Source organism: Chlamydiales bacterium (assembly GCA_041395025.1).
Taxonomy (GTDB): domain Bacteria; phylum Chlamydiota; class Chlamydiia; order Chlamydiales; family JAAKFR01; genus JAJACP01.
In genome coordinates this window covers 346,028-403,698 of the sequence record JAWLBH010000001.1, presented here as the reverse complement: position 1 = coordinate 403,698, position 57,671 = coordinate 346,028, and the positions used below count along the sequence as shown (strand labels likewise).

The following is a 57,671-nucleotide window of genomic DNA, read 5'->3' as shown; positions in this document are numbered from 1 at the left end:
CTAATTTACGTTGATTGACTTGACGATCTCCCCTGATTCCAATGGCAATATACTCCTTTCTATCAGAATAGATGAGCTTATAAACAAGAGTTTTTAAGATTTTCTGTGAATCAACTTTTAAATAGGTCGTAAGTTCTTGAATCGTTTTTATATCAGGAGTTTTTAGGATTTTTTTTTCTTTTAAAATTGTATCGTATGAATAGGTAGGAGGAATAGAATCAGCTGCTTCAACATTCACTGCATAAGCTCCACAAGTCATAATCACATCTTCACCGATATCAGCAATAACTTGAAATTCTTCAGATTTTCCTTTTCCAATTTTTCCACCATGGGCTTGATTGATGATAAATTTAAGTTCTAAATGGTTTAAAATATTTGAATAAGCAAGGCGCATTGCCTGGTACTGTTTCTCCATTTCTTCAGGATTGGAAGAAAATGAGTACCCATCTTTCATCAAAAACTCTTTTCCCCTTATTAATCCAAATCGAGTACGGATTTCGTCACGAAATTTATTTCCAATCTGATAGAGATTGCATGGCAGATCCCTATAACTAGTAATCCAACTGGAGGCAAGAGCAACGGAAATCTCTTCATGAGTTGGTGCTAGACAATAAGGATGCCCTTCGCGATCTTGAATCGTATATAGGAGATTTTCAGATATATAATCATCCCAACGTCCACTTTTTTTCCAATAATGAGCAGGATGTAACATCGGGAACGCAAGCTCCTGAGCTCCAGTCTTATCAAGCTCATATCGGATAATTTTAAGAAGCTTTTTAATCACTCGCAACATCAGAGGAGTATGTATATAAATACCTTTCCCAATTCTTTTAATATATCCTCCTCTTTCAAGGAGTTGATGCGAAATAGCTTCAGCATCACTTGGAGATTCTTTGAATGTTTTAGAAAAAAGATCAGTTCTTCTCATAAATTACTTCTGGGGTCTTTAAATTTCTCACTAAGGAAATAGATCAGATGAAGATCTGATCTTGACGGGATTACAAATCTCTTTAGGATGGATAATTTCTTTATATAACAGTCCTCCTTTTAAAGGATGAGGAGCATTGACGAAAATTGCTAATCGATGAAGGTTGTCTTTACCAAGACAGGTAGAGGTATAGTTAAGAAACTCCTCATAAGTGAGTTCTGCAATAGCTTCTTTGCGTCTTTCTAGCCATTCAAATTCACCATCATAATCAAAAGCAAGTGTATGGAGTATTTCACCCATTTTAGAAAGACTTTCTGCTGGATATTCTAGTTTTTGAATCAAAGCAGTTTGAATGGATTTAAATCGCTCTTTTGGAATCACACTTTCTTTGAGATGTTGCATAGTTGATTCAAGAAAAAGTTCAAAACGTGCTAGAAGATCTCGATTATCGTGAGAGCTTGATTGGATGGCAAAAAAGGTGTAAAGATGACGTTCAATTTCTTGTGACCAATTTGCTACTAAGTAGGCAGTTTGTTGGCGTGTACGTAGTTCGGTGAAAAATGGTTCTTCGAGCCCTTTTGAGAGAATTTCTTGAGCAGCACCTCTTTTAAATGTAAATGTTCCACAATCAACAGTTAAAATTAATGCATTTGCAGGATGTTGACCGTTTAAAATAAGAAAAGAAGGAGATTCATGACTAGGTAGTCCTAATAATTCCTTTTTTGGATGATCGTCTAGAGGAAATGGCTTGCCTGGCAAGTATGTTTCGAACATTTTCCAAACGATTGTATTGGCTCTATTACCATAAAGCATCCCTTCTATATAAACCTTTTCAAATAGTTGATTGCAAAATAAGTTAAACTGATCAAAATCTATTTTTTTCAAAGCAGTAATTCTTTCATTCAAGCCAGCATAGTTTTTATATAAAATACTTGAAAGTAGTTCACTTCCTTGTTTTAAGGGATTAATATTGGCTTGATTAAAATACTCTCGCATGAGTTGGTCTTGATAGATAAGAAATTGTTCATTAGATAGTTGAATCGTTTTCATGGTAGAGAGAATTTTATCGAGCAGAATATCTAGCTTATCAATATATCCAGTTAGTCTAAGTTCAATTTGATTTTGTGCGGTTTTAAGTGAATAGTGGAGGCCAGCAAGCATTGCTTCATAAGCGGTGGAATTGAGGTATTCATTCACTGCGTGACAATAAAGATCAGCTAAAGCGAGATAAGTCGGATTAACTGCAGAGACAATAGGAGTTTTTATGTTAAAAGACCAAGAAATTTCAGGAACAAGATAGCGTGTGTCTTTACATTCATAAATTTTGCCTTTTGGAGAATCAATAATCAAATAGGGGATAGGTAAAGATGTTTCATCTTCTACTATTCCATCAATTTTCATTGATTCAGGTAAAAATGGGTTGGGTCGGGGAATAGAAATACAAGAATGTGTGTTGGATAATGCCCATTTTTCAATTTTTTCCTTTTCAATAGGATGCACTGTATAATCCACTCCCATCCATTTTTCTTTTAGTGTCATTTTTTGTTTTGTCAAATCAGGCGAGGCAATTAGGGTGAATTGACAACGATGAGGAGTAAGATAGTCTATGAAATTTCGAATCCTATCTGGATTATATCGATGTGGGAAAAGTGTTTGGTCTGGGAAAGTCTCTATCGGTTCATCAATGAGTTGCGTAGCTAAATCACTCACAAGTTCGAAAACTTTTTCTCGTGATTGAAATCTATATTTTAGTTTTTCTAATAGAATGATTTCGTCGAATAAATAGTGAGGAATTCCTGCTTTACGTAAATTTGCAATCGCTTGGAAACAGCGCTCGATCACTGTTTCATAATTTTGCACTCCATGTTTTGTTAAATGGATTGAAAGGGTAAATAAACTTTGGTCTTTTCCCGCTTTCATATTTCCTGAGCTAAGAGATTCTGCTAAGTTTTCTTGTTTGAGTTGATTGAGTAAGCTTGTGTTTCCTTCATGGCCAAGAACATGACTAATTAGTTTATCAGTGTGGTATTCAAGATCTTTCCCAAAAAATTGAGGGACTTCCCAACTCATTTCTAACACCTGCAAATCTTGTATCGGATTAATAAAGACTATTTTGCCTAACTGATCTGATTGGAGAAGAGGTTCGGAAAAAGAGAGGGGAGAAAGGTTATTATTTTTAATTTTTGAAAAAATATCTACAACTTGATTTTCTAGAGAATCTAGTTCTTCTGAAGCATATACTACTAGATGCATCAGATGAGCGCTATAGTGAGATTGATACCATGTATTTAATTCATTTTTTGAAATATCTAATAATGTATCGTGATTGCCAATGCAAAATTGATGAAAAGGATGGTGATTATTTGCTAATTCTTTTTTTACATATAAGAGTCGCCAAGGATCAAGTGACAGGTCTTTACAAAATTCTTGATGGATAGCTTTTGATTCACGCTTGATACCAGAATGGTTAAAAAGAGGAGCAATAAAAAATTGTCCAAAACGATCAAGGGCTTCTGAAAATCCTTTATTGTTCAGCGAAAACATATACACTGTACGATCAGCCATAGTAAAAGCATTTCTTGATCCTCCATTTTCATTGAGATAACGGCTATATCCCTCTTCTTCTGGGTATTTTTCTGTTCCAAGAAAAAGCATATGTTCCACAAAATGTGCCATTCCAGGGCGATTTTCGGGATCATCCCAGCTTCCAACAGCAATAGCTAATGCAGCCCCTGATTCTTTGGTATAAGGATCGGAAATCAAAAGAGCCTCGAGTTGATTCTCTAATCGAATTTTTCGAGTTTTTCTTTGAGATAGCACTGGGGTTTCTATTTTTAGAGCTGATTTATCTTCAAGAATTTCATAACAAAAACCCGGAGTAAATAGAAGCAGGATTATTAGTATCTTATTCATTTTAAGAATCCTCGCTTAATTGTTGCATAATTTTCTCTAATTACATTCCAAATATATATTGCACGAGCTCTTCTTTTTGCATGTCTATTTTGCCTATCTGCATCTCCAAGACAACCAAGTTGCATTTCATCTCCAAAGTAAAAAAAAATTCCTTTTCGTTTTGCCCACCGTGGCTCACCAATCTCTTTTTCAATTTTTGGAGGAGGAGGAAGAATCTCAAAGGTAGCTAAAGCAAGAGGATAAAAATGCGCAGGTCTCTTAGCTTGTTTTGCAATTAATCGGAAAATTTCAATACTATGGGGATCAAAGGAAGCAATCTCAATTTCTCCATCAAGGTTTCGACGATCGCGCCCCCCACTGGGGGCTACATAGATACATTTTCCACCCTGGCAGAAAAGCTCTTTTAATCGTTTCATTGTTCTTTGATTGTAATGTTGTTTCTCAGCTTTCTTTTCAGGTGGGTTATCAATATGTCTTTTGGAGTAGATACATAATAAATTACATCCCATGCTAAAAGGAATCGCCATAGGATCAGAAACTACTCTATTACCAGCTACAAAAATAACTTCACCAGCAAATTCGGGATAAGTCTCTTCAAGAGCAAGACTCATCAATTGAGGATCAACCTCAGTTTGATGATTGGCAAACAGAATAATATTATCTCCTTGTTCAAGCTGTTGAGTCATTTTTTTTACATTTTCAATTTTAAATATTCGACTCTTTTTTTTATTCACAAGAGGGCGTAAAAAATCCATTCCAAACTTGTAGTAATTGTAAGGTTTAGTGATCTTTTTATGGAAAGATTCGAATTGATAAGGATGTGCAATTTGTTCAGTTACAAATTGAAGAAAAGATTCAAAAATCGACTCGTAATCCATCATATCTAGATGATCAGTTTGCAAAGCATGAACATAGCTCTTATAAAGACTTGCAATCGTCCTATAGTTTTTTTCATCAACAGCTTTTGTCTCATATGCTGTTTTGAGTTTCTCAAGAAATGTCATACTTCTATTATTTGGTTTGTTAAGGTCGAAATTATTTGAAAATCATTGATATGAAGGGAATCAGATTCTTTAAAATCAAGTGTCGCTTTTAATTGCTTTGCAAAAGCAAGTAAATAAGAAAGATTTCCTTCTTGTTTCATATATTTATGTAATTCTGGATGCAATATAAGAAGAAGCCTATATTGGTTGTATTGCAAAATGACTTTTTTCAAAGTTCGCTCAATTTCAATCATTGTGCTTTCATGATTTTTAATCAAAGCGCTTCCATGACAATAGGGACAAGCTGTAAACATCGTTTGAATGAGTGATTCGCGACTTCTTTGACGTGTCATTTCAATGAGACCAAATTCACTCATACTCAAAATGGTACATTTAGCTGGATCTTGTTTCATTGATTCTCTCAGTTGCTCTAACACACGTCTTTGGTTTTTTCTCATCTTCATATCGATAAAATCGATAATTATCAGCCCACCAATGTTTCGCAAACGCAGTTGACGAGGAATCTCCTCAGCTGCTTCTAGATTAATACGCACAAGGGTTTCTTCAACATTCCCCTCACCTGAGGTAGTACTCCTTCCTGAATTCACATCAATTGTAAACATGGCTTCGGTTCTATCAAAATAGAGGTAGCCACCACTTGCAAGCCAAATTTTTCTACGAAGAGCCTTTTCTATTTCACGTTCGATGTTGAATCTTTCAAACATAGGAACTTTATCTCTGTAGTATTCAATCCTTAATGGATATTCAAAATTGAAGTTCTTATAGATTTTTTTACATTTCTGATAGGTAGCATAGTCATCTACCAGTAAACGATTATATTTTTTATCAACACAAGTAATGACTGCTCTTTTTAAAATATCAGATTCTTCATAAAGAAGATTTGGATGAGAAGATTGATGAAATTTTTCTATTATTTGTTGCCATAAATTGAGTAGTTCATGGGCTTCATTAACAAGTAGATCAGTGGTTGCATAGCTACTCGCTGTTCGGCAAATCAAGCCCATATCGTGAGGCATTTCAAATGCTCGAATGAGTTTTTTGAGTTCATCACGAATGTCGGTATCTTCGATCTTCCGTGAGACTCCACGATGAGGAGAATTAGGGAGTAAAACAAGATAACGACCAGCAATTGAAATATTGGATGTAAGACGAGCCCCTTTTGAGCCAATTGGTTCTTTGACCACTTGTACAAGGACAGGTTGGTCAATTTTTAGTACTTCAGTAATATCTAATTGTTTCTGTTTACCTACATCTAGAGATTGAATATCGTAGTCAAGATCAAAATCCATATCAAACATGCGTTCGAATTTTTTCGTATTTTCAAGGATATCAGACATATGAATGAATCCATTTTCTCCTTCATTGATATTGATAAAAGCTGATTGAATATTATGAAGGACATTCGTCACCTGACCGCGGTAAATATTACCCGTCAGTTGCCGTGTCTTCTTTCTTTCTAAAATTAGATCTTGAAGTTGACCATTTCTTAGGTGTGCGTAGCGAATTTCTTTAGATTCCACATTGAGAAGAACATCATCATCCATTGGTTTACCTTAAAAATCGGCAGGAATAAAAGAAACCTGGATTGAAACAATGCATCACTTTGTATAGGAAGGGAAAAACCAATTTTTTTTTCTAATCTTTGAAGCCTTTTCAGGGATAGTCTCAGAAGCTCTTTTATTCCAAACATTTCGATAAATATTTCATTGAACTTCTTTTTAGTCTAATTTAATCTCTTGAAATTTTCCATAAAAAACTAGCTCTAAAAACCATTTTCTATTAAATTTATCTGCTGGATAGAGGGGAGGTGAGATGTTATCTCTCATCCTATGAAGTTTTGGAAGTTATTTTCAAAATAAAGTTACATTAATTTTTTTCTAGGAGTTAGGAAAAATGGCAGTGCCAAGATCACGGTTGAGTAATCAGCGTAAAAACACCAGGCGTGCTCATCATGAAAAAAAAGCCAAAAATATAGCCACTTGTTCAAATTGCGGGAGTCCTCGCCTCTCTCATCGTGTTTGTTCTTCTTGTGGATTTTATAATAATCGTTTGGTAATCAATAGGGAAGAGGAATAAGACTTTTTGGATCTACGCTTAGGAGTGGATTTAATGGGAGGTGATCAGGCTCCCGACGTAATTTTTAAAGCCATACTTGATGTTGCAAGAAAAACAAAATATTACTTAGTGGTTTTAGCTACTCGTCCTTTTTGTTCCTTATTTGCTCAAAATGCACATCCTCGAATCGAATTTCTAACAACCGAGGAAAGTATTGAAATGGGTGAGTCCCCTCTTCTTGCGATTCGTCGTAAAAAAAATTCCTCTATGTCTGTTGGTATGCGTCTACTTAAGAAAGGAGAAGTAGACGCTTTTATATCTGTTGGCAATACAGGAGCTCTAGTAGGAACAGCCATCCATTATTTAGGTACTTTTCCTGGAGTGGAGAGACCAGCATTGTTAGTTACAATGCCTACTGCAAAAGAAAAGATTGTTGTTCTTGATGTTGGAGCAAATATGATGGCGAAACCATGTCAAATTGTATCATATGCTAAGATGGGTGCCATATATCAGCAGTGTTATCAAGGATTAAAAAATCCTATGATTGGGCTTCTTAATATCGGTGTTGAAGAGGAAAAAGGAAGAAAAGAGACAAAAGAGACATATCGTCTTTTACAAACAGCTTTTCAAAATTGTTTTCTTGGAAATATTGAAGGTCATGAAGTCTTTAGAGGAGAGATAGACGTTCTTGTCACGGACGGTTTTACAGGAAACATTTTTTTGAAAACATCGGAAGGTGTTTCAAGTTTCTTAGCGAATTATCTTGGGAAGCAATTTAATGTTCCAGAAATTGTCGCTCATCTCAATCAGAAATTTAATTATTCGAAACATCCAGGAGCTTTTCTTTGTGGTCTTAATGGTTTAGTGATTAAATGTCATGGTAATTCTGACCATCAAGCTTTAATGAATGGAATTTTAGGAGCAGCTGATTTAATAGAAAGAGGGGTCTTTGATCAGATGAAAAAGGCTCTTATTTGATAAAAACTGCTCCTTTATAACGCCATTCACCATCTTCTTTCTTAAATTCACTCTTCTCAATGAAAGATTCATCATGATTTAATTGTGCTTGAAATGTGACAAAACAATCTTCTAAATCTAGAATGGTTAGATTAATAAATGCGTATTTTTTTGAAAAAGCGAAAATTCTACTTCTCCATTCTTTAAGAGAACTCATTTGATCTGGATGAGAAGAGTGGGTGGTTTCAATAATATAATCGACATTTTTTAGAGCATAGGCGCTGTATCTTGCGCGCATTAAGGCAATTGGTTTTAATGGAGATTGGCCATTGTGATAAGGCTTGCAGCAAGCTCTGTATTCTTTCCCACTATGACAAGGACATTTCATGTAATCAAACTCTTAATAATTTGGGCAGCTTTTTCGCTAGCATTATAGTCTGAAAGATGAGAGGTCAATTCTCTGCAAGCTTCATAACATTGCTTAGGGTTAAGAGATTTTAATGCTCTGGTAATCTTATCTATAGAAAGTTTTCTATCGATAAATTCTGGATAAACGTGACGTTTGCAGATAATATTGACGAGGTTATAAAATTGAAGATCAATGCGAAAGATGTAGCGACCCATTAAATAGTTCATAGGAGTAAGTTTATAGATGACGACTGTTGGCAGAGCATGTAATCCTATCTCCAATACAATTGTCCCACAAGTCGCTAAAGCTAGTGTAGCAGCTTGCATTAAATCATAACGCTTGTCTTGTGGAACAAGATGCGCTTTAGATCCAGTATGTTTTTTAATTTCTTTGATAAGATAGGGGTGAGCTACAGAAATACAAGGAATGAAATCAGGAAATTGTTTTGCAACCTCCCATTGAATAGGAAGATTTAAGGCAATTTCCTGTCGGCGACTTCCAGGAAAAATTGCTAAAATTGGTTGATCTTTAGGGAATAAAATTGGTGGTTGATAAATATGAGATTTGATAGCAGATACGAGAGGGTGACCGACATAGGTAACTGGAAGCGAAGTATGGTTAAAGTATTCTTTTTCAAAAGGAAGAATTGAAAGAAGACTATCTAAAGTCTTTACAAGAGTTTTTATTCTTCCTTTTCTCCAAGCCCAAATCGAAGGGGAAACATAGTGGATCAATTTTCCTGCATAGCCTTTCTTGCGCAATTTTTTTGCAAGATGCATATTGAAATCAGGATAGTCAATAAGAACAACAGCAATGGGTTGCATCTTTAGGATTTGATTGCTAATTTTTATTAGATTTAAATAGATGAGAGGGAGTCTTTTAATGACATCTGAAAAACCCATGACTTGAAAGAGTTCCATGGGATAGGTGATATTCATTCCTGCATCAGACATCAGTGGTCCTCCAACACCAGTGATAATGAGGTTGGATTGATTTTTTTTTAGTGTTTTAACTAATTGGGCACCTAAAACATCACCACTGGGTTCTCCAGCAAATATAAATAGATCTTTTCCTATTTTATAGTTAGGCTTTATCAGCATAAGATTACGGATATAAGGCAAAAGGCCAAAGCCATAGCCTATGATATTGACAGGGTCTGCTAAGCGGATAAAATATACTAAGGAGAGAGAAGCACCTGATAAACTCATCCACCAAAATGGCTTTCCTAAACAACTTGTTTGATGTTTTTCAGCTAGCCACCATTGCAACCAAAAACGACTCGTAAAAAGAAACATTCCAAGATACCCAACCAAATGCCAAGCAAAATTAGGTGGATTAAGGTGATTTTTATACCAAGAAATTTTAGGAGGAGACATCCAGACATCTTGTTGGGCAAAAACCAAGGAAATAATCACAATTGCAAGGCTCATAATTGCAAAAGTTTTTTTTTGTGAGAGAGAATTAGAATGCATAAGGTTGAGATTACGCCAGGCAATGACTCCATTCAATGCTTGAATTAGGCAAACAGGATATTGCAGTTGAATGAATCCATGGATTGACATGATTCCGTTTGCGATAAGGGAAATCCTCCAGAAAGAGGGAGAGAGGATACTTTCTCCTTTTCTTTCACTCTGTATCCACTGAAAAAATACTCGGAACCCAAATAAACAATTTGCAATCAAGCCAAGAGGATAAAAAAGAGAGCGAAGTGTATCAGTCATTGTTTATAAGAAATTTCTTCACTTAATTTATAATTGAGCGCGCGGTGGCGCATCCATCGAACAGCTAGCATATCAAGTAAAGGATCGATTGCACGATTAAAAAAATGATACTTAGTTATTCCTTTAGTGCGTGGGCGGTGATTAACAGGAATTTCTTTAACTCGAAATCCTTCAATTTTGAAAAGAGCTGGTAAAAAGCGATGCATCCCTTTATACATTTTGATTTGCTGTAGAGCTGTTTTTCTATAGACTTTTAATGAACATCCTGTGTCATGTATTCCATCTTTGCAAACACGACTACGCACCCAATTAGAGAGGTAAGAAATCCCCCTTTTTTTCCAAGAATCGCGTCTATTTACCCTCCAACCTACGACAAGTTCACAATCAGTCATAGCTGCAATGAGTTTTGGAATATCTGAAGGGTCGTTTTGTCCATCTCCGTCGAGTGTAATCACTAGATCTCCATTTGCTGCTTTAAACCCTGCAAGAAAAGCAGCTGACTGTCCAAAATTTTGAGCAAATGCTAGAACACGTAAATAGGGTTTTGTTTTACATAAATCTTTTAATATTAGCAAACTAAGATCCTTAGAACCGTCATCAATAAAAATCAGTTCCCAAGGGTCTCCTATTTTTTTCATAATACATTCAATTTCGTAGATGAGATCTCGGATATTTTCTTCTTCGTCTTGAACAGGAATCACAATTGAATAGTGCATAATTTCTACCTAAAAGAATTTTTTCAGAAGTTTGAATATTCAGATAAAGAAATCATGGATTTTTTTTTTCATGTTCTCTTTTTAAAACAGATTTCCATTTTCTATAGATTTTGAAAAGACTAGGATTAATCAGGGCACGAATTTTTAAAAATACTAAAGCATAGAAAAACTCTTTTTGTTTTGCCACGCGGTGGTGAGACTGTTTTTTTTTGAGACTGAATCTATACTGTGTGAAAAGGATAAAATGACAACGTATGCGAATTTTTCGAGGAAAATGTGGGTAGGGTTTAAATAATAATTTTTGAATTAATTCATAAGATAGATTCATTACATCACCCATACTGATTTTTTTTTCTTTTGTTGCAATTTCTTGTTCTAAAATAGGATAAATAAGAGCAGCTGTTAAAACTCCTCTGTCAAGAATAGGGGATGTTGAATCGAGATTTATCGAATCGGCTGTTTTTAAGTAGGTATAGATAAGAGATCCAATCGGCTGCTGAAAATAAGCATCAAGAGGAGGAAATAGAATTTCAAGGAGTTGTGAATCAACCAGCATCCGAAAAAAAGGCTCGGAAGCGCCTGATTCTAACATTCGGAAAATTTCTTCCAACACTCGATTAGGGGAACTTTTGATAATTTCTTTACGACATTCATCTAATGCTTGAAGAATCTCTAAATCAACATTAAAGCCAAAACGAGCACGAAACTTTTGCATACGAATCATACGGACAGGATCTTGTTTAAAACGTAGCTTTGGATCACCTATCATTCTTAAATTATGATTTTTAAGGTCTTCAAAGCCACCAACATAATCAATAATTTTGTGATCCAGAGGGTCATAAAATAATCCATTCATCGTAAAATCACGGCGTAAAACATCCTCTTTTGGTGTTCCCCAGATATTATCTTCAATGATTAGTTCCTGATCAGTTGGATCTCCTGCTCGGAATGTTGATACTTCAATAATATCTTGCCCCAAACGAATATGAGCAAGGCGAAATCGACGCCCAATTAATAAGCAGTGTTTTTTAAATAAGATTTTGATTTCATTAGGTTTAGCTGAAGTAGAGATATCAAAATCTTTGGGTTTTTTTCTCATAAGTAGATCACGTACTCCTCCTCCAACAAGATAGGCAGTATAGCCTGCTTGATGAAGTTTTTTTAGAACAAAAAGAGCTTTAGGGTCGATCAGTTCATTGCGAATATGATGGTCTCTTATGTTGTAGATTTTTTCTTTCACAGATGAAAATGTTTCTTTCTAGCGATGTTCATGCAATTAAAATGAGACGATTTTATTAATCATAAGCAGGTTTTCTTTGGTTTTTTAAGGAAAAGGCACTATTCCAAATGGGCTGACTATATCCAAAATCTTTCCTCTTGTCTACTGACTTATATTTGAATTTATAGAAGAAAAAAGGTTTTCGATATTTTTCTTAGATAAAAGGGAGATTTTTTAATTTCTTAGTCAATAGTTTAGATTAGTAAAGAAATCAAGATAGTAGATTTGCTAAACTACTTGAAATAGAAATTGATCTATTTATTGTATCGATCATGAATTTGATAAACGTCGATCAATTCTAGAAAGAAATCTTTTTGTTCTGTATGGTTTTATATAAAAGCTATAGGAAAGAGTGATTAAAAGATCTGACTTTAAGTTATTTGGAACTGATGGTGTTAGGGGACGAGCCAACTATTTTCCGATGACTGTTGAGATTGCTCTCATGCTTGGTAAAGCTGTCGCTGTTGTCCTTCGTCGTCATAATGGAAAGCATCGAGTAGTTGTAGGGAAAGATACGCGACTTTCTTGTTATATGTTTGAAAATGCACTTGTAGCAGGCCTAAATTCTATGGGGGTAGATACATTAATAGTAGGTCCACTTCCAACTCCAGCGGTTGCTTTTATTACTCGTGCTTATCGCGCTGATGCTGGGATTGTAATTTCTGCATCACACAATCCTTATCATGATAATGGAATTAAGATTTTTATTTCCGATGGTATTAAATTGCCTGATGAGATTGAACATGAAATGGAAAAGATTATTGCTTTAGGAAATTTCGAAGAGATTCCACCAGATAACGAATTAGGTCGAAATAAGCGCATCGAAGATGCTGGAGGACGGTATATTGAATTTGTAAAAGCTACTTTTCCAAAAGGTAGAACATTAAAAGGCATAAAAATATTTTTAGACTGTGCTAATGGTGCTGCTCATAGAGTTGCTCCTCTTGTTTTTTGGGAGCTAGATGCTGAAGTAGTTGCAATAGGGAATGATCCAAATGGGATTAATATTAATGAAAATTGTGGTGCCTTACACCCATCAGTTATGCAAAAAGGGGTGATTGAGCATAAAGCTAATGTAGGGATCGCTCTTGATGGAGATGGAGATCGAGTGATTATGGTAGATGAACAAGGTCATATCGTCGATGGCGACATAATTTTAGCGATTTGTGCTTATGATTTACAAAATCGAAAAATGTTAAAAAATAATCGCGTTGTTACAACTGTAATGACGAATTACGGAGTCGTTCAGTATTTGAAATCCATTGGAATAGAAGTGATTTTATCAAAAGTTGGTGATCGATATGTAATTCATGATATGCTGAAGTATGATGCTTTTTTAGGGGGAGAACAGAGTGGTCATATGATCTTTCTTGACCATAATACAACGGGGGATGGTATTGTTGCTGCTCTACAGGTTCTAAGGATCATGATTGAAAATGATTCAACTCTTTCGGATTTAGCGGCTTGTGTAAAAAAAATTCCACAAACTCTTATTAATGTTCCTGTTTCAAAAAAACCCTCTTTACACAAGTTAACAAATGTGTGGAAAAAAATTGCAATGATTGAGGAAGAGTTGGGTAAAGAAGGACGAGTGTTGATCCGTTATTCTGGAACTGAAAATCTTTGTCGTGTCATGGTTGAAGGGCCTAAAAAGCATCAAGTAGACCTATTTGCTGAAGAGATTGCAAGAGAAGTTCAACGAGAAATTGGAGTAAAGAAAAAATAGTGTGTGGATTTTTTGGATATATTGGCCCTCAAGAGGCTGTGTCAATTGTGATCGAGGGGATTCGTAGACTTGAATATCGTGGGTATGATTCAGCAGGGATTGCAACGATTAGTGATGGAATGTTACTGTTTGAAAAATCAGTTGGGAAAGTGGCTAAACTTGAAAATTTACTTGCAGATAAGAAATGGGAGGCTCATATAGCTATTGCTCATACCCGCTGGGCAACTCATGGAAAACCTACTCAAGAGAATTCTCATCCTCATTTTGATGCTGAATTAAAATGTGCAGTTGTTCACAACGGGATTATTGAAAATTATGATTCTATTCGTCGTTTGATGGAAAAAAGAGGGGTTATTTTTTATTCTGAAACTGATACAGAAGTCATTTCTCAATTAATTGGTTATCTTTATAAGGGGAATTTTTTACGAGCTGTTCAAAGAGCTGTTAGTCTTCTCTCAGGAGCATTTGCAATTGCTGTTATTCATGAAGACCATCCTGGAGAAATTATATGTGCTGCCCAAGAAAGTCCTCTTGCAGTTGGTATTGGCAAAGGAGAAATGTTTATTGCTTCAGATGCGTTAGCTTTTTTGAAATATACTCGTCGTGCTATCTATCTGCGAGCCTCAGAAGTGGCTCTTGTAACAAAAAATGGAATTCAAGCTTTCGATGCTCGGTTTGAACCAATTGAAAAAGAGTATGAAGATCTTAGTCATGATATTGAAGCAGTATCTAAAGGACATTACCAGCACTTTATGCTTAAAGAGATCGACGAACAGCCTCAGACTTTGCAAAATGCTCTTCTTGCGCGTTTTAGTTGTGAATATGGAACTGCTACTCTTGATGATCTTAATTTTACTGATGAAGAATTACAAAAAATTGATCGAATTATTATTCTTGCCTGCGGAACTTCGCTACATGCTGGGATGATTGCTGCTTATATGTTTGAAGAAAAAGCACGTATTCCAGTCATGGTCGAAATTGCTTCAGAATTTTGCTATAAAAATCCCATTGTGAATGATCACACTCTAGTCATTGTGATTAGTCAGTCAGGGGAAACAGCTGATACACTTGTTGCAATGCGGGAATTGAAAGAAAAAAGAGTAAAAATTTTAGGGATTTGTAATGTTCAAGGTTCGACACTTGCACGTGAAGTTGATAGTTGTTTATTTTTACGTGCTGGTCCTGAAATTGGAGTCGCGGCAACTAAAACTTTCACCAGTCAATTGATCACTCTGTCTCTTCTTGCATTACGTCTTGGAAGAATAAAAGAGATGAGTCAACAAGAAGGAATGCGCTTTATTGAGGCTTTAACTAAAATTCCTAAACAAGCTCAAAAGATTTTAGAAGAAAGCTCTCAAATCATCGAGCTAGCACGGAAGTATGCTGGATATGAAAATTTTTTTTACCTTGGCCGACGCTATATGTATCCCACAGCTATGGAAGGGGCACTAAAACTTAAAGAAATTGCTTATGTGAATGCAAATGGCTATCCAGCAGGAGAAATGAAACATGGACCGATTGCTTTGATCGATGAAATGTGTCCAACGATAGCATTTTGTGCTGACACTTACACTTACCTAAAGATGGTCAGTAATTTGATGGAGGTGAAAGCTCGTCAAGGGAAAATTCTTGCGATTGCCTTTGAAAATTCCTTTGAGGTTGAATCTATTGCTGATGATATAATTTGGATTCCTTCTACTCTTGATGAGTTAGCGCCAATTCTTTCAACAATTGTTAGCCAGCAACTTGCTTATTATATTGCAGAAGAAAGGGGAGCAGAAATTGATTGTCCTCGTAATCTTGCAAAGGCAGTCACAGTTGTATAGTCAATCATTTTTACTTCTTATTTCTTTTTAAACTATGAATTTTTCTAAAGAAGGACATCTTTTTGGAGGAGCTTTATTAGTTGCAGGAACAGCTATTGGAGGGGGGATGTTAGCTTTACCTGTTCTTACCTCTGCAGGAGGGTTTTTTGCGGCAATCTTGATCTATTTTCTCTGCTGGATATTTATGACAATGACAGCCCTGATTTTTATGGAGATTTCTCTTTGGAGTCGAGAAGAGGTCAATATCATCTCTATGGCAGAAAATATGCTTGGAATGCCAGGAAGAATCATCACTTGGTTTCTCTATCTTTTTCTTTTTTATTCCCTGACAGTGGTCTATATTTCGGGAGGGGGGAGTTTGGTCAAGGATGTATTGTCTTCCATGGGGCATAGTCATATTCCTATTAGGATAAGCCCCTTGATTTTTGTTTTAATTTTTGCCCCTTTTGTTGTCTTTGGTGCAAAGGCTGTTGATAGGATTAATAAAATTCTCATGGTTGGGTTGATTTTCTCTTTCTTTCTTTTTCTTTTTTTTGGATTTAGTCATATAAAATGCCATCTTCTAAAGCGTTTTGATTTTCCTTTAGCTCTACCAGCTATCCCCGTTGTTTTGACTTCTTTTGGTTTTCAAGGGATTGTTCCTACTTTAACTCACTATCTTGGTAGAGACTCTCTTCGTGTCAAAAAAGCTATTATACTTGGAAGCTTAATCCCTCTAATCACTTATATCCTCTGGGAAGGATTAATTCTTGGAATCATCGATCAAACAGGATTAGAACAAGCTCGAGAGATGGGTCAGTCTGCAGTTTCACCTTTAAAGATGATCATCCAATCTTCTTGGCTCTATCTTGTTGTAGAATTTTTTGCATTTTTTGCCATTGTCACTTCATTTTTAGGTGTTACACTTAGTTTACTAGATTTTTTAGCTGATGGACTTAAAGTGAAAAAAACTCTATTAGGACGGTCTCTTCTTGCTTGTTTGATTTTTTTACCTCCTCTTGTTTTTGCTATGATTGATCCTTCTATTTTTTTAGTTGCTCTTAAATATGGCGGAGGGTTTGGATGTGTTTTACTTCTTGGACTTCTCCCTATTCTTATGGTTTGGCGAGGTCGTTATAGACTACTGTATAAAAGCACTTATACTCTTTTTGGTGGTCGCTTTATTCTTTTGCTTTTATTCTTTTTTGTTATTTTTGAATTGATTCTTATGTTGGTCAAAATTAATTAAAAAGGTACAATGATGCAAAGTAAAAAAGGAGTTTCTTATGCACAAGGGATATATTCAAGATGCAAGTGCTGTTGGAACCTTTTCAACGCGTGTTTACGGTTGGATGGCGATTGGCCTTGGATTAACTGCTTTTGTCGCTTATTTTCTGTATGAAAGTGCTCTTTATATCAAGCTTATGCCTTTCTGGTGGGTCTGGGCATTTGCAACTTTTGGCATTGCTATGGGGATTAATTTAGGTCTAAAACGCCTTTCTATTGGCAGTGTGATAGGGCTTTTCTTAGCTTATGCGACTTTTGAAGGGATTTTATTCGGGACAATTCTTCCTGCCTTTGCTGCGGCTTTTGGTGGACAAGTGATCTGGTCAGCTTTTTTAACTGCTTCAGCAGTTTTTGGTATGGCAATGTGTTATGGGATTTTTACAAAAAATGATTTAACTAGTTTGGGCCGTATCCTGACTTTTGGTTTAATTGGACTTATTGTAGTGACTTTTCTTTATATGATTCTTTCATTTTTTATTCCCATGCAGTGGGCTCATCTTTTTATCAGTTATTTAGGTTTGATTATCTTTGTTGGTTTGACTGCTTATGATGCCCAAACGATTCGACAATTTAGTATGGAAGTAGATATTAAATCAGTTGCTTCTTATAAATTGTCAATGATTATGGCTCTTAAGATGTATATCAATGTCATTATGATTTTTTGGTATTTGCTACAAATTTTTTCATCTGGTAATAAACGTTAATTTATCACTGATATTTTTTTTATTTACATCATTTCAAAGAGAAAAGACCTAGCGGTCTATCTCTTTTTTATATTTCTTTAAATTTAGATGATCTTTGACCTCTTCTTTCAGAGAAGAGGTTTAAGTATTTAGAATTTCTCTTGATAAGAGCTTCCATTGTTTCCAATCTTCTTTTAAGCTCGCATGCAGACAATAAAGCTCATAGTGAATTTTGGATGTGATTGCAGGTTGTTTAAATTTATCCAATTCCTTGTAAAGGTGGGTAAAGTTCATGATTTTCTCAAGTATTTTACTCGCAATGATTTCAACTTGGCTGGTGAGTTCTTCTTGTCTAACGTAATCTATGTTATGAATTTTTTTTAAAAGTAGGGCTTTACGCTCAATAACCATGCGTTTTTTAATCGTTAGTTGATCAACTTGCTTTAAGTCTCTGACTAGCTTTAATTTTGAAAGAATCCATATTATCCATTTAGTCGGATCAAAATGGTACCATTTTACACCGTTTCTATAGTCTTTAGGAAAGACATGGTGATAGTTATGATATCCTTCTCCAAAAGTTAGAAAAGAGAGAATTAGGTTATTCACTGCCGTCTGTTCTTGGCAAAAAGGTTTGTTTCCCCATGTATGAGCAAGAGAGTTGATAAACCAAGTCAAATGATGAAGAATAAAAATTCTTAGAGCAACAGCAATAAAAAAAGAGCCTATGTAATCATTAAGTAACCAACCCATCACAATCCAAACAAGAAAGTTTGTTCCAAACATAAAGAAAAAAATCAATTTGTCCTGAAACATCACTCGTGGATTTTTTATTAAATCACTTACAAGCTTCTCTTCAATCGGTCGAGCTTTTTCAAGCATCCATAAAAAATGAGCATACAAAAATCCTTTTTTAATTGAATAAGGGTCTTTTTCTGTGTCTACGTAAGCATGGTGAAGACGATGTTCGTACGCCCATCTGAGAGCACTGCCTTCCATTGCCATCCCTCCAAAAAAAAGTAGCAGAGATTCAATCAATGGGTGAGCTTTATAAGTTCGATGGGAAAAATAACGGTGATAGCCTCCTGTGACACTAATTCCAGTGATGAAAAGGAGAATAATTGATAGAACAATTAAAACAGCACTGGGTTGCATATAATAAAAATAAAAAGGAAGGGAAAAAATCAGAAGAAGCTGATAGGAGATTAAAAATAGAGATATTCTCCAGTCGAAGGATTTGTTCATCTAGGACTCCTAATTTATGGACAAAAAAACTATTGTACCAAAAAGATAAGATTTTAAATAACTCTAAACAATATAACTAAAATCATCATAAATTTATAAAAAAAACCATTTTAAATTTATAAACAATTTTTTCTGAAAAAAATTCTGAATTTTAAATAAAAAATTTTATATATTTAAAATATCTATATTTATCTCCATTAAGTAAATATCTATTCAAAAAGCATTTCAACAAATTGTTCTGGGTCAAAAGAAGCAAAGGCATCGATTGTTTCCCCTAAGCCGATATATTTCACGGGAAGAGCTAATTTTTTTTGAATAGCGATGACAGCCCCTCCTTTTGCTGATCCATCAAGCTTAGTTAAAATGAGACCGGTAAGAGGAGTAAATTGGTGAAATATCCTTGCTTGGTTGAGTCCATTTTGACCAATTGTCGCATCTAAAACAAGAAGAGTTTCGTGAGGTGATCCTGGAAGGGACTTTTCACAGACACGAGAGATCTTTTGTAGTTCTTTCATTAAATTATTTTTTGTATGAAGACGACCAGCTGTATCGATCAGGAGAAGATCATATTGTCTACTTTTTGCTGCTTCAATTGCATCAAACACGATAGCAGCCGGATCTCCTCCAGGTCGACCTGATACAATCCCACATTTTATTTTGGCGACCCATTTTTCAATTTGTTGCATTCCAGCTGCTCGAAAAGTATCAGTAGCTGCAATTAATACTTTTTTTCCTTTTTTTTGATAATCATAGGCTAATTTTGCTGTTGTTGTTGTTTTTCCATTCCCATTCGTACCAACAATCAAGACAACATGAAGAGGTGTATTTTCAAAAGAAGGAGAGGAAATTTGCAGCAACTCTTTGAGGAGTTCTTGTTTAATTGCCGCGAGGAGTTCTTCTTTTGAAGATTTTTTTTTGATCATTTTTCGTATATATTCAGTTAACTCCTCACTTGTTGAGGAACCTAAGTCTGATTCATAGAAAACTTGCTCGAGTTCTTCAATCATCTCTTCATTAACTTGTCCTTTAAAAATTGCACGGATTTTTTTACCAAGAAATTTAAGCATGAAAATTTAATTCCTTCATTGAATGAAAATCAGGTATATCACATAAGAAACTCTAAAAGGAAGTAAATGTATATTCACGAATATCAAGCAAAAAAAATCTTCATGCAGTATGGCATTCCTGTTCCTCCCTTTGCGATTGCTGCTAACAATCAAGAAGTAGAAAATGCAATTATAGATATGAGGCTTCACCAAGCAGTGATTAAGGTACAAGTGCATGCTGGAGGTAGAAAAAAAGCAGGAGGAGTGAAATTTGCCAATAATCCTGAAGAAATCGTACGTCTTTCTTCTGATTTAATTGGAATGAGGATAATCAATGATCAAACAGGACCAAAGGGGGTAGTTGCACAATTTGTGATCATTTCTCCATCAGTATCGATAAAAAAAGAATATTATCTATCAGTTATGGTTGATCGTTCATCTGCTCTTCCAATTTTAATCGCTTCACCTAAAGGAGGAGTAGATATTGAAGAGATTGCAAAAACAACCCCTCAGGATATTCTTAAAATTCCTTTCAGATTTGATGGACATATCAGAAAATTTCATCTCTTTCATCTTGCAAAATTTATGGGTTGGAGAGGTACTTTGGCTCAAGAGGGAATGAAAATCGCTTTAAATCTTGCAAAGGCTTTTATTGAAACAGACGCTTCTCTTATTGAAATTAATCCCTTTATTGAAACAGAAGAAGGAAAATTACTTGCACTTGATGCTAAATTTACTATTGATGACAACGCTCTTTTTCGACAGCCAGCAATCTCACAATGGTATGATCCTTCTCAGGACACTCCTAATGAGGTCATGGCTAAGGATTGCGATCTTTCCTATATCGGTTTAGATGGAGAGATTGGGTGTTTAGTCAATGGAGCCGGACTTGCGATGGCTACAATGGATATTATCCATTATTATGGAGGAAAGCCTGCAAACTTTTTAGATGTAGGGGGAGGAGCTTCTAAAGAAGAAATTGCACATGGTTTTAAAATCATTTTGTTGGATCCAAAGGTTAAGTCTATTTTTGTGAATATTTTTGGAGGAATTATGGATTGTTCAGTCTTAGCAAAAGGAATTGTTGAGGCAATGAAAAAAATTGATCGAGTCCTTCCTTTGATTATTAGAATAGAGGGAACAAATGCAGTCAATGGGAAACAAGTTTTCAAAGAATCAGGACTCAATCTGATCATGGCTGATACAATGGAAGATGGTGCAATTAAAGTGATTAAAGCAGCAAAAAGTGCAGATTAATGGCAGTTTTAATTGATAAACAAACAAGAGTCATTACACAAGGGTTAACTGGGAAAGCAGGAACATTTCATACCCAAGCAAGTATTGCCTATGGATCGAATTATGTTGGAGGGGTGACTCCAGGTAAAGGAGGAGAAAATTACCTTAATCTGCCTGTTTTTGATACAGTTAAAGAAGCAAAAAAGGTCACAGATTGTGATGCAAGTGTGATTTTTGTCCCAGCGCCTTATGCGGCTGAAGCAATTTTAGAAGCTGAAGAAGCTAGTATCCCTCTGATTATTTGTATTACAGAAGGAATCCCTATACGTGATATGCTAGAAGTTGCACAGATTATGAAACAAAGCAAAACGAGTCGCTTAATTGGTCCAAATTGTCCAGGTATCATTACTCCTGATGCCTGTAAGATTGGCATTATGCCCGGCTATATCCATAAAAAAGGATGTGTGGGTATTGTTTCACGTTCTGGAACACTAACTTATGAAGCAGTTTGGCAGACCACACAAGAGGGATTAGGGCAAAGCACATGCGTAGGAATTGGAGGAGATCCCTTAAATGGGACGCATTTTATTGATATGCTTGAACTCTTTGAAGCAGATAGAGAAACCGAAGTGATTTTAATGATTGGAGAAATTGGGGGAGTAGCCGAAGAAGAAGCAGCTGATTGGATTAGGGTTAAAGGGAGAAAACCAGTCATTGCTTTTATTGCTGGTCAAACAGCGCCTTCTGGAAGAAGAATGGGTCATGCTGGAGCGATTATTTCTGGTGGAAAGGGAGGGGCAAAAGAGAAAATAGCAGCTCTTGAGTCTGCAGGTGTGATCATTGCTAGGACACCAGCAGTGATTGGTCGAACTCTAAAAGAAGTCTTAACTTCATGATCATTCCAGGAAAAATTCCTATTTCAATTCACCCTCTTTTTTGGTTGGTTGCTTTTTTTATTGGATGGATGTGGGCTTTTACTTTGACTGGAGCTCTAATTTGTGTAGGTGTGATCTTATTTTCTATTCTTATTCATGAGTTAGGACATGCTTTGACAGCCATTCTTTTTCAACAAAAAGTTCGCATTGAATTAGCTGCATTTGGAGGGTTTACCTATCGTGAAGGACCAAAACTCAATCTCTGGAAAGAATTTCTTGTTGTTTTAAATGGCCCTATTGCTGGATGCCTTCTTGTGGTGATTTTTCACACTTTTTATCAAAAAGTACTCATTCAATCCTCTCCCGTATTTTTTGTTGTTAAGTTTGCTTTTGTTATGAATTTTTTTTGGACAATCTTTAATCTTGTCCCGATTCTTCCTCTTGATGGAGGGCACCTTTTAAGTATTCTTTTAGAAGCTATTTTTGGATTTAAAGGTTTAAGAATTTCCATTGTGATTAGCTTAGGGATTTCTATAATTACGAGTGTGTTTTTCTTTGCTGTGGGCATGTTTTTAATTGGTGCTCTTTTTTTGATGTTCACATTTGAAAGCTTTCGTTCTCTGCGTTACTATAAGATTTTCAATGAAAAAGATCGTGATACACATTTGCAAGAATTAATTAAATCTGCTGATATTGATCTGGAATCTGGTTTTGAAGAGCAGGCCTTACAAAAACTGGAAAAGGTGCGTAAAGAAACAAAGAAAGGGATTCTTTATACATTAGCTACTCAAGAGATTGCAGAAATTTATCGTCATCAGGAGCGATATGAGGAAGCTTATCAACTTTTAATTCCTATGCAAAAAAATCTTTCTGGAGAGAGTTTGGCAACGTTCCATTTTCTTGCTTATATGAATGAAGATTACCAAACTGTGATTGACATTGGAAATAAGTGTTATCAAGATCATCCTTCAGCTGATACAGCTTTGATTAATGCATTGACATATGGAATCTTATCACGTGTTGAGCCAGCTGTAGGTTGGTTAGAGTGTGCTTTAAGGGAAGGATTAACTTCAGTAGCAGAAGCTATTTCTCGTGAAGAGTTTGATTCAATTCGTGATGATCCACAATTTCTTGCTTTTACACAGGCAAATAAATAAATCGTTTTTTCTTGCTTTTTTAGTATTTTTTTTTCTAATCTCCGACCCTTGAAAATAAAGGTTATCTATGAAAGGTCGGTTCTTAATATTAGGTATCGTCTTTGTTTTAGGAATAGGCACCTGTCGAGCGAGATTAATTTCTTTTAATCAATCTGGCTTGGAAGATTTGAAGCGCAGGCTATGCTTAGCAGAAAAGGATTTAACTCAGGCTCAGACCCATGTAGTGCAAATTAAAGAAGCAATTGCGCAGAAAGAAATCCAAGAAATTCAGAAGCAAATTCAGAAAATCAAAGAACAAAAGAAATTGTATTCTCTCCAATCAAGGGAACACCTACTTGATTTGTTTCACGATCAACGTGAAACTCTTTCAGTTATTATCCATAATCATCCAAGATGTGCTATTGAAGCACAGGCTGCGCTAGATGAAATTCTGACGTTAACCACACAAATCAGTGAAGAAGTTATTGAATAAAATAGCTAAAAGATTTTAGTTATTTTACTAAGGATCTAATCTTCCAAGTGGAGAGTGACAAAGCGTATGGTGTTTCCTTGACGAACCATAAGCAAAACTCGTTTTTCTTTCATAGCTTTATGGATAGCTTGATCAAATTCTTCTATTGAATTAATTCTAAGTCTATTAATAGCTATGATAAGATTTCCCGGACGAAGCAATGCCTCAGCTGCAGGACTGCCTGGTTCAATTTGTGTAATGATGACCCCATATTCCTCAGAAAAATTGTATTTCTGTGCAAGTTGTGAAGTAAGATTCTCTACTTTTAAACCCAATTTTTGAGTTGGACTTAGTGGCCCAGTTTTTTCTTCCGGTAAGGAAGAAATAACTACACTAATATCTTTTTCCTTACCTTCACGATTGATGCGTAAATTTAATGTGGATCCAGGGGGCATTAAAGAGACATAGTTACGGAAAGTGGTCAGATTTTCGACTAAATTATCATTATAACCAAGAATAATATCTTCTTGCTTAAGCCCAGCAGAATCAGCTGGAGAATTTGGAATGACTTCAGTCACTAAAGCACCTTTAGATGAGTTCAGATTATAAAAACTTTCAAGATCAGGATCGATTTGTTGCAAGGTAACACCTAAAAATCCTCGCTTTACTTCTCCATCTTTGATCAATTGTTCGATAATTCTTTTGGCCATATTGCTAGGGATTGCAAAACCGATTCCCATATAACCACCAGAACCACTAACAATCGCAGTGTTTACACCTATCACATCTCCTTCAATATCAATGAGGGGTCCACCTGAATTCCCAGGATTAATTGCAGCATCTGTTTGAATAAAATCTTCAAAATCCGCAATATGTAGTTGACTACGTCCTTTTGCACTAACTACGCCAACTGTCACTGTTTCTTGAAGTCCAAATGGATTGCCAATTGCAATTGCCCAGTCACCGACTTCAAGAGCTTCAGAATCAGCAAAAGAAAGGTAGGGAAGATTCTCTTGATCAATTTTAATAACAGCTAGATCAGTTTTAGGATCAGTTCCAATGATTTTTGCAGTGAATTTTTTTCCACTATTAAAAGTCACAGTCACTTTTTTCGCATTTTCAACAACATGATTATTCGTTACAATGTATCCATTGTTGGCCACAATAAATCCCGAACCACGTACGGTTTCCCGTTTTCTCGGTTTGGGTTGATCTAAATAAGGAAAACCAAAAAATCTGTTGAAAAAATCATCATGAAATTGGTTAAAAGGATTTTCAAATAAGCCTCGACCAGAAGGTGTTTTTTCATTTTTGTCACCTTCTTGAGATTCAATATAAACAACCGCAGGATTAGCTTTTTTTGCAACTTTTGCAAAACCCTTTGAGATCTGCTTAAGTAGATCCTCATTAGTATGAGCACTCTCTTTGGCATTTTCAGTAGAAAAACAAATCGATGAAAATAAGACAGAAGAACTGATGAAAAATAAAAGTGCTTTTTTACAAAACATAGCAGGCAAAAATCTCCAAATTAACAAAATTTAAAATTAGATCATTAATTTAAAAATACCAACTGTCATCTTAATTGAACAACTCAAATAATCGATATATTGTTAAATATCCATTTTCAAAACGATCAAATCCAAAATGTTCATCCGGAGCATGAATACGATCTGCTGGTAAGCCGAGTCCAGCTAAAACCATCTCAGCACCACTAACTTCTGCTAATTGAGCGGCAATAGGAATAGTTGCTCCTATCAAGCTTTTTTGACAAGGTTTTTGAAAAACTTGGGAATAACTTTCTGCAATTAAATGTGCAATACGAGAATTTGGATTGGTACGAAATCCTCGTCCATTTGCTGGAAAAATATTGACTGTAGTATTTAACCCCGGTGGAGTTTGATTAATTAAAAAATCTCGCACAAGCGCAATGATACGATCAGGAGATTGATGAGGCACAAGACGACAAGAAATCTTTGCTTGGGCAACAGATGGAATCACTGTTTTCCAACCTGGTCCACTATATCCTCCGTTAATTCCATTAATTTCAAGAGTAGGGCGTAACCAATTTGCTTCAATAGGAGAAAGCCCTTTTTCCATTCCAGTCGGTTCAAACCCAAAAAGAGAGAAAAAATGTCCGGGATCAAAATCAAATGAGAGCCCTTTTTTTTCATGGGGAGGCATCTCAACAACTTCATCATAAAAACCAGAAATAGCCACACTCCCATTTTCATCATGAAGTTTAGCGAGTATTTCGGCAAGAGCTCGGTTTGGATTATAAGCTATGCCACCACCAAAACCTGAATGAAGATCATGATTTGATTCTTTAACTATGACTTCTAAAGAGACAATGCCTCTTGCACCTAAAGTAATAGTGGGTTTTTCTATTTTTTCCATTCCACTATCCACAATTAAAAGATGATCAGCGGATAGACTTTTTCTTTTATCCTCAAGAATTTGAGAGAAACCTAGACTTCCACTTTCTTCTTCACCATCAATGACAAATTTAAGATTAAATGGAAATTGACCAAACTGCTTTAAAAAAGTTTTGATGGCCACAATTGTATAAAAGCATTGTCCTTTATCATCTACAGCTCCTCTTGCATAGACCTGACCATCTCGCATTGTTGGTTCAAATGGAGGAGTAGTCCATCCTTCAATAGGATCAACTGGTTGAACATCATAGTGACAATAGATAAGAAGAGTTTCTTTTTCAGGACCCGCTCTTAAATCATGAGCAAAAATAATAGGAGCTTTATCAGTATCCCAGACTTCTACAGACAGCCCAATGAGATTCAGATATTCAGCCAGCCATTGAGCACACTTTTGCACTTCCTGATGATAATTCGGATCAGTTGTAATACTTTTAAATCTTAAAAAAGCAAAAAAATCACTAAGAATATCTTTTTCATCTTTTTTAAAGAGTTCTTTTAACTTAATAATATCTAACATATTTAACATTAACTAATAAAATAACTTAACTTTTTTAGAAGATTACTTCTCGATTGATTAGATCGTGATGAAAACAATCTTCATTTTTAGCTTTCTATATTGCCGATTTTTCTTTTTGAAAGGAAGGAAATTTATCCTTAAATTAGATTCAGGAAGATTTTTAGACTCTGATTTCTTAGAAATAAAGATTGAAAGTATTCAACTCTAGAATCAGAAAAAGAAAATCTAATTATTTCATTCCAAGTCACGATGATTAAATTTTATAAAGATCCAATGGATGTTCTAAGAGAGAATTTTCTTTTTCAAGGAGATTTTTAGATGCAAAAGAAACAATAATCCCTTCTTTAAGGTTAACAGCTATATGATCTCTTATAGCAAGGGTAATCTCTTTCTTAGATAATTTAAGAAGACGTTCTCGAAAGAGCTGTCGTACTTTTGGAGAACGATTTCCTCTTAAATGACTATACGCAGTCACAGCACGTTCTCCAGGAGGAATTGGAGCATCGAGTTCTTGAAAGAGAACTAGTTTTGCTTCTTCAATATCACTAGTTTCAAACTTGCCAGAGACCACCATATGAGTAGCTTCATGAAAAGCATCGATAGACTTTTTTAAATGTGGGTCTCGATAGGAATAAAAGTAAAATTGTTGCAACAGAGTCTTATTTACTGCACCTGCTCCATAAGCTCCTCCTTGTTCACGTATCCGCTTATGCAATATTTTGTTTTCCATAATCTCTGAGGCTAGACTAAGAGCAGGGGCATGAGGATGGGTATAATAGAGAGATTTAAGAAACAAGGTTGTGAATGCTACTGGAGATGAAATCATTCTTCCTTGTGACTTGGTGGGTTTGATGAGATAATTTTCTTTCCATTGAGAGGAGGGTCTTGAAGGAATTTTGCTCAATCCATAAAATTGTTCTTTTTTTAATTTTTTCACCATTTCTTCACTACAAGTTAATACTAGGTCACCACCAGAGAGGTTGAGACAAAGATTTTGCAGTCTCTCGAGTTTTTCAATAAGTAATCCAGGATCTCGATGAAATAATTCCATTATATTTTTCAGTGCATAATAATAATCAATTCCATACCAAGCATTTGCAATTGTTGATGGAACAGAACTTCCTCTTGATGCCAAATGGATTGCATAACGTAGAGGATGATGCTGAATACTATTTTCAACTTCTAGAAAATGTTGTGTTAATAAATCTTGAATCCGAGGAATATCTTTAAAATTTGCCTTTGTTAATATCTCTCCAAAAATGGAGAAAAATTTATCTATCTTTCGATAGAGAGCTTTTCCCGAAATAATCAAAGATGGCCGGAGTTTTTCTGACTCATCCCCTTGAATTCCTAGATCAAGTGAAACATGGATTCCTCCAGTATGCTCGAGTAGAAATTCTAAATGTTCACGATAGCTATTTTTTCCACACCCTACTTCAGGAAGGATCACTGAAAAAAGTCGGAGTAAGGGGAGGTCATTTTCAACAATTTCTGGAAGGTCTAGGAAAAGATCTGCATATAAAATATCGTTCGTAAAACAAGGATGATAATGTAGGTCAAATTGACCTATTTTTTCTGATTCAAGAAAGAATTCTTTTCCATAGCGAGCTACATCATCCAGAGTAATTTTTGGTAACAGATGCAGATTTTCTGATTCCTCTTGAGCTTTTTCTAAATTTTTAGTCTGCTCAAGGATTGCTGAGATCTGTTCTTTTTTTAATGAGTCGTAAATTTTATTTAAACGATTTTGTTCTTCTTGCATTTCCTGAGTTGCAAGATTAGGTTCAGGAATCATGGTAATTCGTACATGATGGGGATTGAATAAAAAATGTTTTTTGATTAATTCGGGTAAATATGAAGGATGTTTGACTTTTTCTCTCAAATGAGTGAAGAGCGTATGGATTTGTAACCCATCTGCAGGGTCTCCTCCGTGCTGTTTCAGTAAAGCAGAACGAAAATACAGATCAAGACCATAAGGAGAAGAGCCTCCTGTAATTTCCATCCGTGTCATTTCAATTTGATGGATCGCTCCATCGATTAATTGATTTGAAATTTCTGTTTTTATGAGACTCTGTAGAGTGCTAGAAATAATTTGTTCAATCAATTCACCATTTTCAACATGACATCCTTTACAGATAATTGTGAAGGGAATTTCACTCATTTCTGTACTCATCATTGAAGAGGCTTGTTTGCAAAGATTCGATTTAAGCAAGGCAGCTTTCAATGGAGCTGCATCACTGCCCATTAAAATGATATCTAGAGTACATAGAGCGAGCAATTCTAATTGATCCAAAATTCCACAGGTAAGCCATGAAAAGCCTAGAAGCATTTTGTCAGTGGTTTCCTCAGCTTCTGATATTGGATAAGTGAGTGTTTTTTTAATGCTTTTTTGAAAACGAGGCTGTTTAGGTAAAGGGGGAAGAGAAGGAGTTTTTTTAACCCCTTTGAATGCATATTTTTCCAAGAATTCAAGATGTTTTTCTAAGGAAATATTCCCATAAAAATAAAATAAGCAACGACTAGGATGATAAAATTTTGTGTGAAAAGCTTTTAATTCTTCATAGGTTAATGATGGAATGATTTTCGGATCGCCTCCTGAATTGAAGTGATAGGTTAGATCAGGAAATAACGCTTCCATCAAACTTTCTCCAAGACGTGCTTCTCCAGTAGCCATAGCTCCTTTCATTTCATTGTAAACAATACCTTTGAAAAGAAGAGGGGAATTCACATCATTTGGATGTGAAAATTCAATACGATGTCCCTCTTGAAGAAAGCTGAGTTTTGTCAGCTTTGGTTTAAAGACTGCATCTAGATAGACTCTTAGTAAATTAAAGAAGTCTTTTTCTATTTGAGAAGCAGCTGGATAGCATGTAAAATCTCCACCAGTTAAAGCATTCATAAATGTATTGAGACTACGTCGATGCATTGAGAAGAATGGATCACGCACAGGAAAATTTTCTGAGCCACAAAGAATAATATGCTCGAGGATATGAGCAACACCATTTGAGCTAGTTGGCCATGTGCGAAATGAAAGATTAAATAGGTTTTCTTGATCTCCATTCAAGAGTTTAATGATCTGTGCACCTGTTGGAAGGTGTTCGAGTTCGATTAGTGTCGTTTGAATTTCCTCAATCTCTGAGAGACGAGTCACAACAAAATTTCCATATATTTTTTTCGAAACGCTTTTAGACATAAACTAGATTCATAGTAAAAAGAATCAAAACTATACTAGAAGAGGTTTTTTTTCCATGTTTTCTACTTCATCTTTAACCAGATTAGAGGTTTGTATTTCTTTCTTATGTATTGAGTATTTATATGATTGATCTAAAAAAAAGAGTTGTTAAAAAATTCTAAATAGAGTGATTTTTATTCACTACAACATTTATAGGGTATGTTTAGAACAAAGCAGAATTCTCGATTTATTTCTTTTTTGATTTGGTATTTACCAGTTGTTTGTGTGCAGTTTTTTTCAGGAAAAATTACAGTTACATCTATTCATCCTTGGTATGATAATCTTTGTAAAGGATCTTGGACACCACCTAATTGGATATTTGGACCCATCTGGACTATACTCTACTTGATGATGGCATTAGCTATATCGATGGTCTATCGACTCAATGCAAAAGGTGTTCAATATCGTTTGGCTTATTTTTTGTTTTTTCTACAACTTTTTATCAATGGTCTTTGGTCATATGTATTCTTTGGTTTGCATATGATCGGATGGGCACTGATTGATTTAGGGTTTCTTATTCTCCTAATCACTATAATGATAGTTTGGTTTTTTCGTATTTGTCGATCAGCAAGCCTGTTATTATTTCCATACCTTCTATGGGTTATCTATGCATTTTCTCTTAATCTTGGGGTTTGGTGGTTCAATCCTACTCTTAGATAACAAATAGATAGAAAATAACTTGGAATATCTCTTTCTAATATTTAAGTTATTAACTTCGATTCTGAAAAGATTCACATTGAGCTTTTTGGTAAATTTTACCAAATAAGATTTCCAGCTGTTTGATATTCAGTCACACGTGTTTCAAAAAAGTTTTTTTCTTTATTGAGATCAATAGTTTCACTCATCCAAGGAAAGGGTGTTTTTGAACCATAGAGAGCTTTTAAACCAATACGTTCTAGCCGACGGTCAGCAATGTATTGGACATAGTCACGAAACATATGTGCAGATAATCCTAAAATCCCATTTGGTAAACATTCTTCTGCATAGGCAATTTCAAGTTCAACGGCATCTTCAATCATCTTAATAATGCATTTTTGGAAATCTATCGTCCAAATATCAGGATTTTCTTCTTTGATACCATTAATCAAGTCAATTCCAAAATTTAAGTGAATGGTTTCATCTCTTAGGATATATTGATACTGCTCTCCAATACCGGTCATCTTATTTTGTCGATGAAAAGAAAGAATCATGACAAAACCACTATAGAAAAATATTCCTTCCATGATGAGATAATATCCAATGAGATTTTCGAGAAATTTTTGGGCTCCTTGGTAAGTATGCGTAGTAAATCCTGCATCTAAAATATCAGCTGTTAACTTCATTTGAAAAGCATCTTTTTCTTTTATCACAGGGATCTCATTATACATATTAAATACCTCTCCCTCATCAAGATTAAGGGACTCACAGATATAATGGAAAGTATGCGTATGAACTGCTTCTTCAAAAGCTTGACGTAGAAGGTATTGCCTAACCTCAGGATTAGTAATCTGCCTAAAGATTGCAAGGACAATGTTGTTACCTACAAGACTTTCAGCAGTACTGAAAAAACCAAGATTCCGCATAATCACATGGCGCTCATCTTGTGAAAAATCATTAGCTTTCCAAAGCTCAATATCTTTCGCCATTGGTACTTCTGTAGGCAACCAATTATTTGCACAACCGTTAAGATAATGCTCCCACGCCCATTTGTATTTCAATGGCATCAATTGATTCACATCCACTGTATCACAATTGATCAGGCGTTTCTTTTTCACATCCACTCGCATTTTTTTGCCGAATTCGATCTCTTTTTTTAATATTGACATTGAATATTTCTCCTAAAATATACTATTGGCAACTTTCACAAGACCCATCGAGGTCGCAAGACTCTCGGATTTCACGATTAATTACGACTCGACTTGATGCAGATTCATTTTTCATCCATCGAGGCTGAAGTCCACGTTTATTAATGTCAGTCGTAGATTTTTCAATATGTGTTGCACCCAATGACCTGAGATAGTAGGTGGTTTTCAATCCTTTTTTCCAGGCTGTTAAAAACATATCGTTAAGCTTTTTCCCCATCGGTTCAGCTAGATAAAGATTAAGCGATTGTCCCATATCAATCCATTTTTGACGACGACTAGCACACTCAATGAGCCAATCAGGATCTACTTCAAATGCCGTAGGAAAGAGCGTTTTAATCGAGCCAGGAATTCGATCAATCTCTGAAATTGAGCCATCAAAATATTTTAGATCATCGATCATCTCTGTATCCCATAAATTCATTTCTTTTAGTTTTTTTACTAGATAAGGATTGAGAATCGTGAACTCACCTGATAGGTTGGATTTAACAAATAAGTGTTTATACATCGGCTCAATCGATTGGGTAATCCCAATAATATTTGAAATGGTTGCAGTGGGTGCAATTGCCATACAATTACAATTGCGCATTCCATATTTTTTGATTGATGCACGTACTGGACTCCAATCAAGAGAAGATGAAGTATCTATTTTACAATCCTCTTCTCCTCGTATTTTTATGAGTAGTTGAATTGAATCAATTGGTAAAATTCCTCGATCCCATTTTGATCCTTTATAACTGGAATAGACCCCTCGTTCTTTTGCAAGTTCACTGGAGGCTAAAATCGCATAGTAAGAAATCATCTCCATGCTCTTATCAGCAAATTCGACTGCTTCATGGCTCGCATAACTGATTCCAAGTTCATACAGTGCATCTTGAAAACCCATCATTCCTAGACCAATGGCTCGATGACGTAGATTAGCACGTTTCGCTTCTTTGATTGGATAGAAATTCAGGTCAATAACGTTATCAAGCATGCGGATAGCTATACGAATTGTAGATGCAAGTAAGGAAGAATCGATTTGCCCATTTTTGAGATGTCCTGGTAGATTAATTGAACCAAGATTACAAACAGCTGTTTCTTCTAAAGAGGTATTTAGTAAAATCTCCGTACATAAATTAGAACTATGTACCACACCCACATGATCTTGAGGAGAACGAATATTTGAAGGATCTTTAAATGTGATCCAAGGATGGCCAGTTTCATAGAGCATACCTAGCATCTTACGCCACATTTTTAATGCATCTACTTTTTTAAACAGTTTAATCGCTCCAGTTTCAGTCATTTTTTCATATTCACAATAACGCTTTTCAAACGCTTGACCGTATAAATCATGAAGATCAGGAACATCATTTGGTGAGAAAAGAGTCCACATTTCATTGTGTTTAACACGCTTCATAAAAAGATCTGGGATCCAATTTGCTGTATTCATATCATGTGTACGTCGACGTTCATCTCCAGTGTTTTTTCGAAGATCTAAGAAGTCTTCAATATCAAGATGCCATGTCTCAAGATAAGCACACATGGCTCCTTTTCTTTTTCCTCCCTGATTAACTGCTACAGCTGTATCGTTTGCCACTTTTAAAAATGGAATCACCCCTTGACTACGTCCATTTGTTCCTTTGATCATAGAGCCTGTTGCTCTTACATTCGTCCAATCATTTCCGAGACCTCCTGCCCACTTTGATAGTTGTGCATCATCAGAAATGACTTTATAAATATTGGATAAATCATCCATCACGGTAGAAAGATAGCAGGAACTAAGTTGAGAATGGTTTGTTCCAGAGTTAAAAAGTGTTGGAGTTGCTGATACATAAAGAAAGCGAGAAAGAGTGTGGTAAAACTCAATTGCCCATTTCTCCTTTTCTTTTTTTTCATGCATTGCTAATCCCATTGCCACACGCATCCATAAAATTTGAGGTGTTTCCATCCGACGGTCTTGATAGTGAATAAAATATCTATCGTAAAGTGTTTGTAAGCCAAGATATGTAAAATTTTTATCGCGGTCTTGAATCATTGCTTCAGCGAGTTTATCAAGATCAAAACTTAAAAGAGAAGGATGAAGACGATCATAAGAAACAGCTAAACGAAAATAGTTTTTGAAATATTGTTTGTAGAGATTTTTCAGATTTGGGTGAGTAGCTTCTACTCCAATTGTCTCACGATAGAGGACATTAAGGAGAAGATTGGCAGCTACATAGGTGTAAGCTGGCTCAACTTCAATTTTAGCACGCGCTGCCATGATATTAGCTAAATCCACCTCGTAGTCTTTAATTCCATCGTAAAAATTTTTGACTGCTTCATTAACTAGCTGGTCAATAGATACAACTTCTTCATAACCCTGACATGCATAAGTAATAGTCCTACGTAGCTGGTTTACACTTAATTTGTAATGAGAACCATCTTTTCTCAATACTGTAAAAAATTGCGTCTCTTCTTCAATAGCTTCTTCTCTTTCTGGCCAGAATCTCTCTTCTTCTTTCTCCTGCTCTCTTTGAGAGGTTTTTTGAGCTCGATATAGAATAAAATCTTTTGCTACTTGATAATAACCTTCCTCCATCAGGGTGCGCTCAATCGTATCTTGAATTATTTCAATCGTTAGAATTGTTTCTTTTTTCGCTTCTTCTATAGCAAAAGCAACGATTTTATTTGTGATAACATTCACTGTATTAATTAGTTCACTGGATGTTGGTCCAATCACTTTGAAGGTATCACGAAATCCTCTTTCAATTGCAGAAGCAATTTTCATTGGGTTAAAGCGAGCAAATGAAATCCCATCACGTCGTACAATTTTTAAGTTACGAGGAGAATCTTTTCTGAGTTTTTTGTGTTTATCACGATACACAATGTAGTCGCGTGCCACATCATGATGACCTGTTTCCATCAACTTAATTTCAACAATATCCTGGATTCCTTCGACTGTTAAAAGAGTACCAAGTGAAGTCATTGAAAGGATTTCTTCAATGATTAGATGGGTAATTTGTGCAACTGTTTCTCGAATTTCCGAGTTAAGTGGTTCAGATGGCATAATACTTTTTGTGTCACGAAAGGCTGCTTCAAGAGCATGTAAAATGCGATCACAACGCAAGGGCACAATGAGTCCATTACGCTTAACAATTGTGTATCCATCTAATTTCATCGTTTGCATTTTTTTTGCTATTTCATCAAATGTGGGTTCTATCTCATCTGTTTTGGATGCAAGTATTGTTGTACCTTGATCTTCTTTCATAGGTTTTTTTACTCTCTTTTTTGGAAAATTGTGCTTGCAAAAAATCTGTTGTTTAAATCTGGAAAAATACAATGGGTTGTATCATCTATCCGTATAGAGTACTATATATAGTATTTCATCTGTTAATGTCTATTGAAATGACGTTGTGATTTTTCGAAAAATCAAAGACAATGGAATTAAGAAATTTCGCGCGGATTGCTAAAGCGTAAATCAATTTAATCTTTGGTGTTATTTTTTTCAGTTAATCTAACCGGATTAGACTCTAGAGGGTTTAATCATACTAGATTTTAAGGATTCTAGTCTTGATAGAAAGAATTATTTAACCATTTTTTACCCAATTTGGATCTGATTGATAAGATAGTGAATTTCCTTATTTTCTAGAAAAATTGGATATGATGGCTTATACTCTTTAATTAAGGATCATTCAAGAAATAGGATGATTTAGTTATTATCTATAGAGATAGATCAGGTAAACATTGAAAAAAGTACATTTAATTCCCAGTGGGATTACAGCTTTTGGTCTTTCTATTGGTCTTTTTGTAATTTTTAAAACTAGCTTAGCTGACCCGGATCGTGGGTTATTCTCACTGTTACAAGCTTCATCTATTCTTTTGTTAATTGCAGGGATGGCAGATTTAGCAGATGGGATGATTGCACGTTTAATAAAAGCAGAAAGTGAATTTGGAGGCCAATTCGATTCTCTTTCTGATTCTGTTACATTTGGTGTCACACCTCCTTTGCTTGTTTTAAAGAGTTTTACCGGTGGAGAGAGATTAAGTTCTTTAATGACACTTTTGGTGATTGTTGCCGCGATGATCTATACCCTTTGCGGTGTTCTGCGTTTAGTTCGTTATAATGTAGCTAGTAGAATCACAACAGCAACCCAGAAACATTTCACCGGATTACCAATTCCAGCAGCAGCAGCAGCAGTGCTCTCAGTTGCACTGATTCTAATTTCACCTTTTGTGGAGGAGAGAATTGGTTTAAGTATTACGTGTCGTAGTTGGATCCTGATTAGTGTCTTAATTTTACTAGGGTATTTTATGGTGAGTCATTGGAAATTTCCTAGTGCTAAAGTATTACATTTTCGTGTTCATTCTTTTTATCTCGTTTTTGCAATTGGTGTATTTGCTGTTTTGATGCTCTATGGTGTACTTGATTATTTTGCGGAAGTATTCTTTATTGTCTCTTGGCTGTATTTAATCATCGGATGGAGTCTATCAATTATTCGGTTGCTTGCAGGTAAACGCTCAAAGATGCTTGTCGATTTTGAACCAGATCAAGATGATCCATAGATGGTAAACTCGATAGACATTATCTTCTCATTATCTTGATATTGTTTCTATTCCGAAAGTGTTTCTCTGATCTACTATTGGGTTTTAAAGGCAGGAAATCACTTTTTTTGGTTATCAAAAAGGATCATTTGTTGAAGCCATAGTTTTTTGATTAGTTAGGAAAAGAATTTTTTCTCCCCATTTCCCCCATGTGAATTTATCAACTCCTAAAGCTGCTAGCCACATTAAGATAGGTGAAACGACGACATCTGAGAGAAAATGACCTCCTTGAACAACACGGGTTACCATTAAGCTAGACCCAAGTCCAATCGCTAAAATTAAACCAAAGAGAGTAAGTAGACGGTTTTTCATTCTTATTCCTAAAAGATAAATCGATATAAAATAAAAACCCATCGCAACATGTCCACTTGGAAAAGAACGTTGTGGATCTTGATGGTTACCGAGATCAGGTTTCCAAAAAGGACGGTAGGCTTGGTGACCTCCAAATTGCTCTATCTGTTTAGGACGAGGTCGTCCCCAGTATCCTTTTAGTAAGACATTGGTTAAAATTCCAGCTCCAAGGACTAGTGTTGCAAGAATTGTAAAGGCTCCTTGTCTCCATTTTTTCCAATGAGGATGTAAAAAAGAGCCGATAAATAATAGGAAAGCAAAAGCTCCTAATGCCAATCCAAACAGTTCTCCATATAGAAATAGAATTTGAAAAAAGCGATTATTATAAAACCCTCTCTCAGGAGAGTAAAAATACTCAGACACCATTAAGTCAAGATAAGGAGTAAATGGAGCAAATATGATTAAGAAAATGATAGGTAAAAGCCAAATCAGATGTTTTTTCATTGCAATATTCAATAGAATGATCACCACAAAAGCAAAAAAAGAGGTTTAAGATAGATCAATAGAATCTTAATTAATACTGATTCTAAAATAATTCAAAATTTCTAATCAGATAAATATTTTTTTTGACTAAAACATCTTCCGAATCACTCAACTGACCATTGTCTAACCATAAAGAGAAAAGGATAATATAAATTCTAGTGTATTTTAGAAATCGATATGACTAACTGATTATAGTTGAATATTTACAATAGCTAAGCTTTATTAGAAAATGGAACCCGTATAACTAGGTTTGTGGTGCTAGACTGAGGAGGTATTCGCGATGTTTGTCTGGAAAATGTGGTTTGAGTGCTTGGAGTTGTTCTTTCTTCAATTGCAAAATCAAAGCAAGGCTATCTGGATGATCTAATGGAAAGAGAGTATTGTAGATCTCTTGTGTCATGTTAAATTTTAAAAAATCTAATTTAATTATTTGATCTTTAGAAAGATAACTCCATTGAACCATTTTATCATTATAATTATGTATATTAACTATTTGTTCAGGCGTGAGCATCTGCCAATATTTCATTGAGAAAAACTTTGAGAGCACTTCGATTTGCTCATGGTTGAATTTCTGAAACATCTGAAGTTGAGAGTGTTGATACCATGGAACAATAGCAGTGAAGATCTCTTTTGTCACTTGAATTTTTGCATAGTCTAAGTCAAGTTTTTGTTGAAGCGTGAGCGTCTGCCAATGTTCTATTGAGAAAAAATCTGAAAGTATTTCAATGTTTCGAGATGTGAGTGCCTTAATTTTTTCTTTGAGATTAAGATTATCTTTGTTGAAGGTGGTATTAAAGATCTCTTTTGTCACTTTAATTTGTTTGTAGTCTAATTGAGCTATTTGATTGCTTCGAAGATATTGCCATTCAATTTTTTGATCAGAATTATGTATTTTAAGTATTTGTTCAGGCCAGAGCAACGGCCAATGTTCAATTGAGAAATATTTTGGGATTGTTAAAATCTTCTCGATCTTGAATTTTTCAATAAAGGACTTAAAGGGGCATTCTGGTCTTGAGAATAGTGTTTGGAATTTGACTTGTGTGATTTTAGCTTTGTCATAGTCTAAGTCAAGTGTTTGTTGAAGCGTGAGCATCTGCCAATGTTGTATTGAGAAAAACTCTGAGAGTCTTTCGATTTTCTCATGGTTGAATTGTTGAATTATCTTTTTTGTATCTCCATACGATGAGTGTATTGGGAAGAGAGCATTGAAGATCTTTTGTGTCATTGTAATTTTCCAAAAATCTAATTGAGCTATTTGTTCAGGCGTGAGCATCTGCCAATGTTGTATTGAGAAAACCTCTGAGAGTCTTTCGATTTGCTTATGGTTTAATTGTTGAATTATGCGTTCTATTTGAGGAAGAGCATTGAAGATCTCTTGTTTCATTATAATTTTCCCAAAATCTAATTTAATTATTTGATCTTCAGAAAGATAACTCCATTGAACCATTTGATCATTATAATTATGTATATCAACTATTTGTTCAGGTGTGAGCATCTTCCATTGAACCATTTTATCATTATAATTATGTATATCAACTATTTGTTCAAGCGTGAGCATCTTCCAATGATCTAATAAGAAGTAATTTAAGAGGGAATTGATTTGCTTAAGTTCGAGTCTCTGAATTATGTTTTTTGTATCTCCATAAGAGCAATCTATAGGGAAGATCTTATTGAAGATATCTTGTGTCATGTGCATTTTTTTAAAATTTAATCCAGTTATTTGATCATCAGTAAGATAGTCCCATTTAACCATTGGATTATTACATATTTTAACTATTTGTTCAGGCGTGAGCATCTGCCAATGTTGCATTGAGAAATATTCTAGAAGTTTTTTGAGTACACCTATTTTGAAATTTGAAATAAGGGTTAAATTTTCAGTATCATTGAAAATACGATTAAAGGTATCCCGATCAATTGCACGATTGTGTAAAAAACTAATGATATCATCATGACTTAAATTACTAAAATCTTTTTGATTTTTTAAGGATTTAATCAAGACAAAAACAAGCGCACTAACCAGACATCCTCCTACTCCAATTGCAATAGAAGAATACCCTAATTGAGAGTAAAAACAGCCCATCAAAGTCAGGGTACCAATTAGAAAAATAATGTTTAAAGCATGTAGAATGTATTTTTTACAAGACTGAGATTGATGTAGAGATGAATTTGAAATGGATTGATTTTGAATTGCTTCCATAAAGATTAATGATTAGAATTTGCCTATTGTAAAGAGGTGAAAAAAAAATCGACTTTTTTAGTTATAAAATATTTAAAATTACGAAATAAATTTTAATACATATGTTTTTTATTTGCAAATCATCTTTAATGAACTGTGATTTTTTAAATAAAAATTCAATTAATTTAACGAGTTATTTGAATTTGAAGAGTCAGGAGAAAGATCGGTTATGATGCTTTTGTTGAATAGCTAAATAAAATTTACGCCATGTAAATGAAAAGATTTTAATATAAATTTTTTTAACTCTTTTAATATTTTCATAGGCTGTTTTTTACATAATCAAAAAATTTTTAATATAAATTAATATCTAATTTTTCTTCGTATGCAAATGTTAAAAAATAAATTGATTTTATAATCAATACATTACATGAGAAAATAATTATTCTCGATTTTTTTAAAGAAATCAGGTGAGAGATGAGTTTTTTAATCATTGGGATAGGGATTGGTTGTTTAATTGGATGGCTTTTAGGAAAAACAAAACAAGATACTCTGAATGAAAAGCTTGCATTAATAGAAAAAATACAAACTTCTTATAAAGAGCAATTTAAAGGTATGGCTGGGGAGGTTTTACAGCAAAATAATGACTCATTTATTAAAATGGCTAATCAAACAATGAAACCAGTTAAAGACACATTAGATAGGTTTGATATCAAGATTGAAAATTTAGAGAAAAATCGTATTGGTGCCTATGTGTCTTTAAAAGAACAAATTCAATCGCTGATTGCATCACAAAAAGATTTAAGGCAAGAAACCTCGAATTTATCGAGAGCACTTCGTGCTCCTAATGTCAGGGGTAGATGGGGAGAAATGCAACTTAAACGTGTTGTGGAAATGGCAGGAATGGTGGATCACTGTGATTTTTATGAGCAGGTACATGCAGTAGATGAAGATCGTCGATTTCGACCTGATTTGCTTGTGAAATTACCAGGATCCAAAAATCTTATTATAGATGCTAAAGCCCCTTTAGAAGCTTATTTACAAGCGATCGAATCTTCGGAAGAGAGTGTTCGACAAAAAAAACTTCAAGAACATGCTCAGCAGATTCGTAATCACATTGCGCTTTTAGCGCGCAAATCTTATTGGGAACAGTTTACGCCTTCTCCGGAATTTGTAGTTCTTTTTTTGCCAGGTGAAATTTTTTTTAGTGCTGCTCTTGAACAAGATCCTGGCCTGATTGAAGCTGGAGTTGATCAGAAAGTTATATTAGCGACTCCAACGACTTTGATCGCTCTTTTACGCGCTGTAGCTTATGGTTGGCGTCAAGAAAGTTTATCACAAAATGCTGAACAGATTAGTGCTCTTGGACGTGAATTATATAAGAGAATTTCAGATATGGGTGGACATTGGACAAAAGTAGGAAAAAGTCTTTCCTCTGCTGTTCAAGCTTATAATAATGCAGTAGGATCTCTTGAAACGAGAGTTTTAGTTTCAGCAAGACGGTTTAATCAGCTTGGTGAAGATCAGGAAGTGCAGTCTATCGAACCAGTGGAAAAGATGCCACGAGTTGTTCAAGCACCAGAAATGGATAGAAAGAGTGAATGAAAAGAACTTTATTTTTTTTGTTTAAGTTTTTCAGTTAAAATTCTATTCACAACAGGAGGAGGAGCTTGGCCCTTTGTCTCTTTCATGACCTGACCCACTAAAAAACCAAATGCTCTTTCTTTTCCACTCAGAAAATCCTTAACAGATTGTGGATTGTTAGTTAATACTTCATCAATGATTTGTTCGATTTTTCTTGGATCTACCATGGGTTTTAAAGCAGGATTTTCTTGAAGAATTTTTTCAGGATGTTTTTTTGGAGATTGCACCATTATATCTGCAATTTTTTTTGCAATTTTTCCTGTCACAACACCTGTTTCAATCATATTGACGAGTTGACCAATATGCGCTGCAGGTATTCCACTTTTCCATAGAACTCCTCCTAATTCTTTAAAACGACCAATAAATTCAACAATCATCCAATTACATAAGCTTTTCGCATTATGACAGACTTTCACTCCTTCTTCAAAGTAGTCAGCAAGAGCTTTTTCATTGATAAGAATAAGCGCAGATTCACGTGGGATACGATATTCTTCAATATAGCGCTTTTCTTTCTCATAGGGGAGTTCAGGCAGTCTTTTCATGATGCTGTCAATATACTCTTGTTCTAAAATAAGAGGAGGGAGATCGGGTTCAAGAAAATATCGATAATCGTCAGCTGATTCTTTACGTCGCATTAACATTGTTTCTTTTCTATCTGGATCCCAACGACAAGTTGATGGTTGGATGATTGTGTTGGGATCTTTATCAAAATTTGTAACATAGGCATGCACTTGTCGCTTAAATTCCGAGTCTATTGCCAACCCCATAAATGTGAATGAATTAAGGTTTTTTATTTCAATTTTGTTACGTAATTCTTTGGAATGTTTCGGTCGAACCGAAATATTCGCATCAATACGAAGAGAACCTTCTTCCATATTACAATCCGAGACATCAAGGTATTGTAAAATAGCTTTAATACTCATCGCATAAGCAATCGCTTCTTTTGAAGAAAAAATGCAAGGTTGGGAAACGATTTCAATTAAAGGAACACCCGCTCGGTTATAGTCTATCCCTGTAAAATGAGAGAAATGCTTAAGCATCCCAGCATCATCTTCGAGATGAGCTTGATGAATACCAAATGATTTGGGAAGACCATCGACATCAGCAACTACAGTCCCTCCAGTAATAATTGGGATATCGAATTGTGTAATCTGAAAATTACGAGGGCTATCAGGATAGAAATAAGATTTACGATCAAACCGACTGTATTTTGCGATATTAGCCTTGATGGCACATCCGAATAGAACAGCTTTATCAACGGCTCCTTTATTTAGGATTGGCAGTGTACCAGGTTGTCCAGTACAGACTTCTGAGATATTAGTATTTGGTTCATCTCCAAATCGATTTGCAGCAGAACTAAAAAGCTTGGATTTTGTATTAAGCTCCACATGGATTTCTAGTCCAATAACAGGTTCCCAATCATTGTAGATAGATGGATCCATCTAAGCCTCTCGATCAAATTGTGGAGGGATTGCTTCTGTGTAAGAAGTTGCTTGTTCATATGCATGTGCAATACGGCAAACTGCTACATCTGCATGTTTTGGACCGATCAGTTGTAATCCAAAAGGTTTTTTATCTTTATTAAAACCACAAGGAACTGAAATCGCAGGTAAATGTGCTAAATTAAATCCAATTGTATAAATATCTTGGAGATAAAGTTGAAGAGGATCATTAATTGTTCCTTTTTCAAAGGCAGTTATTGGAGAGACTGGTGTTGCAATAATGTCACATTTTTCAAAAGCATGATTTAGCGTTTCAATGATTTTCACACGTACCTTAGTCGCTTGCTTATAATAGGCATCTTTATAGCCAGAGGACAGTACGTATGTCCCAAGAAAAATCCGCTTTTTAACTTCTTTTCCAAAACCTTCGGTACGTGAATAGTCATAAATCTGTTCTAGAGTTTGAGCACGAGGAGAACGAACACCATAGCAAATTCCATCAAAACGGGCTAAATTCGTTGAAGCTTCAGCAGTAGCAATAATATAATAGGTTGCAACTGAATATTTCAAAATATTCAAATCAATACTTACAATTTGACAGTCAAGTCTTTTTAGGACTTCAATTGCCTCTAAAAACAGTTCTTTGCTTTCGGAATGAAGATCTTCTAAAAAAGCCCAGGGGACTCCAATACGTTTTCCTTTAATTTCTCCATTCATCATTGCAAGATAGTCTTCGGGATGTCTGGGGAAGGTAGTTGCATCGTGTGAATCCTTCTGGCCAATGACTTCCATTACCATCCCAATGTCTTTTGTATTTGTAGCCATAGGGCCAATCTGATCAAGTGAAGAAGCAAATGCCACAAGGCCATAACGAGATACTCGGCCATAGGTTGGTTTAAAGCCAACACAACCACAGAAAGCAGCAGGCTGTCGTACAGAGCCTCCAGTGTCACTTCCTAAAGTAATAGGGCAAAGACGCGCACTAATTGCAGCCGATGAACCACCAGATGAACCACCAGGAACGCATGAAAGATTCCAAGGATTATGGGTTTCTTGTAATGCAGAATGTTCTGTTGAAGAACCCATTCCAAATTCATCGAGATTAAGCTTACCTAAAATGATCGCATCTTCTTGTTCAAGAAGACGTGTTACAGTTGCATCAAAAACAGCACGGTAATTAACTAAAAACTTGGAAGCACATGTAGTGACTTCTCCTTTGAGATGGATGTTATCTTTAATTCCAATGGGAATACCAGCTAATTTGCCAAGAGGTTCTCCTCTTGCAATTTTTTGATCGATAAATTGAGCTTTTTTAAGAGCACGTTCATGAAAAACTGATAAGAAAGCCCCTATCTGAGGATCAAACTTATCAATACGTTGTAAATAATATTTTATAATGTCTTGAGCAGAAACGCGTTTTCTACATAAGTCTTTATGAATTTCTTGAGCTGTTGCTTTGTACATCACATCAATTAGTAATATTATCGTATGACAGGTGGAATACGAATCCTTCCACCTACTTTTTCAGGGGCATTATTTAAAAATTCTTCGTGTGAAAGATGTTGGCCTATTTTATCCTCATGTAGCGAATCAATTCCTTGCGCATCAAAATGATTATAAGGAATTAAATCATCAGTACTGACCTCTCGGAGTTGGTTGACATAATCTAACACTTGGTCAAGGTCTCGAAAAATCTCTGCAGATTCTGCTTCTGATAACTGGATCCGACAAAGTTGACTCAGGATATCGACTTTTTCTTTAGATATATCAGACATAGAGAGAAATTTTGCTTTGAATTAAGATTAATTTCAATAAAAAAAACTGATTGGATTCTCAATAGATAGGTCAACGAGTTGTACTTGATCTCTTTTGGGGAATTGATTCGCACAATGGATCCCAATGAAAATTATAATTGCAGGAAGTAATGGATTTATTGGTTCAAGATTAGCTGCTGCTTTTAACAAAGAAGGGGTTGAGTTGGTTTTATTATCCCGTCATCCTCGTCAGGGAGAGGTTTTTTGGAATCCTGAAGCTAAGGAAGTAGATCGTTCGATTTTCCTTGGTGCCGATATTGTGATTAATTTGACGGGTGAAAGGATTGTTGGGAGGTGGAATCAAAAAAAAAAGCTGCGTATCTCTCAAAGCCGTTTTTGTGCAACACAGTTTCTATGTGATCTCTTACTTGAATTGGATTCTTTGCCTCATCTCTATTTTAATGCTTCTGCAATAGGATTTTATGGTGATCGAAAAAAAGAAGTTCTAAAGGAATCGAGTTCGCCGGGAAGAGATTTTTTAGCCGAAGTCTGTCTTGAATGGGAAAAAATTCCTAATATCTTGGTTAAGAAAGGGGTACGTGTCATACTTATGCGTTTTGGAATGGTTTTAGGGGAAAATGGAGGGATATTAAAGCTAATCAAAAAACCTTTTTCTATTGGAATAGGAGGGGTATTTGGTCAAGGTGATCAGATGATGAGTTGGATCGCTATAGATGATTTGATTGCAGCGATTCAATTTATTATTCAACATAAAGAAATTTCTGGTCCGGTTAATTTTTCTTCTCCCTATGCTGTTTCAAATCTAGAATTTACAAAAATTTTAGCCTCTTTATTTGGAAAATCTAAACTATTAAAAATTCCTCGATGGATTCTATCGATGATTTTTGGTGATGGATCAGATATGTTTATGTCTAGTATTCATGCATATCCAGATTGCTTATTAAAATATGGATTTTATTTTCAATATCCCGATATTGAGCCATGTTTAAAAAAATATTTGCGATTAAATGATTAAAGAGGATAGTTCTAATATAGATCATATCCAAATAGGAGGCAAAAATGAGATTTATTCATTGGGTGGCATTAATTTTGGTGATTGTAGGGGCGTTGAATTGGGGAATATGGGGAATTTTTCAGATTGATATGGTTGCAAATATTTTTGACGGAGCCAGTTCATCAATGAGTCGGATTATCTATACTCTTGTTGGTTTAGCAGGGTTATGGTGTTGTTCTTTTTTCAAGATGCTTGCTTGTTGCCAGATTAGTTGTAAAAAGGGAAAATAAGTTTAAAGGAGGGATGTTTTTCCCTCCCTTTTTATATAAGGTCAAGTATTAAAAACTGACGACCACGCTTAATCCAGAGTAAAGAGATCCTTTAAATTTGTAATAAGTCCCATTTTTATCATTTGCATCGGCAATCTTTAAAGCTCCATCAAAAGTGTGTCCAATAAATCCCTTCAAAGAAGCCCATTGAAAAGGATTAAAGATTAAATCCACTTCAGCACCTGAGGTGTAATATTCAAGAACACCTCGCGAATTTATCTCCCAATTCTGCAGTCGATATCGATTACGCAACAGGCGAATCGACCCATTAATCATCCAATTCGATGAGAATAGATAATTTACCGAAAGATTAATTGGATAGACAGCATGAATCTGCCATTTTTTTGCAGGAAGATAAGTAAATCCAATGATAGGCCAAATTTTTTCTTTGCAAAGACCGAGTTCAAGGATGAAGCCAAAATCCAGTTCTAAGGATTCAGAAAAATCATACTTTCCCCATAACACAAACTGATAGAGTGTGTAATCTGCAAGAGACAATTTCTCAACATCAAAGAAGGCAGCCAATGTTGATGTCCAGGTCCAGTGATCATATGCTTTGGTAAATCCACCAATTGAGAAATTTACATATTTAAAGAAAGGATTCGAAAATTCGGGATTATCTTCCATATTAATTTCGGTGCCCACCCAACCTGTTCCAAAGATCAGACCAGAGTAATTGCTAAGAGAATGAGTGTAAGCAAAAGCAGCATCCCATTGCAGGTATTTTAGATTTTTACCATAAAGACTAGGTGTACGGAATGTTGTGTTATGTGCATTCACATACTGAAAACTTAGAGAGCAAGGATAGGCAGGAGAGGGAGTATTCTCGAGATCAAATAGAGGATAGTCACCATTATAAGTCCAGTGATTCTCTTGATTTTGACCAAATAAACATACTGATATGAGTATAAGAAAAACAAAGAGATATCGCATTGTTTATTCCATAATCAATTTAGTTGTCTTGAAATGTAGTTTAGCAACAGAGGATAGAATGTGTTTTCCTTGATCTATAACTAGTCGTTTACCAGATTCGATAGTTAAATGACTAGCTCCTTTAGGCAATTTCTGATTTACTTGTTTTTCTAGATTTCCTAACCCTTCTACAAAGGCAGCTCGAGCTACAATTGAGGCAGCAGCCACGACAAGATCGCTTTCTGCCTGAGTTTTTTGAGTTAACTGAATATTTTTCCTCTTCTTATGTACAGCAGTTTCTACTACGTCTTTTGAAGCAAACTGATCTATTACAACGGAAAAACAATGGGTTTTTTCAACCATTTTCTCAATGACTGTTGCATGCGCCCAACCAAGGAGTAGGTTAAGATTTCCAAATTTTTCGTATAATTCGTTGTATCGTTTTGGATCAATTCGAACAAGGTGAAAGGGATAATTTTTACGGATTTGTTGCGCAACTTTAAGAATCTGATGCTCTTTTAGACATTTTGAATCTTTGACTCCTATTTCTTTTAGGTCTGAAATCCCTTTATTATTTGCAAAAACTCCTGCAACACAAAGAGGACCAAAGAAATCTCCCTTACCCGACTCGTCAACACCAATATGGGGCACGACTTCATCTAATTCATTATAGTGAAACGAGAAAGTTCCAAGAATTTCAGGCTCAAGATAGAATTCTATAAATTCTTTAATTTCCTTACCTTGAATAACTAATTTTCCAGATGTGTAAAGAGTGCAACAGATTCCTTTTTTTTTTCCTTGAAAAATCGTGTAAGGAGGAGCAGAAAGTTCAAATCCTTGCGTTTTGAGTCCAAAGCGCAATTTTTCAGTAAGTTCTAGATCGAGCTTTAGGACATGGATCATGAAGCTATCCTTATCATGAGGGCTAAAAAGAAACAATACGAACTTAATTTTTTCATTCTATTTCTTTGATAAACAAAACATTAAAAATTTTATCGATTGCATACGATTTAATATTTTCATTTTCCTTATCATTTTGAATGTTTTCAAACTAAGACATGGATTTTCTTCTATATAGAAGAAGAAAATCTAAAAGTCAGTTTACAAGATTAAGTGGGTTTATGAATAATGCATTTTTCGTGGAGGACACATGTATGCATAGTGAAATGGTTCGTTTAGGGGAAATTTTTAGAGGACGTCGAGAAGAAAAAAAATTGTTATTAAAAGAAATTGAAAATGCAACCTCGATAAGAATCAGTTATCTACAGGCAATTGAAGAGGGAGATTTTGGAAAATTAATATCACCAATTTATGCTCATGGATTTATCAGTAAGTATGCATTGTTTTTGGAAATGGATCCGGAAAAGCTCATTGGTGAGCATCCCTATGTAAAAAAAATTTTAACGGATAAAAGGGCTTATGATTTTACGGTTGGAATCAGCGCTTTAGAAGTAAGAGGGTCTCCAGGAGGAGAAGTTAAATGGCTTCCTAATTTTATTTGGGTGAGTTTATCTGTAGTTGGCATTTTAATTTTTTGGTTTCTTGTACGTTATTTTGGTTTCTTTTGATCACTCTTCTAAGAAGATTTTTAGAATATCGATATTTTAGTCATATTTTAAATTCATTGAATCAAATGAGGAAGATGAAGAATAGGGTTGCATTTATGCTGTGAATAAGTTGCTTTATGTTTTTTAGAAAGAGGTCATTAATTTTTAATTATTTTATCTTATTGGAAATGAGAATGAAAAAATACGTTTGATTCAAAATGTTTAATATAATTATTTATTTATGATAATATAAAAATATAATTATATATTTATATTTTATGTCACACCCTCTTTATACGAATCGTCTAATTAACGAAAAATCTCCTTATTTGCTTCAACATGCTCATAATCCTGTGGATTGGTATCCTTGGAGTGAAGAGGCTTTTCATATAGCAGAAGCAGAAGATAAGCCTGTCTTTCTTTCGATTGGTTACGCTACCTGTCATTGGTGCCATGTCATGGAAAAAGAGTCTTTCCAGAGTCCTGAGATTGCTCAACTAATGAATGAAACCTTCATCAATATTAAAATTGATCGTGAAGAAAAACCTGAAGTTGACAGTCTTTATATGGAGTTTGCTCAAGCAATCATGTCAGGTACAGCAGGATGGCCTCTTAATGTTATATTGACGTCCAATTTAATGCCTTTTTTTGCTACCAGTTACCTGCCTATAGATGGAAATAATGGATTTCTTGGCATGAAACAGCTTGTTTTGCGTATTCGTCAGATTTGGCAAGATCCTGAAGAAAAAGAACATGTGATTACACAAGCTGGTCAAATTATTGATCTTTTTGCTACCCATATGTGTTTAGAAGGGGATTCTTTACCTGAAGCATCTCAGATTAAGGAAGCAGCTGAAATTTTATTTCAAACTGCAGATCCAGTTTATGGAGGAACAAAAGGAGTTCCTAAATTTCCCATGGGAATTCAGGCTTGTTTCTTATTGCGTTTAGCAAAAGCAGACTCTAACAGTAGAGCCCTTTTTTATTTTGAACGTACACTAGAAATGATGTATCGTGGGGGCATCTATGACCATCTTGGAGGAGGGATTGCTCGTTATGCAGTTGATGATCAATGGTTAGTCCCGCATTTTGAAAAAATGCTATACGATAATGCGATTTTAGCACGCACGTATTTAGAGGCATGGGAATTTACACATCACCATTTTTATCGTGAAATTGTAGAAGAAGTTTTAAGTTATGTGATTCGTGAAATGACTCGAAAAGATGGAGGGTTCTATTCTGCTCAGGATGCTGATTCTGAAGGCTATGAAGGGTGGTTTTATACTTGGAAATGGGATGAAATCCAGTCGATTTTGGGGTCTGATGCACCATTATTTTGTGATATCTATGGGGTGACTCGAACTGGCAATTTTCACAATCGTAATATTCTTCATATGCAAGCAAGTCTGAAAGAATATGCTGACCAGTATCAACTTGAGCCTACAGTTTTAAAAGAGATGCTCAAAGAGATGCGACGAAAACTTTTTGAAGTACGCCAAAGACGTCAGCCTCCCTCAAAAGATGATAAGATTTTGACTGCCTGGAATGGTTTAATGATCTACACTTTTGCTGTTGCTGGGTCGAGTTTAAATAAATCTGATTACTTGGATATCGCTGAAAAAGCGGCTCTTTTTATTCAAGAGAATTTATGGAAAGAAGGAATCTTGTTTCGTCGTTGGAGAGAAGGGGAAGCGCGTTTTGATGGGTGTTTAGATGATTATGCATTTCTAATTCATGGTCTTATTAGTCTTTTTGAAGCTGATCGTGGAAGTAAATGGCTGGATTTTGCACTTAAATTAAATGGAGTACTCAAATCCGAATTCAAAGCTGAACAAGGGGCTTTTTACCTTACTAATGGGCGTGATCCTAATTTAATCTTGCGTCGTTGTGAGTTTTATGATGGTGCTGAACCTTCTGGGAATGCTGTTCAGGCTGAAAATCTCATTCGCTTTTATCAGCTTACAGGTTGTGGAGCTTATTTAAAAGACGCAGAAGATATTTTGCGAGCTGCAAAAACCCATATTGATCTTTACCCACCAGGAGCATGTTATCATCTAATGGCCTTGGAACATTATTTTGATAAGCATACCCCAACACTTATCATCTCCCTTAATAGGCAAGAGACTTATCGTGAAGAGATCTTAAAAATGCTAGCTGGACGCTTTATTCCCCACAAAGCGATAATATGGCATCGTGAAGTAGATGAAGCACTTCGGGAACTTGTTCCGATTGTTCGGAATAAACCCCCTCTAAATAATCAGACTACGCTTTATATCTGTTATCCCGATCACTGTAAAGAACCTATAACTATGGTTTCGAAAATGTGGAAAGCCTTTGAGCAATTGTAGGTGAATCCAGCAAGATGAGATATCAATCTAATTCAGAATTTTTTGTTATAAAAAATAAAGATCTTTTTCCAATCCACTGATCATTTGAAGTTTAATCCATTATAATCTGATCAATCAATTGAAGGACAATAAATATCATAAATGATAGTATTGGCTCACTAAATTGGTGAAATTATGAAGAAATTGATGTTATTTTTTTATTTTGTATCTGCTCTACCAATAGAAGCTATACCAAATCTAGGATCCGCTAATTTATTTAATAAAGAGCAAAATCTAGTTATTAATAATCGTGTTCTTGTAAAAATTCATGGTCAGCCAATTACAGTGATGGATGTTGTACGTAAAATGGATCTTATCTTTTATCGCCAATTTCCGGAGATAGCTGCCTCACCGAATATTTGTTATCAATTCTATGTTAATAGCTGGGAAAAAGTCTTGGAAGCTGTGATTGATGATTATCTTATCTTTGCTGATGCTGAGGAAAAAAAAGTTGAAATTTCTGAAGGAGAAGTACGAGAAGAGTTAGAGAATCTTTTTGGACCAGATGTCGTCTTTAATCTTGATAAAATTGGCCTCACTTTAAATGAAGGGATAGATATGCTAAAAAGAGAGTTAACTGTCCAAAGAATGAATATGATGATGGTTCGTTCAAGAGCTTTTGCTCAAGCGCATCCTCAAGAGATACGTGCGCGCTATGATCAGATGCTGAAAGATAATCCTCCCCAAGACAAGTGGATTTATCAAACTCTCTCAATTCGTGGAGAGGGTCATAAGCAAGTTGCTGAGGAAGTTTGGAATCTGCTTGATAAGCAGAAAATGACTTTTCATGAAGCAATAGCCAATCTTGTAGATTCTCCTTGCCAAATCACCCTTTCAAATGACTATGAAGTAGAAGAAAAGTCGATCTCTAACTCTCATAAATCGATTCTGCAAACTCTTGCTATTGGAGCCTATAGTTTTCCACAAAATAAGGATGGAGTCAGTCGTATTTTCTGTCTAAAGGAGTATGAAAAAGGAAATCCAGTCCTATTCAATGCAGTTGCGGATAAGATTAAAGGAGAACTGATTAGGGAATTATCAGCAAAATACGAAGAAGAGTATCGTCTTAAGTTGCGCAAACAGTACGGCATCACAGAGCGCTACATTAAAGAGACAATTCCAGAGAATTTTTTTCCTTTTGCGCTCAAATGAATTTATTTGAATTAAAAGCTTTTTTTAAGCTTTTAAAAGCACATCCCAAAAAAAGACTTTCGCAAAATTTTTTAATAGATAAAAACATCGTTCAAAAAATTCTTTCAGAAGCTCTCATTGTCCAGGGAGATTATGTTTTGGAAATTGGATCGGGTCTTGGAATTCTAACAAAAGCACTTGTCAATCAAAAGGCGGATGTAGTAGGGGTGGAGATTGACTCTTTGTTTGCTCCAGTGTTAGAACAATTCCCTATTACGGTTTATTACGAAGATATTCTTGTATTTCCTCTAAGTAGATTAAAAAGAAAAGGTAAGGTCATCGGAAATCTGCCTTATCATATCACTAAACCTATTTTAACTCGCCTTGTCCCTAGAAAAGATTGTTTTACGTCCCTCACTATCATGGTCCAAGAAGAGGTAGCTCGTCGTTTAACTGCATCTCCAGGTACAAAAGACTATGGTTCATTAACAGTTTTTCTTAATTTCTATAGTGACCTTCGTTATGCTTTTCGCGTGAAACGTAGCTCTTTTTATCCTATTCCTAAAGTAGACTCAGCTGTTGTCACTCTTATTTTAAAAGATCCTCCTAATGTCAATCAGGAATTTTTTTTTCGACTTGTGCGTACGGTTTTTAGTCAAAGACGTAAAATGATCAAAAACACATTGAGACTTCTTTATGACGAAGAAAAGGTCATAAAAGGATTAAAAGAGGCAAAGATTAATCCAAAAGCACGTCCTGAAGAGCTAAGTCTTAAAGAATTCTTATCCCTATTTCATGCATTAGAATAAAACATCATTGAAAAGATGACATTTTCATGAACCATGGTCAATATCAGCATCCAAGGTTTTTATTAAAAATTGCTTGATAGCAGGCGATAAGATGATCAACACCATTCATCGCTCGGTGAGGGGAATCTTCTTCAGGGATTCCATAATATCCTGCAATTTTATTTTTAGATAAATCAATTTCTTTAATTTGATTGGGAAATTCTGGATTGTTTTTTAATTGAATTGCCCAATACATAGAAGCAAGATCAAGCCAGTGATAAGGCCATTTGTAGTGATATTGGAGATCTGTATTAATTAACTGGATGAAGAATGCTCTATCAAAAGAAGGATTTTGGCAGATAAAGACACCCTCACTCTCTCCAAGTTTGACTCGATTTAGGTCGTTTAAAATTTCACTTCCTACTACTTTTTCTGATTTTCCTTTGAGAGAATCTTCCCAAGTAAAACCATTTATTTGCAAGCTTTTAGGGTCGGCTTGTTTCCATACTTCTAGTGGTTGTTGAATCGTTGATAGATAGCTTACGATCGAATGATTGGTAGTCGATTCAACGATCCTATAAGCAATTTCTAAGATTCGGTGTTTATCCGGGTCTAGCCCTGTCGTTTCAATATCCAAAAAAATCAAAAGCATAACTTTCTTATATTTTGCGAGATTTAAAAAAACAAAGATTTTCTAATGATTTTAGACATTTTTGCAAGAAACAAAGATTTTACAAAAATGACTAGTATCAATTACCATTTTTCTTATTTAAGTGCGTATTAAGAAAGAAGGTTATCTTATGCAGCTAATAGAGAGCTTAATGCGTTTGATTAGTCGATTTCGTTATCCTGTTTCCTTACCTGAGGACATTGCACATGATCTCGGTATGCATTTGCCTAATCATCTAAGTTTTGAAGATTTCTTAAAACTTCTCTCCTCTCCCCATCATCATCCAACAAAGCTTCATAAATACATGCTTCGTAAAGCAGCGGAAGAGACATTTACATTGGCCTTGAAGAAAGAAAATTTTAGATCCTCTTCTCTATTTTCATATTATTTTAACAATAGCTGGCTTGTAATTACTCTCTATTTTGATGAGGAGGATCGTCTTCGACGTGTATATCTGCAATGTCCCGACTCTGAAATTGCCGATGGATTCGACTTAGTTCTCCAAGAGGATAAAGAGTACCTATCTACTCCTTAGTTGATTTTTAGTATAAAAATCGTTACAATTTTTTCATGGTTTCTCTTCGCATCCATAAATTTAATGAGATTGTCTTTCAGTTGCTCTTCTCCTTTGATATGGGAGAATGTGTAGAAAATGATATTGTTTCTCTTATGATGCATGAATTACTCGTCACTCGTAAGACTGTACTTAGTGCTTACAGTCATGCCAAATCTATTCATGAAGCACATGGGGAGCTTGATCAGATAATCTCAAACATCTCGAGAGATTATCAAATTAAAAGAATAGGACGAGTGGAAAAAAACATCATTCGTTATGCTCTTTATTTTATGAAATCTAAAACTACTTCTCATAAAAAAATTATTTCAGAAGCCTTGCGATTAACTCAAAAATTTAGCACAAAAGAGTCCGCTGCTTATGTTAATGCTTTGCTAGACGAAGCGAGTGCGAAATATGATCAAGACGCTTCCTTTTCCACACCAAACTGACAAACCTTTGAGTAAATTCTCTACTCTTGGTATCGGAGGACCAGCACGTTATTTTGCTGAAGCAACAAGTATTGAAGAAATGCGCAAAATGGTTAATTATGCTTACCAAATAGGTCTTGGTGTTCATATTCTTGGGAAGGGATCAAATTCTTTATTTGATGACCGTGGATTTAATGGTCTTGTTATTCTCAATCGAATCTGTTTTTTAGAGCAACAAAAGAACAAGGTATCTGTTGGTAGTGGATATAGTTTTGCTCGTCTAGGAATGAAAATGGCTAAGAAAGGATGGGGCGGTCTGGAATTTGCAATGGGTATTCCTGGGACTGTTGGGGGGGCAGTATATATGAATGCAGGTGCAAATGGACAAGAAACAGCTGATCTACTTAAACAAGTTGGATATGTTACAGAAGTAGGGGAATTAGTTTTCTTTCAAAAAAAAGATTTACAATTTAGTTACCGCTTTTCTTCTTTTCAAAAGTGTAAAGGGGCAATTGTAGAAACTGTTTTTGATTTAATTTCCTCTCAAGAAGCTAAACATCAAAAACGTAAAATTTTAAACTACCGACTCATGACTCAGCCTTATAGGGTAAGATCAGCAGGCTGTGCTTTTCGAAACCCTGAAGGAGGATCCGCTGGTTACCTAATTGATCAGATTGGATTAAAAGGAATGAGCATAGGAGGAGCAGTAGTATCTGAAAAACATGGAAATTTTATTTTGAATGCCGATCACGCTACAGCTGTTGATGTGCTTGAACTCATTAAGGAGATCAAAAAGAGAGTCTATTCTGAGAAAGGTATCCTTTTGGAAGAAGAGATTTGCTATATTCCTTATGATATTCAAAGCTGATTTACATTGTCATTCGATTTTTTCTGATGGAACAGACGACCCTGAAAAGCTCATCTATCAAGCAGTTCAATCGGGACTTTTAGGATTATCAATCACTGATCATGATACAATTGCTGCATATCCTGCAGCAATTGATTATGCACGAAAACATCGTTTACTACTTTTACCTGGTGTGGAGTTTTCTGCTGCCTATCAAGGTGTTTCTGTCCATGTTTTAGGATATGCCTTTGCATTGCATTCTCAAAAATTACATCAACTATGCGATCAACATCGACATCGTCGTGTAAATAGAAATCGAAATATTCTCAAAAAGCTTAAAAAACTTGGAATGTCGATCGAAGAAGAGGAGATTAAAACACAATCGAAAGTAATTGGACGACCTCATATTGCTCAAATAATGGTTCAAAAAGGGTTTGTTTCTTCAATAAAAGAGGCATTTGATCATTATTTAGGAGAGAAAAAAGAAGCTTATGATCCAGGTGAACCTATTTCAATCATGGAGACAATTGAAACTATTCATGCAGCCTATGGGCTTGCAGTGATTGCTCATCCTCATCTGATTAAACAACAATCAATCATCAAATATCTATTAGAGCTACCGTTTGATGGGATAGAAGCCTATTATGCCCGCTTTAAACCTGCACAAGAAAAGCCATGGATAGAGATTGGAAATGAAAAAAAATGGATTAATACAGGCGGTTCAGATTATCATGGTAAGATTAAACCTTTCCATTTTCTTGGAAGTTCATGGGTAGACAAAAACACTTTTGACCAGCTATATGCCCACTATCTTATCTCAAATTCTTGAAGAGACGAAAGAAATTAAAACCATGAATTTTGATCTTGGAAGAATGCGCATTTTTGATGCGGCAATTGGATCTCCTAGCCAAGCTTTTCAGTCAATCCATATTGCGGGAACAAATGGCAAAGGATCTGTAGCACATAAAATTGCTTCCGCTCTTCCTGGCAAAATCGGCCTTTATACTTCTCCACATATTAAGACTTACCGTGAAAGAATATCTATAGATGGATCAATAATCTCAGAAGAAAAAGGAGAAGTGCTTTTAAGTTTTATTTTAGGTCAATTACCAGAACGTCCTACTTATTTTGAATTGCTTACTCTTCTTGCCTTTGCCTATTTTGCTGAGGAAAAAGTTGATATAGCAGTGATAGAAGTAGGCATGGGGGGGCGACTTGATGCAACCAATATTATTTGTCCTATTCTTTCAGTGATTACATCGATTGATCTTGAACATACTCAATATTTAGGAAAGACTCTTGAGGAAATTGCTAAAGAAAAAGGGGGGATTATTAAAAAAGGTGTGCCTCTTATCGTTGGACCGCGAGCAAGATACTATTCTAATGCTATTGAAGTGACGGGTGAATTTGTTCATTATGAAGAAGAAAACCAGGCGATTGCAAAAGAAGTATTAAATTTTTTAAAAATTGACTCTTATGATCTATCAAATGTTCCCTCTTGTCGCTTTGAAAAGAGAGGAAATGTTATCTTAGACGTTGCACACAACCCAGCTGCTTTGAAATCTGTTTTTAGAAGAATTACTGATACCTACCCAGACAAAAAAATACGTGCCCTTATTGCTTTTTCAGCTGACAAAGATATTGAAGGTTGTCTAGCAGTGATTCGAGACCATACGATTGCTTATCATTATATTCAATCAGACCATTCTCGCCTCTATAAACCAAAAAAAGCTCTCTCTTTTCAAGAGGCATTTGATTTAGCTGATGATAAGGAACTTATTCTTATCTGCGGTACATTTTTTATTATGGCGGATGCGCTTGTTTTTCTTCATAAAAGATCTCCTTGGTTTAAAAGTGAGTAGGTGGCTCATCGAACATGACTTTTCTAGAAAGCCAAATTAAAGAAGGAGCCCGATGGCGATTCAACCATTGATGGTAGCAAACAGACCATTTTCGAGGATCTAGAGATTTAAAAAAATCCATAAGAGCGATTTCTTCTCGAGCGCCCTCAGGATGCCCGGGGTAGCAAGTAATAGAGATAGCTTTTGTGGCAATTTTAAGAGCATGACTTACGCTTTCGAGAGTAGTATCGCATTGCGTAGTTAACTGTTTGTCCCCACCAGGGAGGTAACCAAGATTATATACAATAAGTGCAGCTGTGTCTTCTACAAAAAAAACGTGAGATCTTAAACGAAAAATAGCTTTGGGTACTTTTGCACGAGTTAGATCGATGGCTTTTTTTTGAATATCATAAGCGATTATCTCTACATTAAGCTTAGCTAAAAAGAGTGTGTCATAACCATTTCCACACGTTGCATCAATCACTCTGTCACCAGAAGAAAGCGTTTGTCTCCAATAGGAATGGGCTAGTTCTAAATGATTAGACATAAACATTAGGATATGCCTTTCTGCTTTTGAAATAGAGAGAAATTTGTTAGTATTTATTCTCTTTGGGGTATTAGCTCAGTTGGTTAGAGCGCCACGTTGACATCGTGGAGGTCAGCTGTTCGAGTCAGCTATATCCCAATTCCCACGTAAAAAGATATTTTTATAAACAAATATTCTATAAAATAAAATATATAATTATAATTAACATCTTTAATTTAATAAATTAAAAGATGGCTTTTTTTATAAAAATATTCTAAAATTTCTTATAAAATAATTTGAAGAAGTTTTAGTATGTCTAACTTTGCGGAAGTGGGTAGTAATAATTTTAACAATCCGTATTCACAGGTAGAGGAATTATCTGAGATAGAAGATGTAGGTAACAAACATCATCTATTTTATAAAAAAAAATTTTTAAAGAATGCCTTAATTGTATCTATTGTTATCTCAACCGTCATTTTTTTGACTGGACTGATCATATTTGGTGCTCATCAAGGTTGGTTTGGAACTCGTATCCTTAGACTCCCATGTCTAGAGATTTTTACAAAAAACTACACTATAATTGCGATGGCAGTAGGTGGAATTACCATGGTTGCTTTAAGTATAACAGCAATTTTTTTAAAAAAAATGAATAAAAGTCAAATGAATAAAAGTCAGCAGAATCCCCCTGAGGTTCAAATATCTCCGGTAAAAAACAAAGAAGATAGAATAAGTAATCAAATAAACCTTAATAAACTTACATTTAATGAGTTAG

At 35.2% G+C, this 57,671-nt stretch carries 49 protein-coding genes and 1 tRNA gene (2 of these 50 running past the window's edge); 26 read left to right on the top strand and 24 right to left on the bottom strand.

The window, feature by feature from the left end:
• The 4 genes in view from R3E91_01815 to R3E91_01800 are tightly spaced (at most 30 nt apart) and all read right to left on the bottom strand, a layout consistent with a single transcriptional unit that may run on beyond the window.
• Positions 1–928, bottom strand: partial view of a proline--tRNA ligase gene (locus tag R3E91_01815; protein MEZ5314936.1) — the 5' portion only. It extends 779 nt beyond the left edge of the window; 928 of the gene's 1,707 nt are visible here — the first part of the coding sequence; it begins with the start codon at positions 926–928; its stop codon lies off the left edge, out of view.
• A 30-nt stretch (positions 929–958) separates the two neighbouring features.
• Positions 959–3,841, bottom strand: coding sequence for an insulinase family protein (locus R3E91_01810; protein MEZ5314935.1), 2,883 nt, complete (start codon positions 3,839–3,841; stop codon positions 959–961).
• On the bottom strand, positions 3,838–4,845 hold the full coding sequence (locus tag R3E91_01805; protein ID MEZ5314934.1) for a 1-acyl-sn-glycerol-3-phosphate acyltransferase: 1,008 nt from the start codon (positions 4,843–4,845) through the stop codon (positions 3,838–3,840). The genes R3E91_01810 and R3E91_01805 overlap by 4 nt, the downstream gene beginning before the upstream one ends.
• Positions 4,842–6,389 carry an Rne/Rng family ribonuclease gene (locus R3E91_01800; protein MEZ5314933.1) on the bottom strand — a complete coding sequence of 516 codons (1,548 nt, stop codon included), beginning with the start codon at positions 6,387–6,389 and terminating at the stop codon, positions 4,842–4,844. Before R3E91_01800 ends, R3E91_01805 begins: the two co-directional genes overlap by 4 nt.
• A 349-nt stretch (positions 6,390–6,738) precedes the next feature.
• On the opposite strand from R3E91_01800, the gene rpmF reads away from it, so the two are divergent.
• Positions 6,739–6,921, top strand: coding sequence for a 50S ribosomal protein L32 (gene rpmF / locus R3E91_01795; GenBank protein ID MEZ5314932.1), 183 nt, complete (start codon positions 6,739–6,741; stop codon positions 6,919–6,921).
• Between the two features lie 6 nt (positions 6,922–6,927).
• Entirely contained in the window at positions 6,928–7,878 is a 951-nt protein-coding gene (plsX, locus tag R3E91_01790) for a phosphate acyltransferase PlsX (protein ID MEZ5314931.1), read from the top strand.
• On the opposite strand, the gene R3E91_01785 is transcribed toward plsX, so the two are convergent.
• The 4 genes from R3E91_01785 to pcnB are packed head-to-tail and all read right to left on the bottom strand — an operon-like array spanning position 7,871 to position 11,943.
• The gene (locus tag R3E91_01785) at positions 7,871–8,245 is read right to left on the bottom strand and encodes a YchJ family metal-binding protein (protein MEZ5314930.1); all 375 of its coding nucleotides are present in this window, start codon (positions 8,243–8,245) and stop codon (positions 7,871–7,873) included. The genes plsX and R3E91_01785 overlap by 8 nt on opposite strands.
• Positions 8,242–9,987, bottom strand: coding sequence for a lipid-A-disaccharide synthase (gene lpxB, locus R3E91_01780; GenBank protein MEZ5314929.1), 1,746 nt, complete (start codon positions 9,985–9,987; stop codon positions 8,242–8,244). Before lpxB ends, R3E91_01785 begins: the two co-directional genes overlap by 4 nt.
• Positions 9,984–10,703 (bottom strand): glycosyltransferase family 2 protein, encoded by a 720-nt coding sequence (locus R3E91_01775; GenBank protein MEZ5314928.1) that lies wholly within the window; start codon positions 10,701–10,703, stop codon positions 9,984–9,986. The genes lpxB and R3E91_01775 overlap by 4 nt, the downstream gene beginning before the upstream one ends.
• Positions 10,704–10,755: 52 nt before the next feature.
• Positions 10,756–11,943, bottom strand: a complete 1,188-nt coding sequence (gene pcnB / locus R3E91_01770; GenBank protein MEZ5314927.1) for a polynucleotide adenylyltransferase PcnB — start codon at positions 11,941–11,943, stop codon at positions 10,756–10,758.
• Positions 11,944–12,337: 394 nt separating this feature from the next.
• On the opposite strand from pcnB, the gene glmM reads away from it, so the two are divergent.
• The 4 genes from glmM to R3E91_01750 are packed head-to-tail and all read left to right on the top strand — an operon-like array spanning position 12,338 to position 17,504.
• Positions 12,338–13,708, top strand: coding sequence for a phosphoglucosamine mutase (gene glmM / locus R3E91_01765; GenBank protein MEZ5314926.1), 1,371 nt, complete (start codon positions 12,338–12,340; stop codon positions 13,706–13,708).
• The gene (gene glmS, locus R3E91_01760) at positions 13,708–15,534 is read left to right on the top strand and encodes a glutamine--fructose-6-phosphate transaminase (isomerizing) (GenBank protein MEZ5314925.1); all 1,827 of its coding nucleotides are present in this window, start codon (positions 13,708–13,710) and stop codon (positions 15,532–15,534) included. The genes glmM and glmS overlap by 1 nt, the downstream gene beginning before the upstream one ends.
• Before the next feature lie 34 nt (positions 15,535–15,568).
• Complete coding sequence (locus R3E91_01755) at positions 15,569–16,762, top strand: aromatic amino acid transport family protein (GenBank protein MEZ5314924.1); 1,194 nt, start codon at positions 15,569–15,571, stop codon at positions 16,760–16,762.
• Positions 16,763–16,799: 37 nt separating this feature from the next.
• On the top strand, positions 16,800–17,504 hold the full coding sequence (locus R3E91_01750; GenBank protein ID MEZ5314923.1) for a Bax inhibitor-1/YccA family protein: 705 nt from the start codon (positions 16,800–16,802) through the stop codon (positions 17,502–17,504).
• 120 nt (positions 17,505–17,624) lie between these two features.
• Here the strand turns inward: R3E91_01750 and R3E91_01745 are convergent, their stop codons facing one another.
• Positions 17,625–18,725, bottom strand: a complete 1,101-nt coding sequence (locus R3E91_01745) for an acyl-CoA desaturase (protein ID MEZ5314922.1) — start codon at positions 18,723–18,725, stop codon at positions 17,625–17,627.
• A 209-nt stretch (positions 18,726–18,934) separates the two neighbouring features.
• Positions 18,935–19,792 (bottom strand): signal recognition particle-docking protein FtsY, encoded by an 858-nt coding sequence (gene ftsY / locus R3E91_01740; protein MEZ5314921.1) that lies wholly within the window; start codon positions 19,790–19,792, stop codon positions 18,935–18,937.
• A gap of 66 nt (positions 19,793–19,858) precedes the next feature.
• On the opposite strand from ftsY, the gene sucC reads away from it, so the two are divergent.
• The 4 genes from sucC to R3E91_01720 all read left to right on the top strand — a co-directional run bounded on the left by sucC (position 19,859) and on the right by R3E91_01720 (position 23,511).
• Positions 19,859–21,028, top strand: coding sequence for an ADP-forming succinate--CoA ligase subunit beta (sucC, locus tag R3E91_01735; GenBank protein MEZ5314920.1), 1,170 nt, complete (start codon positions 19,859–19,861; stop codon positions 21,026–21,028).
• A complete protein-coding gene (sucD, locus tag R3E91_01730) occupies positions 21,028–21,903 on the top strand; it encodes a succinate--CoA ligase subunit alpha (GenBank protein MEZ5314919.1) in 876 nt (291 codons plus the stop codon). The genes sucC and sucD overlap by 1 nt, the downstream gene beginning before the upstream one ends.
• The gene (locus R3E91_01725; GenBank protein ID MEZ5314918.1) at positions 21,900–23,039 is read left to right on the top strand and encodes a site-2 protease family protein; all 1,140 of its coding nucleotides are present in this window, start codon (positions 21,900–21,902) and stop codon (positions 23,037–23,039) included. Before sucD ends, R3E91_01725 begins: the two co-directional genes overlap by 4 nt.
• A 67-nt stretch (positions 23,040–23,106) precedes the next feature.
• Positions 23,107–23,511 carry a hypothetical protein gene (locus R3E91_01720; protein ID MEZ5314917.1) on the top strand — a complete coding sequence of 135 codons (405 nt, stop codon included), beginning with the start codon at positions 23,107–23,109 and terminating at the stop codon, positions 23,509–23,511.
• A gap of 35 nt (positions 23,512–23,546) precedes the next feature.
• On the opposite strand, the gene R3E91_01715 is transcribed toward R3E91_01720, so the two are convergent.
• The 3 genes from R3E91_01715 to R3E91_01705 all read right to left on the bottom strand — a co-directional run bounded on the left by R3E91_01715 (position 23,547) and on the right by R3E91_01705 (position 29,632).
• A complete protein-coding gene (locus R3E91_01715) occupies positions 23,547–24,998 on the bottom strand; it encodes a DegQ family serine endoprotease (protein MEZ5314916.1) in 1,452 nt (483 codons plus the stop codon).
• Positions 24,999–25,068: 70 nt separating this feature from the next.
• Complete coding sequence (locus R3E91_01710; protein ID MEZ5314915.1) at positions 25,069–26,439, bottom strand: M20/M25/M40 family metallo-hydrolase; 1,371 nt, start codon at positions 26,437–26,439, stop codon at positions 25,069–25,071.
• Between the two features lie 253 nt (positions 26,440–26,692).
• Positions 26,693–29,632, bottom strand: a complete 2,940-nt coding sequence (locus tag R3E91_01705; GenBank protein MEZ5314914.1) for an insulinase family protein — start codon at positions 29,630–29,632, stop codon at positions 26,693–26,695.
• Between the two features lie 198 nt (positions 29,633–29,830).
• On the opposite strand from R3E91_01705, the gene R3E91_01700 reads away from it, so the two are divergent.
• The gene (locus R3E91_01700; protein ID MEZ5314913.1) at positions 29,831–30,331 is read left to right on the top strand and encodes a TspO/MBR family protein; all 501 of its coding nucleotides are present in this window, start codon (positions 29,831–29,833) and stop codon (positions 30,329–30,331) included.
• Positions 30,332–30,426: 95 nt separating this feature from the next.
• On the opposite strand, the gene R3E91_01695 is transcribed toward R3E91_01700, so the two are convergent.
• Both R3E91_01695 and R3E91_01690 read right to left on the bottom strand, forming a co-directional pair.
• Positions 30,427–31,476 carry a ribonucleotide-diphosphate reductase subunit beta gene (locus R3E91_01695; GenBank protein ID MEZ5314912.1) on the bottom strand — a complete coding sequence of 350 codons (1,050 nt, stop codon included), beginning with the start codon at positions 31,474–31,476 and terminating at the stop codon, positions 30,427–30,429.
• 22 nt (positions 31,477–31,498) lie between these two features.
• Positions 31,499–34,660, bottom strand: coding sequence for a ribonucleoside-diphosphate reductase subunit alpha (locus R3E91_01690; protein ID MEZ5314911.1), 3,162 nt, complete (start codon positions 34,658–34,660; stop codon positions 31,499–31,501).
• A gap of 557 nt (positions 34,661–35,217) precedes the next feature.
• On the opposite strand from R3E91_01690, the gene R3E91_01685 reads away from it, so the two are divergent.
• Positions 35,218–36,036: a CDP-alcohol phosphatidyltransferase family protein gene (locus tag R3E91_01685; GenBank protein ID MEZ5314910.1), complete on the top strand. Its 819-nt coding sequence runs from the start codon at positions 35,218–35,220 to the stop codon at positions 36,034–36,036.
• Positions 36,037–36,150: 114 nt separating this feature from the next.
• On the opposite strand, the gene R3E91_01680 is transcribed toward R3E91_01685, so the two are convergent.
• Together R3E91_01680 and R3E91_01675 are read right to left on the bottom strand one after the other, a co-directional pair.
• Positions 36,151–36,870, bottom strand: coding sequence for a phosphatase PAP2 family protein (locus R3E91_01680; GenBank protein MEZ5314909.1), 720 nt, complete (start codon positions 36,868–36,870; stop codon positions 36,151–36,153).
• A gap of 283 nt (positions 36,871–37,153) precedes the next feature.
• Positions 37,154–39,106: an Ig-like domain-containing protein gene (locus R3E91_01675; protein ID MEZ5314908.1), complete on the bottom strand. Its 1,953-nt coding sequence runs from the start codon at positions 39,104–39,106 to the stop codon at positions 37,154–37,156.
• A 453-nt stretch (positions 39,107–39,559) separates the two neighbouring features.
• On the opposite strand from R3E91_01675, the gene R3E91_01670 reads away from it, so the two are divergent.
• On the top strand, positions 39,560–40,687 hold the full coding sequence (locus tag R3E91_01670) for a DNA recombination protein RmuC (GenBank protein ID MEZ5314907.1): 1,128 nt from the start codon (positions 39,560–39,562) through the stop codon (positions 40,685–40,687).
• A gap of 8 nt (positions 40,688–40,695) precedes the next feature.
• Here R3E91_01670 and gatB read toward each other — a convergent pair whose 3' ends face one another.
• The 3 genes from gatB to gatC are packed head-to-tail and all read right to left on the bottom strand — an operon-like array spanning position 40,696 to position 43,943.
• Positions 40,696–42,168, bottom strand: a complete 1,473-nt coding sequence (gene gatB / locus R3E91_01665; GenBank protein MEZ5314906.1) for an Asp-tRNA(Asn)/Glu-tRNA(Gln) amidotransferase subunit GatB — start codon at positions 42,166–42,168, stop codon at positions 40,696–40,698.
• The gene (gatA, locus tag R3E91_01660) at positions 42,169–43,632 is read right to left on the bottom strand and encodes an Asp-tRNA(Asn)/Glu-tRNA(Gln) amidotransferase subunit GatA (GenBank protein ID MEZ5314905.1); all 1,464 of its coding nucleotides are present in this window, start codon (positions 43,630–43,632) and stop codon (positions 42,169–42,171) included.
• Positions 43,633–43,649: 17 nt separating this feature from the next.
• Positions 43,650–43,943 (bottom strand): Asp-tRNA(Asn)/Glu-tRNA(Gln) amidotransferase subunit GatC, encoded by a 294-nt coding sequence (gatC, locus tag R3E91_01655; protein ID MEZ5314904.1) that lies wholly within the window; start codon positions 43,941–43,943, stop codon positions 43,650–43,652.
• Positions 43,944–44,067: 124 nt separating this feature from the next.
• On the opposite strand from gatC, the gene R3E91_01650 reads away from it, so the two are divergent.
• Positions 44,068–44,958, top strand: a complete 891-nt coding sequence (locus R3E91_01650) for a TIGR01777 family oxidoreductase (GenBank protein ID MEZ5314903.1) — start codon at positions 44,068–44,070, stop codon at positions 44,956–44,958.
• Between the two features lie 44 nt (positions 44,959–45,002).
• Positions 45,003–45,227, top strand: a complete 225-nt coding sequence (locus R3E91_01645) for a DUF378 domain-containing protein (GenBank protein MEZ5314902.1) — start codon at positions 45,003–45,005, stop codon at positions 45,225–45,227.
• 48 nt (positions 45,228–45,275) lie between these two features.
• Here the strand turns inward: R3E91_01645 and R3E91_01640 are convergent, their stop codons facing one another.
• Both R3E91_01640 and rnhC read right to left on the bottom strand, forming a co-directional pair.
• A complete protein-coding gene (locus R3E91_01640; GenBank protein ID MEZ5314901.1) occupies positions 45,276–46,199 on the bottom strand; it encodes a hypothetical protein in 924 nt (307 codons plus the stop codon).
• A 3-nt stretch (positions 46,200–46,202) separates the two neighbouring features.
• Complete coding sequence (gene rnhC / locus R3E91_01635) at positions 46,203–47,081, bottom strand: ribonuclease HIII (GenBank protein MEZ5314900.1); 879 nt, start codon at positions 47,079–47,081, stop codon at positions 46,203–46,205.
• 251 nt (positions 47,082–47,332) lie between these two features.
• On the opposite strand from rnhC, the gene R3E91_01630 reads away from it, so the two are divergent.
• From R3E91_01630 to rsmA, 4 genes are all read left to right on the top strand, one after another.
• Positions 47,333–47,746, top strand: a complete 414-nt coding sequence (locus R3E91_01630) for a helix-turn-helix domain-containing protein (protein ID MEZ5314899.1) — start codon at positions 47,333–47,335, stop codon at positions 47,744–47,746.
• A 257-nt stretch (positions 47,747–48,003) separates the two neighbouring features.
• A complete protein-coding gene (locus tag R3E91_01625) occupies positions 48,004–50,073 on the top strand; it encodes a thioredoxin domain-containing protein (GenBank protein ID MEZ5314898.1) in 2,070 nt (689 codons plus the stop codon).
• 186 nt (positions 50,074–50,259) lie between these two features.
• Positions 50,260–51,264: a hypothetical protein gene (locus tag R3E91_01620; GenBank protein ID MEZ5314897.1), complete on the top strand. Its 1,005-nt coding sequence runs from the start codon at positions 50,260–50,262 to the stop codon at positions 51,262–51,264.
• A complete protein-coding gene (rsmA, locus tag R3E91_01615; GenBank protein ID MEZ5314896.1) occupies positions 51,261–52,052 on the top strand; it encodes a 16S rRNA (adenine(1518)-N(6)/adenine(1519)-N(6))-dimethyltransferase RsmA in 792 nt (263 codons plus the stop codon). Before R3E91_01620 ends, rsmA begins: the two co-directional genes overlap by 4 nt.
• Before the next feature lie 43 nt (positions 52,053–52,095).
• Here the strand turns inward: rsmA and R3E91_01610 are convergent, their stop codons facing one another.
• On the bottom strand, positions 52,096–52,683 hold the full coding sequence (locus R3E91_01610) for a 3'-5' exonuclease (GenBank protein ID MEZ5314895.1): 588 nt from the start codon (positions 52,681–52,683) through the stop codon (positions 52,096–52,098).
• Between the two features lie 148 nt (positions 52,684–52,831).
• On the opposite strand from R3E91_01610, the gene R3E91_01605 reads away from it, so the two are divergent.
• From R3E91_01605 to R3E91_01585, 5 genes are read left to right on the top strand one after another with little or no spacing between them, the layout of a single operon-like run.
• On the top strand, positions 52,832–53,236 hold the full coding sequence (locus R3E91_01605) for a hypothetical protein (GenBank protein ID MEZ5314894.1): 405 nt from the start codon (positions 52,832–52,834) through the stop codon (positions 53,234–53,236).
• 35 nt (positions 53,237–53,271) lie between these two features.
• The gene (locus R3E91_01600; GenBank protein ID MEZ5314893.1) at positions 53,272–53,706 is read left to right on the top strand and encodes a transcription antitermination factor NusB; all 435 of its coding nucleotides are present in this window, start codon (positions 53,272–53,274) and stop codon (positions 53,704–53,706) included.
• Complete coding sequence (gene murB, locus R3E91_01595; GenBank protein ID MEZ5314892.1) at positions 53,672–54,553, top strand: UDP-N-acetylmuramate dehydrogenase; 882 nt, start codon at positions 53,672–53,674, stop codon at positions 54,551–54,553. The genes R3E91_01600 and murB overlap by 35 nt, the downstream gene beginning before the upstream one ends.
• Positions 54,537–55,361, top strand: coding sequence for a PHP domain-containing protein (locus R3E91_01590; protein ID MEZ5314891.1), 825 nt, complete (start codon positions 54,537–54,539; stop codon positions 55,359–55,361). The genes murB and R3E91_01590 overlap by 17 nt, the downstream gene beginning before the upstream one ends.
• Positions 55,333–56,394 carry a Mur ligase family protein gene (locus tag R3E91_01585; GenBank protein MEZ5314890.1) on the top strand — a complete coding sequence of 354 codons (1,062 nt, stop codon included), beginning with the start codon at positions 55,333–55,335 and terminating at the stop codon, positions 56,392–56,394. Before R3E91_01590 ends, R3E91_01585 begins: the two co-directional genes overlap by 29 nt.
• On the opposite strand, the gene R3E91_01580 is transcribed toward R3E91_01585, so the two are convergent.
• Positions 56,381–56,920 (bottom strand): class I SAM-dependent methyltransferase, encoded by a 540-nt coding sequence (locus R3E91_01580; protein MEZ5314889.1) that lies wholly within the window; start codon positions 56,918–56,920, stop codon positions 56,381–56,383. The two genes, R3E91_01585 and R3E91_01580, sit on opposite strands and share 14 nt — an antisense overlap.
• Positions 56,921–56,984: 64 nt before the next feature.
• Here R3E91_01580 and R3E91_01575 point away from each other — a divergent pair.
• Together R3E91_01575 and R3E91_01570 are read left to right on the top strand one after the other, a co-directional pair.
• Positions 56,985–57,058: transfer RNA gene (locus R3E91_01575), tRNA-Val, on the top strand.
• A 153-nt stretch (positions 57,059–57,211) separates the two neighbouring features.
• Positions 57,212–57,671: the 5' portion of a hypothetical protein gene (locus R3E91_01570; protein MEZ5314888.1), read on the top strand. The gene runs 251 nt beyond the window's last position; 460 of the gene's 711 nt are visible here — the first part of the coding sequence; its start codon is at positions 57,212–57,214; the stop codon falls past the right edge of the window.

What these genes read in the sequence shown, in the direction of transcription:
- R3E91_01810 (MEZ5314935.1), bottom strand. Translation starts at nt 3,841, where the DNA reads ATGAATAAGATACTAATAATCCTGCTTCTATTTACTCCGGGTTTTTGT.
- R3E91_01805 (MEZ5314934.1), bottom strand. Translation starts at nt 4,845, where the DNA reads ATGACATTTCTTGAGAAACTCAAAACAGCATATGAGACAAAAGCTGTT.
- R3E91_01800 (MEZ5314933.1), bottom strand. Translation starts at nt 6,389, where the DNA reads ATGGATGATGATGTTCTTCTCAATGTGGAATCTAAAGAAATTCGCTAC.
- rpmF (MEZ5314932.1), top strand. Translation starts at nt 6,739, where the DNA reads ATGGCAGTGCCAAGATCACGGTTGAGTAATCAGCGTAAAAACACCAGG.
- R3E91_01785 (MEZ5314930.1), bottom strand. Translation starts at nt 8,245, where the DNA reads ATGAAATGTCCTTGTCATAGTGGGAAAGAATACAGAGCTTGCTGCAAG.
- lpxB (MEZ5314929.1), bottom strand. Translation starts at nt 9,987, where the DNA reads ATGACTGATACACTTCGCTCTCTTTTTTATCCTCTTGGCTTGATTGCA.
- R3E91_01775 (MEZ5314928.1), bottom strand. Translation starts at nt 10,703, where the DNA reads ATGCACTATTCAATTGTGATTCCTGTTCAAGACGAAGAAGAAAATATC.
- R3E91_01755 (MEZ5314924.1), top strand. Translation starts at nt 15,569, where the DNA reads ATGAATTTTTCTAAAGAAGGACATCTTTTTGGAGGAGCTTTATTAGTT.
- R3E91_01750 (MEZ5314923.1), top strand. Translation starts at nt 16,800, where the DNA reads ATGCACAAGGGATATATTCAAGATGCAAGTGCTGTTGGAACCTTTTCA.
- R3E91_01745 (MEZ5314922.1), bottom strand. Translation starts at nt 18,725, where the DNA reads ATGAACAAATCCTTCGACTGGAGAATATCTCTATTTTTAATCTCCTAT.
- ftsY (MEZ5314921.1), bottom strand. Translation starts at nt 19,792, where the DNA reads ATGCTTAAATTTCTTGGTAAAAAAATCCGTGCAATTTTTAAAGGACAA.
- sucC (MEZ5314920.1), top strand. Translation starts at nt 19,859, where the DNA reads ATGTATATTCACGAATATCAAGCAAAAAAAATCTTCATGCAGTATGGC.
- sucD (MEZ5314919.1), top strand. Translation starts at nt 21,028, where the DNA reads ATGGCAGTTTTAATTGATAAACAAACAAGAGTCATTACACAAGGGTTA.
- R3E91_01725 (MEZ5314918.1), top strand. Translation starts at nt 21,900, where the DNA reads ATGATCATTCCAGGAAAAATTCCTATTTCAATTCACCCTCTTTTTTGG.
- R3E91_01720 (MEZ5314917.1), top strand. Translation starts at nt 23,107, where the DNA reads ATGAAAGGTCGGTTCTTAATATTAGGTATCGTCTTTGTTTTAGGAATA.
- R3E91_01715 (MEZ5314916.1), bottom strand. Translation starts at nt 24,998, where the DNA reads ATGTTTTGTAAAAAAGCACTTTTATTTTTCATCAGTTCTTCTGTCTTA.
- R3E91_01710 (MEZ5314915.1), bottom strand. Translation starts at nt 26,439, where the DNA reads ATGTTAGATATTATTAAGTTAAAAGAACTCTTTAAAAAAGATGAAAAA.
- R3E91_01705 (MEZ5314914.1), bottom strand. Translation starts at nt 29,632, where the DNA reads ATGTCTAAAAGCGTTTCGAAAAAAATATATGGAAATTTTGTTGTGACT.
- R3E91_01700 (MEZ5314913.1), top strand. Translation starts at nt 29,831, where the DNA reads ATGTTTAGAACAAAGCAGAATTCTCGATTTATTTCTTTTTTGATTTGG.
- R3E91_01695 (MEZ5314912.1), bottom strand. Translation starts at nt 31,476, where the DNA reads ATGTCAATATTAAAAAAAGAGATCGAATTCGGCAAAAAAATGCGAGTG.
- R3E91_01690 (MEZ5314911.1), bottom strand. Translation starts at nt 34,660, where the DNA reads ATGCAAACGATGAAATTAGATGGATACACAATTGTTAAGCGTAATGGA.
- R3E91_01680 (MEZ5314909.1), bottom strand. Translation starts at nt 36,870, where the DNA reads ATGAAAAAACATCTGATTTGGCTTTTACCTATCATTTTCTTAATCATA.
- R3E91_01675 (MEZ5314908.1), bottom strand. Translation starts at nt 39,106, where the DNA reads ATGGAAGCAATTCAAAATCAATCCATTTCAAATTCATCTCTACATCAA.
- R3E91_01670 (MEZ5314907.1), top strand. Translation starts at nt 39,560, where the DNA reads ATGAGTTTTTTAATCATTGGGATAGGGATTGGTTGTTTAATTGGATGG.
- gatB (MEZ5314906.1), bottom strand. Translation starts at nt 42,168, where the DNA reads ATGGATCCATCTATCTACAATGATTGGGAACCTGTTATTGGACTAGAA.
- gatA (MEZ5314905.1), bottom strand. Translation starts at nt 43,632, where the DNA reads ATGTACAAAGCAACAGCTCAAGAAATTCATAAAGACTTATGTAGAAAA.
- gatC (MEZ5314904.1), bottom strand. Translation starts at nt 43,943, where the DNA reads ATGTCTGATATATCTAAAGAAAAAGTCGATATCCTGAGTCAACTTTGT.
- R3E91_01650 (MEZ5314903.1), top strand. Translation starts at nt 44,068, where the DNA reads ATGAAAATTATAATTGCAGGAAGTAATGGATTTATTGGTTCAAGATTA.
- R3E91_01645 (MEZ5314902.1), top strand. Translation starts at nt 45,003, where the DNA reads ATGAGATTTATTCATTGGGTGGCATTAATTTTGGTGATTGTAGGGGCG.
- R3E91_01640 (MEZ5314901.1), bottom strand. Translation starts at nt 46,199, where the DNA reads ATGCGATATCTCTTTGTTTTTCTTATACTCATATCAGTATGTTTATTT.
- rnhC (MEZ5314900.1), bottom strand. Translation starts at nt 47,081, where the DNA reads ATGATCCATGTCCTAAAGCTCGATCTAGAACTTACTGAAAAATTGCGC.
- R3E91_01630 (MEZ5314899.1), top strand. Translation starts at nt 47,333, where the DNA reads ATGCATAGTGAAATGGTTCGTTTAGGGGAAATTTTTAGAGGACGTCGA.
- R3E91_01625 (MEZ5314898.1), top strand. Translation starts at nt 48,004, where the DNA reads ATGTCACACCCTCTTTATACGAATCGTCTAATTAACGAAAAATCTCCT.
- R3E91_01620 (MEZ5314897.1), top strand. Translation starts at nt 50,260, where the DNA reads ATGTTATTTTTTTATTTTGTATCTGCTCTACCAATAGAAGCTATACCA.
- rsmA (MEZ5314896.1), top strand. Translation starts at nt 51,261, where the DNA reads ATGAATTTATTTGAATTAAAAGCTTTTTTTAAGCTTTTAAAAGCACAT.
- R3E91_01610 (MEZ5314895.1), bottom strand. Translation starts at nt 52,683, where the DNA reads ATGCTTTTGATTTTTTTGGATATTGAAACGACAGGGCTAGACCCGGAT.
- R3E91_01605 (MEZ5314894.1), top strand. Translation starts at nt 52,832, where the DNA reads ATGCAGCTAATAGAGAGCTTAATGCGTTTGATTAGTCGATTTCGTTAT.
- R3E91_01600 (MEZ5314893.1), top strand. Translation starts at nt 53,272, where the DNA reads ATGGTTTCTCTTCGCATCCATAAATTTAATGAGATTGTCTTTCAGTTG.
- murB (MEZ5314892.1), top strand. Translation starts at nt 53,672, where the DNA reads ATGATCAAGACGCTTCCTTTTCCACACCAAACTGACAAACCTTTGAGT.
- R3E91_01590 (MEZ5314891.1), top strand. Translation starts at nt 54,537, where the DNA reads ATGATATTCAAAGCTGATTTACATTGTCATTCGATTTTTTCTGATGGA.
- R3E91_01585 (MEZ5314890.1), top strand. Translation starts at nt 55,333, where the DNA reads ATGCCCACTATCTTATCTCAAATTCTTGAAGAGACGAAAGAAATTAAA.
- R3E91_01580 (MEZ5314889.1), bottom strand. Translation starts at nt 56,920, where the DNA reads ATGTCTAATCATTTAGAACTAGCCCATTCCTATTGGAGACAAACGCTT.